Origin of the sequence: uncultured Lutibacter sp. (assembly GCF_947495725.1) — a bacterium.
Classification (GTDB): domain Bacteria; phylum Bacteroidota; class Bacteroidia; order Flavobacteriales; family Flavobacteriaceae; genus Lutibacter.
In genome coordinates this window covers 634,386-692,056 of the sequence record NZ_CANLZZ010000002.1, presented here as the reverse complement: position 1 = coordinate 692,056, position 57,671 = coordinate 634,386, and the positions used below count along the sequence as shown (strand labels likewise).

44 protein-coding genes, 2 tRNA genes and 2 riboswitches (2 of these 48 cut by a window edge) are annotated in these 57,671 nt (G+C 31.3%); of the genes, 16 read left to right on the top strand and 30 right to left on the bottom strand.

What is annotated here, in order from left to right; genetic code table 11:
• The 3 genes from Q0776_RS06410 to Q0776_RS06400 form a co-directional block, all read right to left on the bottom strand.
• Positions 1-566 carry the 5' portion of an alpha/beta hydrolase-fold protein gene (locus Q0776_RS06410; protein ID WP_298366153.1) on the bottom strand. The gene continues 163 nt to the left of window position 1, outside the view, so 566 of the gene's 729 nt are visible here — the first part of the coding sequence; the start codon lies at positions 564-566; its stop codon lies off the left edge, out of view.
• A 27-nt stretch (positions 567-593) separates the two neighbouring features.
• Positions 594-1,208: a GDSL-type esterase/lipase family protein gene (locus Q0776_RS06405; RefSeq protein WP_298366151.1), complete on the bottom strand. Its 615-nt coding sequence runs from the start codon at positions 1,206-1,208 to the stop codon at positions 594-596.
• 162 nt (positions 1,209-1,370) lie between these two features.
• Positions 1,371-1,444 (bottom strand) — tRNA-Asp (locus Q0776_RS06400).
• Between the two features lie 207 nt (positions 1,445-1,651).
• Here Q0776_RS06400 and Q0776_RS06395 point away from each other — a divergent pair.
• Positions 1,652-3,958 carry a S9 family peptidase gene (locus tag Q0776_RS06395; protein WP_298366149.1) on the top strand — a complete coding sequence of 769 codons (2,307 nt, stop codon included), beginning with the start codon at positions 1,652-1,654 and terminating at the stop codon, positions 3,956-3,958.
• A 56-nt stretch (positions 3,959-4,014) separates the two neighbouring features.
• Here the strand turns inward: Q0776_RS06395 and Q0776_RS06390 are convergent.
• From Q0776_RS06390 to nirB, 10 genes are all read right to left on the bottom strand, one after another.
• A tRNA-Asp gene (locus Q0776_RS06390) sits at positions 4,015-4,088 on the bottom strand.
• 64 nt (positions 4,089-4,152) lie between these two features.
• Positions 4,153-5,076, bottom strand: a complete 924-nt coding sequence (locus tag Q0776_RS06385; RefSeq protein WP_298366147.1) for a DUF58 domain-containing protein — start codon at positions 5,074-5,076, stop codon at positions 4,153-4,155.
• A gap of 90 nt (positions 5,077-5,166) precedes the next feature.
• Positions 5,167-5,484, bottom strand: coding sequence for a thioredoxin (gene trxA / locus Q0776_RS06380; RefSeq protein WP_298366145.1), 318 nt, complete (start codon positions 5,482-5,484; stop codon positions 5,167-5,169).
• A gap of 129 nt (positions 5,485-5,613) precedes the next feature.
• The gene (gene metF, locus Q0776_RS06375) at positions 5,614-6,570 is read right to left on the bottom strand and encodes a methylenetetrahydrofolate reductase [NAD(P)H] (RefSeq protein ID WP_298366142.1); all 957 of its coding nucleotides are present in this window, start codon (positions 6,568-6,570) and stop codon (positions 5,614-5,616) included.
• 212 nt (positions 6,571-6,782) lie between these two features.
• Positions 6,783-9,461: a methionine synthase gene (gene metH, locus Q0776_RS06370; protein WP_298366139.1), complete on the bottom strand. Its 2,679-nt coding sequence runs from the start codon at positions 9,459-9,461 to the stop codon at positions 6,783-6,785.
• 53 nt (positions 9,462-9,514) lie between these two features.
• Positions 9,515-10,507, bottom strand: a complete 993-nt coding sequence (locus Q0776_RS06365; protein WP_298366137.1) for a homocysteine S-methyltransferase family protein — start codon at positions 10,505-10,507, stop codon at positions 9,515-9,517.
• A 56-nt stretch (positions 10,508-10,563) separates the two neighbouring features.
• Positions 10,564-10,667, bottom strand: a riboswitch (SAM riboswitch).
• Positions 10,668-10,739: 72 nt separating this feature from the next.
• Positions 10,740-12,563, bottom strand: a complete 1,824-nt coding sequence (locus Q0776_RS06360) for an ATP-binding protein (protein ID WP_298366135.1) — start codon at positions 12,561-12,563, stop codon at positions 10,740-10,742.
• 13 nt (positions 12,564-12,576) lie between these two features.
• The gene (locus Q0776_RS06355; protein ID WP_298366133.1) at positions 12,577-13,161 is read right to left on the bottom strand and encodes a DUF4202 domain-containing protein; all 585 of its coding nucleotides are present in this window, start codon (positions 13,159-13,161) and stop codon (positions 12,577-12,579) included.
• A gap of 24 nt (positions 13,162-13,185) precedes the next feature.
• On the bottom strand, positions 13,186-13,563 hold the full coding sequence (gene nirD, locus Q0776_RS06350) for a nitrite reductase small subunit NirD (RefSeq protein ID WP_298366131.1): 378 nt from the start codon (positions 13,561-13,563) through the stop codon (positions 13,186-13,188).
• A gap of 22 nt (positions 13,564-13,585) precedes the next feature.
• A complete protein-coding gene (gene nirB / locus Q0776_RS06345) occupies positions 13,586-16,102 on the bottom strand; it encodes a nitrite reductase large subunit NirB (protein WP_298366129.1) in 2,517 nt (838 codons plus the stop codon).
• Positions 16,103-16,226: 124 nt separating this feature from the next.
• On the opposite strand from nirB, the gene cobA (Q0776_RS06340) reads away from it, so the two are divergent.
• From cobA (Q0776_RS06340) to Q0776_RS06290, 11 genes are all read left to right on the top strand, one after another.
• Positions 16,227-17,003, top strand: coding sequence for a uroporphyrinogen-III C-methyltransferase (gene cobA, locus Q0776_RS06340; protein WP_298366127.1), 777 nt, complete (start codon positions 16,227-16,229; stop codon positions 17,001-17,003).
• Positions 17,004-17,050: 47 nt separating this feature from the next.
• Positions 17,051-17,764: a Crp/Fnr family transcriptional regulator gene (locus Q0776_RS06335; protein WP_298366124.1), complete on the top strand. Its 714-nt coding sequence runs from the start codon at positions 17,051-17,053 to the stop codon at positions 17,762-17,764.
• 224 nt (positions 17,765-17,988) lie between these two features.
• Entirely contained in the window at positions 17,989-19,404 is a 1,416-nt protein-coding gene (locus Q0776_RS06330) for an MFS transporter (RefSeq protein ID WP_298366123.1), read from the top strand.
• 238 nt (positions 19,405-19,642) lie between these two features.
• Positions 19,643-21,025, top strand: coding sequence for a CmpA/NrtA family ABC transporter substrate-binding protein (locus Q0776_RS06325; RefSeq protein WP_298366121.1), 1,383 nt, complete (start codon positions 19,643-19,645; stop codon positions 21,023-21,025).
• Between the two features lie 83 nt (positions 21,026-21,108).
• Positions 21,109-22,200, top strand: coding sequence for an ABC transporter permease (locus tag Q0776_RS06320; RefSeq protein ID WP_298366119.1), 1,092 nt, complete (start codon positions 21,109-21,111; stop codon positions 22,198-22,200).
• Positions 22,201-22,218: 18 nt separating this feature from the next.
• Positions 22,219-23,058 carry an ABC transporter ATP-binding protein gene (locus tag Q0776_RS06315; protein ID WP_298366117.1) on the top strand — a complete coding sequence of 280 codons (840 nt, stop codon included), beginning with the start codon at positions 22,219-22,221 and terminating at the stop codon, positions 23,056-23,058.
• A 32-nt stretch (positions 23,059-23,090) separates the two neighbouring features.
• A complete protein-coding gene (locus Q0776_RS06310) occupies positions 23,091-23,921 on the top strand; it encodes an ABC transporter ATP-binding protein (protein ID WP_298366115.1) in 831 nt (276 codons plus the stop codon).
• A gap of 31 nt (positions 23,922-23,952) precedes the next feature.
• Positions 23,953-25,200, top strand: coding sequence for an alginate export family protein (locus Q0776_RS06305; protein ID WP_298366113.1), 1,248 nt, complete (start codon positions 23,953-23,955; stop codon positions 25,198-25,200).
• Positions 25,201-25,349: 149 nt separating this feature from the next.
• A complete protein-coding gene (locus tag Q0776_RS06300) occupies positions 25,350-26,036 on the top strand; it encodes a response regulator transcription factor (protein WP_298366110.1) in 687 nt (228 codons plus the stop codon).
• Positions 26,037-26,161: 125 nt separating this feature from the next.
• On the top strand, positions 26,162-29,680 hold the full coding sequence (locus Q0776_RS06295) for a nitrate reductase (protein ID WP_298366108.1): 3,519 nt from the start codon (positions 26,162-26,164) through the stop codon (positions 29,678-29,680).
• A 7-nt stretch (positions 29,681-29,687) separates the two neighbouring features.
• Positions 29,688-31,112, top strand: coding sequence for a rubredoxin domain-containing protein (locus tag Q0776_RS06290; RefSeq protein ID WP_298366106.1), 1,425 nt, complete (start codon positions 29,688-29,690; stop codon positions 31,110-31,112).
• Positions 31,113-31,285: 173 nt separating this feature from the next.
• Here Q0776_RS06290 and Q0776_RS06285 read toward each other — a convergent pair whose 3' ends face one another.
• The 10 genes from Q0776_RS06285 to Q0776_RS06240 all read right to left on the bottom strand — a co-directional run bounded on the left by Q0776_RS06285 (position 31,286) and on the right by Q0776_RS06240 (position 44,298).
• Positions 31,286-31,864 (bottom strand): bifunctional precorrin-2 dehydrogenase/sirohydrochlorin ferrochelatase, encoded by a 579-nt coding sequence (locus Q0776_RS06285; RefSeq protein WP_298366104.1) that lies wholly within the window; start codon positions 31,862-31,864, stop codon positions 31,286-31,288.
• A gap of 45 nt (positions 31,865-31,909) precedes the next feature.
• A complete protein-coding gene (gene cobA, locus Q0776_RS06280) occupies positions 31,910-32,686 on the bottom strand; it encodes a uroporphyrinogen-III C-methyltransferase (protein ID WP_298366102.1) in 777 nt (258 codons plus the stop codon).
• Positions 32,676-34,766 carry a HEPN domain-containing protein gene (locus Q0776_RS06275; protein WP_298366101.1) on the bottom strand — a complete coding sequence of 697 codons (2,091 nt, stop codon included), beginning with the start codon at positions 34,764-34,766 and terminating at the stop codon, positions 32,676-32,678. Before Q0776_RS06275 ends, cobA (Q0776_RS06280) begins: the two co-directional genes overlap by 11 nt.
• A 92-nt stretch (positions 34,767-34,858) precedes the next feature.
• Positions 34,859-36,109 carry a GTP-binding protein gene (locus tag Q0776_RS06270; RefSeq protein ID WP_298366098.1) on the bottom strand — a complete coding sequence of 417 codons (1,251 nt, stop codon included), beginning with the start codon at positions 36,107-36,109 and terminating at the stop codon, positions 34,859-34,861.
• A gap of 109 nt (positions 36,110-36,218) precedes the next feature.
• Complete coding sequence (gene cysD, locus Q0776_RS06265) at positions 36,219-37,118, bottom strand: sulfate adenylyltransferase subunit CysD (RefSeq protein WP_298366096.1); 900 nt, start codon at positions 37,116-37,118, stop codon at positions 36,219-36,221.
• Positions 37,119-37,128: 10 nt separating this feature from the next.
• The gene (locus tag Q0776_RS06260) at positions 37,129-37,746 is read right to left on the bottom strand and encodes a phosphoadenosine phosphosulfate reductase family protein (RefSeq protein WP_298366094.1); all 618 of its coding nucleotides are present in this window, start codon (positions 37,744-37,746) and stop codon (positions 37,129-37,131) included.
• A complete protein-coding gene (locus Q0776_RS06255) occupies positions 37,746-38,015 on the bottom strand; it encodes a DUF2061 domain-containing protein (protein WP_298366091.1) in 270 nt (89 codons plus the stop codon). The genes Q0776_RS06260 and Q0776_RS06255 overlap by 1 nt, the downstream gene beginning before the upstream one ends.
• 127 nt (positions 38,016-38,142) lie before the next feature.
• Positions 38,143-39,312: an aminotransferase class I/II-fold pyridoxal phosphate-dependent enzyme gene (locus Q0776_RS06250; RefSeq protein ID WP_298366089.1), complete on the bottom strand. Its 1,170-nt coding sequence runs from the start codon at positions 39,310-39,312 to the stop codon at positions 38,143-38,145.
• A 36-nt stretch (positions 39,313-39,348) separates the two neighbouring features.
• Positions 39,349-42,738, bottom strand: coding sequence for a bifunctional aspartate kinase/homoserine dehydrogenase I (thrA, locus tag Q0776_RS06245; protein WP_298366088.1), 3,390 nt, complete (start codon positions 42,736-42,738; stop codon positions 39,349-39,351).
• 97 nt (positions 42,739-42,835) lie between these two features.
• Positions 42,836-42,937: riboswitch (SAM riboswitch) on the bottom strand.
• A gap of 80 nt (positions 42,938-43,017) precedes the next feature.
• Positions 43,018-44,298 carry an O-acetylhomoserine aminocarboxypropyltransferase/cysteine synthase family protein gene (locus Q0776_RS06240; RefSeq protein ID WP_298366086.1) on the bottom strand — a complete coding sequence of 427 codons (1,281 nt, stop codon included), beginning with the start codon at positions 44,296-44,298 and terminating at the stop codon, positions 43,018-43,020.
• Between the two features lie 890 nt (positions 44,299-45,188).
• Here Q0776_RS06240 and metK point away from each other — a divergent pair.
• A complete protein-coding gene (metK, locus tag Q0776_RS06235) occupies positions 45,189-46,445 on the top strand; it encodes a methionine adenosyltransferase (protein WP_298366084.1) in 1,257 nt (418 codons plus the stop codon).
• Between the two features lie 70 nt (positions 46,446-46,515).
• On the opposite strand, the gene Q0776_RS06230 is transcribed toward metK, so the two are convergent.
• The 6 genes from Q0776_RS06230 to Q0776_RS06205 all read right to left on the bottom strand — a co-directional run bounded on the left by Q0776_RS06230 (position 46,516) and on the right by Q0776_RS06205 (position 53,846).
• Entirely contained in the window at positions 46,516-46,872 is a 357-nt protein-coding gene (locus tag Q0776_RS06230) for a heavy-metal-associated domain-containing protein (RefSeq protein ID WP_298366082.1), read from the bottom strand.
• Positions 46,873-46,883: 11 nt separating this feature from the next.
• Positions 46,884-49,121 carry a TonB-dependent receptor gene (locus Q0776_RS06225; RefSeq protein ID WP_298366080.1) on the bottom strand — a complete coding sequence of 746 codons (2,238 nt, stop codon included), beginning with the start codon at positions 49,119-49,121 and terminating at the stop codon, positions 46,884-46,886.
• Positions 49,122-49,202: 81 nt separating this feature from the next.
• On the bottom strand, positions 49,203-49,619 hold the full coding sequence (locus Q0776_RS06220) for a hypothetical protein (RefSeq protein WP_298366078.1): 417 nt from the start codon (positions 49,617-49,619) through the stop codon (positions 49,203-49,205).
• A gap of 98 nt (positions 49,620-49,717) precedes the next feature.
• Complete coding sequence (locus Q0776_RS06215; RefSeq protein WP_298366075.1) at positions 49,718-50,233, bottom strand: hypothetical protein; 516 nt, start codon at positions 50,231-50,233, stop codon at positions 49,718-49,720.
• Between the two features lie 5 nt (positions 50,234-50,238).
• Entirely contained in the window at positions 50,239-52,917 is a 2,679-nt protein-coding gene (locus Q0776_RS06210) for a carboxypeptidase regulatory-like domain-containing protein (protein ID WP_298366073.1), read from the bottom strand.
• A 50-nt stretch (positions 52,918-52,967) separates the two neighbouring features.
• Complete coding sequence (locus tag Q0776_RS06205; RefSeq protein WP_298366071.1) at positions 52,968-53,846, bottom strand: GLPGLI family protein; 879 nt, start codon at positions 53,844-53,846, stop codon at positions 52,968-52,970.
• 120 nt (positions 53,847-53,966) lie between these two features.
• On the opposite strand from Q0776_RS06205, the gene Q0776_RS06200 reads away from it, so the two are divergent.
• From Q0776_RS06200 to Q0776_RS06190, 3 genes are all read left to right on the top strand, one after another.
• A complete protein-coding gene (locus Q0776_RS06200) occupies positions 53,967-55,460 on the top strand; it encodes a HAMP domain-containing sensor histidine kinase (protein WP_298366070.1) in 1,494 nt (497 codons plus the stop codon).
• Positions 55,453-56,133 (top strand): response regulator transcription factor, encoded by a 681-nt coding sequence (locus tag Q0776_RS06195; protein WP_298366068.1) that lies wholly within the window; start codon positions 55,453-55,455, stop codon positions 56,131-56,133. The genes Q0776_RS06200 and Q0776_RS06195 overlap by 8 nt, the downstream gene beginning before the upstream one ends.
• Before the next feature lie 77 nt (positions 56,134-56,210).
• A complete protein-coding gene (locus Q0776_RS06190) occupies positions 56,211-56,825 on the top strand; it encodes a deoxynucleoside kinase (protein ID WP_298366065.1) in 615 nt (204 codons plus the stop codon).
• A gap of 71 nt (positions 56,826-56,896) precedes the next feature.
• Here the strand turns inward: Q0776_RS06190 and pckA are convergent, their stop codons facing one another.
• On the bottom strand, positions 56,897-57,671 hold the 3' portion of the coding sequence (gene pckA, locus Q0776_RS06185) for a phosphoenolpyruvate carboxykinase (ATP) (protein WP_298366063.1). It continues 845 nt past the right edge of the window; only the last 775 of its 1,620 coding nucleotides appear in the window; the start codon falls outside the window, past its right edge; it ends in the stop codon at positions 56,897-56,899.

The following is a 57,671-nucleotide window of genomic DNA, read 5'->3' as shown; positions in this document are numbered from 1 at the left end:
ATGGTTTTCAATTGCTGAATTATGTTTTCATCTTCAATATTTTTTAGATACTGATTTGGCATATTAAAATAAACAAAATCATTATGAAAACCACTTAATAAATCTTTAAAATAGCCACTAGATTGGGTAAGATCGTATCGACCGCTCATTCCAACCACTTTACAAAACAATTGTGGATGTCTCATAGCAACATTCACCGCATGGTACGCTCCCAAACTACAACCCGCTGAGATAATATTTGGATTTACATTAATGGAATTTGCGAATGGTAACACTTCTTCAAGTACATAGTGTTCGTATTGAATATGTCTATAAATTCTATATCCAGGATCTTTAAAACTATTATAAAATGATTCTAAATCTACACTATCTACACAAAACACTTGTAAATCACCATTTGTAATTTTATGCTCTAATGATGCTATAACACCCCAATCTTCGTAATCAAAAAACCGCCCCATTCTTGGAGGAAAAAACAGTACTTTTGCACCAGAAAATCCGAATACAAGAAGTTCCATATCTCTTTCAAGATGCTTACTATACCATTTGTGATATTCTCTTTTCATAACATCACCTTTAATATTGACTTTCTTTTAATTTACAAGTTTCGGCTGCGGAAAAAACTCGGTATGCTTTTTTAACTCTGTCAACAATATTTGATAACCTTTTTTATTTAGATGTAATCCATCTTCGATAAAATATTTAGCATTTGGATTACCGGTTTTATCTAACATGAAATCATAAATATTCAGAAAATGAAAATTTAAATCCTTTAAGGTTAATTCTTTAATTTTACTATTTGTGTATCTAATACTTCCTGACAAATGCCAACGGTTAATACTTGGTTTTATAGAAACAAAAGTACACGGTATAGCTCCGTATTTACACCTAATTTTAGCTAATAAATTCTCTAGAAACAATACAACTTCTTCTGGATGTCTTCCTCCTCCTAAATCATTCTCTCCTGCGTAAATTATAATAGCATCAACTTTTTTAATATTTTTAAATACGCGATCAAAAAACCAAGTACAAGCAGCTAATGTGGATCCCCCGAAAGCTAAATTCAATGGGTCATACTTTTTAAATAATGTGGTTATTTCACTCCAAAGAGTAAATGTTGAACTCCCATAAAAAATTAATCTAGGATTATATTCTAATTCATTTATTTCTTCTTCTAAGCGCTCTATATCTTCATGGTACCAAAACATTCAAACTTTTATTAAATATTAAAGTTTAAATATAAAGTTAATAAATAATAAAAGAATCAAAAACTTATTAAAACAAAAAAATAAAATTTAATTTTTAAAGTCACCTTATTAGGTATATAAAAATAAAAAAGCCTTAAAAACTAAAGTTTTTAAGGCTTTTTGCGGTCTGGACGGGACTCGAACCCGCGACCCCCTGCGTGACAGGCAGGTATTCTAACCAGCTGAACTACCAGACCGTTGCTAATAGCGGATGCAAAGATACGTAAATTTTTAATTTATAACATCAAAAAGTTTAAATCTTCAATATTTTTATCAATTTTATTCCCTATGAATACTAGCCTTTGAAACTAATTTAAAATAAGTTTAACACTTTGTGTAACAAAATCAACTTTTTAAACTCTTATATTTGATAATCAACTTATTAATTTTCAAATAGATATATCATGAAAAACCAAACTATTAAAGTATTGGCTTCAATAATATTCTTTATTGGATCCGTTATTCAAATTAATGCACAAGAAATTGTTGGTTCCTGGCAAGGAAAAGTTTCCGTCCAAGGAGCAGAAATTCCATTAGTATTCAATATTTCCTCTGAAAACGGAACCTATTCCTCCACAATGGATAGTCCGTCACAAGGTTCAACAGACATTCCAATGGATGTAACCACTTTTATTGAAAATACACTAACAATTAAATTTAATCAAGCAGGAATTAAGTATGTAGGAACATTAAACGGTTCAAATATGTCCGGTACTTTTTATCAAGGAGGAATGGAGTTGCCATTAAACCTAGTTAAAACAGTAAAAACACTTCCGGGAAATACTGCGCTTCCTTCTTCGGATGAAGAACTTGAAAAATTGGCTAATTATGAAACTTCAGAATACAAATATTCCGTAGAAGACTATTTTGCAAGACCAAAAGCTAGAAGTTTTAGCTTTTCACCAAATGGGGCATACCTTTCATATAGAGAAAAAGATGAGAATAAAAAAAACCATGTATATGTAAAAAATCTAGAAACGGAAGAAGTTGTTCGAGTAATTGAAGAAAAAGAAGAATTAATTCGAGGATTTGGTTGGGCAAACAACAACCGAATGATTTACACTATGGATAAAGGTGGAAATGAAAATTATCATCTTTTTGCAGTAAACATTGACGGTACTAATCAAAAAGAACTAACCCCTTTCGATGGTGTTCGTGTAAATATTTTAGAAATATTACGCGAAGATAAAGACCATATGATTATAAGTATGAATAAGAATAATGCTCAAATTTTTGAACCATACAAAATCAATATAATTACTGGAGAACTTAAACAATTGTACAGTAACGAAGATTTGGCTAATCCTATAGATGGTTACGAATTTGATAAAGATGGAAATTTAAGAGGATTTGCTAAACTTAGAGATGGTGTGAATTTTGATCTTTATTATACTACAGATGGAACCGAATATTCAATCAAAAAGCAATTGAGTTGGAAAGATAATTTTACAATTTTAAGTTTCAACTACGCATCAGAAAATCCGCATGAGGCATACGTCCTTTCTAATTTAGATAGCGACAAAACAGAAATTTACTTGTACGACTTAGAAAAGGATGTGGTTATTAAAAAATTATTTTCAAATGAAAATTACGATGTATCTGGAATTTCGTTATCTCGAAAAAGAAACTACGAATTGGATTTCTTCTCTTATGAAGGAGAAAAAAACATTATAGTTCCAGTTAGTGATTACTATAAAAATATTCATGACAAAATAGTTACCAAATTTCCAAATTATAATTACGGAATTTCGGATGTAACTGACGATGAAAGTAAATACCTGATTTTTATTCAAAGCGACAAATTATATGGCGTTTATTATTCATACGACTCTAAAACTGAAGAGTTTAAGCTCCTTTATAACTTAATGCCACAACTTTTAGAAGAAGACATGGCAGATATGAGACCAATAACTTTTACCAGCAGAGATGGTGTTACTTTACACGGTTATATTACTTTACCTAAAAATGCTATAAAGGGAGAAAGAGTTCCCGTAATCGTAAATCCACATGGAGGACCGCAAGGAATTAGAGATTCTTGGGGGTTTAATCCTGAATCGCAATTATTTGCTAGTCGCGGCTACGCAACACTTCAAGTTAATTTTAGAATTTCTGGTGGATACGGTAGAGAATTTTTAGAATCTGGATTCAAACAAATTGGTAGAAAAGCAATGGATGATGTTGAAGATGGGTTAGCATACGTAGTAGAAAAAGGATGGGTAGATAAAGACAATGCAGCTATATACGGTGGAAGTCACGGTGGTTATGCAGTGCTAAGAGGACTTACAAAAACTCCTGATTTATATGCAGCAGGTGTAGATTATGTTGGAGTATCAAATCTTTTTACTTTTATGAAAAGTATCCCTCCATATTGGAAACCATATTTAAAAATTATAAAAGAAATTTGGTACGATGAAGATGTTGCTGAAGAAAAAGCAATTATGGACGAAGTTTCTCCGGTTTTTCATATAGATAAAATTAAAAAACCTCTATTTGTTGTTCAAGGAGCAAATGACCCTAGAGTAAATATTAATGAATCTGATCAAATTGTAGAAGCTTTACGTGCCCGAGGTGTTGATGTTCCATATATGGTAAAATATGATGAAGGACATGGCTTTAGAAAAGAAGGTAATTCTATTGCATTGTACAAAGCAATGATGGGGTTCTACGCAAAACATTTAAAAAAGAAACCGCAAGAACCTATTAAGCATTAACAATAAATAACAAATAATAACGCATAAAAAAAGCATCTCAAATGAGATGCTTTTTGCGGTCTGGACGGGACTCGAACCCGCGACCCCCTGCGTGACAGGCAGGTATTCTAACCAGCTGAACTACCAGACCGTTGCTCTTAGCGGATGCAAATATAAGTGTGTTTTTTATATTAGCAAAGATTTTTAAATAAAATTTATAAAAATTTATTTCTTCTAATTAAATAAGCTATTAAAATTTGATCGAAGCCTTTGTTAATATCTACTGGAACATACTCAATTTTATACTGCATACACTTCAATTTCAACTCATTAAAATATTTTAACACCTCAGATGCATATTGTTTTTTCACTGAAGAAGCATATAAATTAATTTCTTCTCCAGTTTCAACATCTACAAATTTTTTAGGAGAATTTTCAAAATCAAAGTTTAATTCGTGTTTTCCATCAAAAGTATGAAACAAAACAACCTCGTGTTTATTATATTTCAAATGTCGAAGCGCTTCAAACAACTCTTGTTCATTTTTATTGGTTTGAAACATATCAGTAAACAAAAATATAAGTGATCGTTTATGAATTTTTTCTGAGATTTCATGCAATGCCTTATAAGTATCTGTTTTCTCTTTTGACTTTTTATCAAGCAACCCTTCTAACTGAGCCAATAACATTCTTCTATGTCTATCACTCCCCTTAGCTGGAGCATAATACTCGCTTTTGTTACTATAAACACTTAATCCAACAGCGTCTCGTTGCCTTTTTAATATTTCCATTAAAGCTGCCGATGCAATTGCTGAGAATGAGATTTTAGATAAACTATCAATTGTTGGATTACTAATAACCGGATAATGCATTGAAGCAGAATTATCAATTATTAAATGACATCGTAAATTTGTCTCTTCTTCATATCGCTTCACAAACAGCTTTTTTGTTTTTGCAAACAATTTCCAATCAATATGCCTTGTACTTTCTCCCGTATTATACAATCTATGTTCAGCAAATTCAACCGAAAACCCATGAAATGGACTTTTATGCATACCCGTAATAAACCCTTCAACTACTTGCTTTGCTAGTAGCTCAAGATTATTTAATTCAGAAATACTTTTTACTTCAATACTTCCCATTTCTTACTTTTGATAATTGTAAATATAATATATAAAAAGAAAAAGCCCGACAAATTTGCCAGGCTTTCCTATTATATTCAGTTTTATATATTATAAGTGCGCATCTATTTTTTGAGCATATGTTGCTTTTGGCGCAACACCAACTTGTTTTTCAACAACTTCACCACCTTTAAAAAGTAATACTGTTGGTATATTTCTTACTCCATACTTGGCTGCAAATTCTTGATTAGAATCCACGTCTACTTTTGTAATAACTGCTTTACCTTCGTATTCAGCCGTTAACTCTTCCATTATTGGAGCAACCATTCTACAAGGACCACACCATGCTGCCCAAAAATCAACCATTACAGGTTTATCTGACTTTAATACAACTTCATCAAAGGTTGCATCTGTTACTTCTAATGCCATATTATATTTTTTTAATTAATAATTTCAACTTTACTTGTACAAAAGTAATGAAAAAAACATCCTAAACAATTCAACATTTATTACTTTTCTCTATTAAACTATCAACAATCGCAATAACAATTGTTAATACTAAAAAACTTCTTTTGCGATTGCCTTAATATTATCCGATTTCCCCATTGAATAGAAATGAACTACAGGCACACCGTTCGCCATTAAATCTTTTGATTGATTTATAGCCCATTCTATTCCAACCTGACGAACTTGTTTATTATCTTTACAGCCTTCAATTGCCGAAATTAAATCTTCTGGCATATCCAATCTAAATATTTGCGGTAAAATTTGTTGATGTCTTTTTACTGCAACGGGTTTTATCCCAGGAATAATTGGAACTGTAATTCCAATACTTCTAGCTTTTTTAACAAAATCGAAATATTTTTTATTGTCAAAAAACATTTGTGTAACCACATAATCCGCACCTGCATCCACTTTTTCTTTTAACCTTTTTAAATCTGTTTCCATACTTGGAGCTTCCAAATGTTTTTCAGGATATCCCGCTACTCCAATACAAAAATCTGGTTTATTATTTGTTTCAATAATATTGTGTAAATATTTACCCTCATTCAAATTTTTAATTTGAGTTACTAAGTCCGAAGCAAAAATATTACCATCTTTAGTAGGTACAAAATACGGTTCATGCTTCATCGCATCACCTCTCAATGCCATAATATTATCCAATCCTAAGTAGTGACAATCAACCAATACATATTCAGTTTCTTCTTTTGTAAATCCACCACACAACACATGAGGAATAGCATCTACATCGTATTTATACTTTAATGCCGCACAAATTCCTACAGTCCCAGGTCGCATACGTGTCATTTTCTGCTCTAACAAACCGTTTTCTTTTGGAATATATACATATTCTTCACGTGAGGTTGTTACATCTATAAATGGTGGGTTAAACTCCATTAACGGATCCACATTATTGTATAAATCTTGAATATTTTGCCCTTTTTGTGGTGGCACTATTTCAAACGAAAACAATGTTTTTCCACCAGCATTTTTTATATGTTCTGTTACTTTCATTCTTTTTAGCTTTTTGCAATTAGCTATTCGTCTTTAGCTTTATCAGCGAAAACTTTACAACTTTTAACTATCTCTTTTGGGCGTTTCCTTTCAGGTCGCGCTATTCGTTTTATCTTTTTTACGTTACTCTTAAAAAAAGGATGTCTCTCCTATCGCTAACGCATTAAAGCCCTTACAGGTTTTTAAAACCTTTTAGGACTTATAAATTTTAATTACTCCGCTAAATTAGGATTCAACCATTTTTTAGCAGTTTCTAAGTCCATGTTTTTTCGTTCGGCAAAATCTTTCAATTGATCTTCTTTAATTTTTCCCAACGCAAAATATTTCGATTTTTCATTCCCAAAGTAATACCCCGAAACTGATGCCGCAGGCCACATGGCCAAACTATCCGTTAATTCAACACCTATGGTTTCTTTTACACTTAACAAATCCCAAATAGTCCATTTCTCGGTATGATCTGGACAGGCAGGATACCCTGGCGCAGGTCGAATCCCGTTGTAAGATTCTTTAATTAATTCCTCATTAGTTAAACCTTCACTAGATGCATATCCCCAATATTCAGTTCTTACTTTTTTATGCAAATATTCTGCGAATGCTTCTGCTAGCCTATCTGCCAATGCTTTAATCATAATTGAATTATAATCATCGTGGTCTTTTTCAAATTCTGCAGCTAATTCTGCAGTTCCAAAACCAGTAGAAACACAAAATGCTCCAATATAATCTTCAATTCCAGTTTCTTTTGGGGCAACAAAATCGGCTAAAGCAATATTCGCAATACCTTCTTTCTTTTTAGCTTGTTGTCGTAACGTCACAAACTTCACATTAATATCTTTTCTTTCAGCATCTCCATAAACTTCAATATCATCTTTTATTGCATTTGCAGGGAAAATTCCAAAAACAGCTTTTGCAGTTAACCACTTTTCATCTAAAATTTGAGCCAACATTATTTTTGCATCTTTAAATAAATTAGATGCCGTTTCACCAACAACTTTATCTGTTAAAATTGCTGGATACCTACCTGCAAGTTCCCAAGTTCTAAAAAATGGTGTCCAATCTATAAAATCAACTAATTTGGTTAAATCAAAATCTTCAAAAACTTGAATTCCTTCAAAATTTGGCTTCTTTATTTCCGCAGTATTCCAATCAATGTTAAATTTATTTTTTCTAGCATTTTCTAGCGAAACAAATTCTTTTTTACTTGATCTATCAGAAAATCCTTCTCGAACTTTTACATAATCGGCCTTTATATCTCCAACATACTTTTGGTTTTTTCTTTTATCTAACAAATCACCAACTACGGTAACAGCTCTTGACGCATCATGTACGTGGACAACAGCGTTTTTATAATGAGGATCAATTTTAACAGCTGTATGTGCTTTTGAAGTTGTTGCTCCACCTATTAGCAAAGGAACTTTAAAATTGTGACGTTCCATTTCTTTTGCGAGGTATACCATTTCATCTAAACTTGGAGTAATTAAACCACTTAAGCCAATAGCATCTACATTCTCATCTTTTGCTGCTTGAATAATTTTTTCAGGCGCAACCATTACTCCTAAATCTACAATATCATAATTGTTACAACCTAATACAACACCCACAATATTTTTACCAATATCGTGTACATCGCCTTTTACAGTTGCCAACAAAATCTTTCCATTCGATTCACTGGCACCACCTTTATCAAGCTCAATAAATGGTAATAAATAGGCTACTGCTCTTTTCATTACTCGAGCAGATTTTACTACCTGTGGTAAAAACATTTTCCCCGAACCAAATAAATCACCAACCACATTCATACCAATCATTAAGTTACCTTCAATAACCTCAATTGGTTTTTCGGCCTGTAACCTTGCTTCTTCAACATCTTCTACAATAAACTCATCTAATCCTTTAACTAAAGAATAGGTAATTCTATCTTGTAACGATTTTTCCCTCCAACTTAAATCAACTTTACGCTCTTTCGCTGTGCTTACAACACTTTCTGCAAAATCTAATAAACGCTCTGTTGCATCCTCTCTTCTATCTAAAATAACATCTTCAACATGTTCTAATAAATCCTTCGGAATTTCATCATATACTTCCAACATTGTTGGATTTACAATTCCAATATTCATACCCGCCTTAATTGCGTAATATAAAAATACAGAGTGCATTGCCTCCCGAACTGCATTATTCCCTCTAAATGAAAATGACACATTACTTACCCCTCCACTTACACTGGCATTCGGTAAATTTTCACGCACCCAGCGAGTTGCTTCAATAAAATCGATAGCATTTCTTTTGTGTTCATCCATTCCAGTTGCTACTGGAAAAATATTTAAATCGAAAATAATATCTTCTGATGGGAAGTTTACTTCATTTACTAAAATAGAATATGAGCGTTGCGCAATTTCTATTCGTCTATTATAATTATCTGCTTGTCCAACTTCATCAAAAGCCATTACAATAACAGCTGCCCCATACATTTTTATTTTCTTTGCATGTTCAATAAATTGAGCCTCTCCTTCTTTTAAACTAATTGAATTTACTACACATTTTCCTTGCGCTACTTGTAAACCAGCTTCAATTATTTCCCATTTAGAGCTATCAATCATAATTGGAACACGTGCAATATCTGGTTCGGCAGCAATTAAATTCATAAAACGAACCATTGCCTCTTTTCCATCTAACAAACCATCGTCCATATTAATGTCGATAATTTGCGCCCCACCATCAACTTGATGACGTGCAATTGCTAATGCTTCATCAAATTTTTCTTCTTTTATCAATCGTAAAAACTTACGAGAACCTGCTACATTGGTACGTTCACCAACATTTATAAAATTACTTTCTGGAGTAATTATTAATGGTTCTAATCCTGATAGTTTTAGGTATTTTTTTTCTGTATTCATTTTATAAGAATGAGATTCTGAAACAAGTTCAGAATGACGTAAAATTAAATCTTTTAACTAACCAACCTTGGCTTATAGCCATTAGCAATATCAGCTATAGCTTTTATATGTGCCGGAGTTGTACCACAACATCCACCAATAATATTTATCAATCCTTTTTCTAAATATTCTTTGATTTGTTCAGCCATTTGACTTGGAGTTTCATCGTATTCTCCAAAAGCATTTGGTAAACCTGCATTTGGATGTGCGGACACTCCAAAACTTGCTTTTTGCGATAATACTTCTAAATGTGGTGTTAATTGCTTTGCTCCTAAAGCACAATTAAAACCAACTGTTAATAAAGGAATATGTGAAACAGAAATTAAAAAAGCCTCTGCAGTTTGTCCAGATAAAGTTCTTCCACTTGCATCAGTAATGGTTCCACTTAGCATAATTGGAATATCTATATTTCTTTCTGCCTTTAATTCTTCAATAGCAAACAAGGCTGCTTTTGCATTTAAAGTATCAAATACTGTTTCTACTAACAATAAATCTACTCCTCCATCAATTAAAGCTTCTGCTTGTTGCCTGTATGCAACTCTTAAATCGTCAAAAGTTACAGCTCTAAAACCGGGATCGTTTACATCGGGAGACATACTTGCCGTACGATTTGTTGGCCCAATTGAACCCGCTACAAAACGAGGTTTATTTGGGTTTTTATCTGTAAATTCTTTTGCAACTTCTTTAGCTATTTTAGCAGATTCAAAGTTTAACTCATATACAAAATCTTCCATCTCATAATCAGCCATAGCAATTGTAGTAGATGAGAACGTATTGGTTTCAATAATATCAGCACCTGCTTCTAAATATTTTGCATGAATTTCTTTAATAGCTTCAGGTTGTGTAATTGAAAGCATATCATTATTTCCTTTTACAGAAATATGAAAATCTTTAAATTTTTGACCTCTATAATCCTCTTCAGTAAAGTTATACTGTTGAATCATAGTTCCCATAGCACCATCGAGCACTAGGATTTTATCTTTTAATATGTTTCGGATGTCTTCCATTTTATAATTTTTACATAAACAGTCGGAAGTTATTAAGTAGCATTACTTTGAAGTGAATGTTATCTGTCCAAAATTAATGGTAGAACGTAGCACCTTCTTTAGCTTTAAAGGGTTGCTAAGGCTTCAACAGGTCTATTCCCTCTGCCTTTCTTAATAACTAATTAACTATGTTTATGAACTTTGTGCAAATAAACGGCATATTCTTATGAATTACAAACAACTGTTTATATATTTATGAATTCTCTAAGTTTATATTAATTGTAATGCGAGTTCCATTATTTTTTGAAGAATTAATAAAAATTCGGCCATTTATATAACTAATTCTTTCTTTCATAAAAAACAGCCCCATTCCGGCATCCTTTTTTTCAGTCAATAGTTTTTCTGAATCAAATCCTTTACCATCATCGTCAATTACAATACTCAAAACCTGCTCTGAATGACTAATTGAAATTAAAATATAATTAGCATCGGCATATTTTAGTGAATTATTTACAGCCTCTTGTACTACTCTATATAGATTTGTTTCTACTAAAGAATCGAATCTTCCTTTAAAATCGGTTTTATTTTCAAAAAAGATTTGCTTCCCTGTAAAACTCGACAATCTTTCAGCTAATTTTTGAATAGTTGGTACTATACCATAATCTATTAATTCTGGTGGTGTTAAATTAAAAGTTACCGTTCTTACCTCTTTAATTAAACTTCCTAAAAGGTCTTTTAACCTAACAATTTTAGTTGAAGTTGCCTCCGTATTTTCTGGATTAACAGATTCAATAGTAAATTTTAAGGCTGTCAACATTTGCCCAATTCCATCGTGAATATCTTTAGCAATCCTTTTCCTCTCTTCCTCCTGAGCTTCAACAATTTGACTTGCCTGCATTTTTTGTTGATTTACTTCTTCTAAAAATCGCTCCTCATTTAAAATATCGATCTCTTGTTGAGATTCTTTTCGTTTTGTGATATCAGTACACAGAATTAATACACGTTGATTATTCTTTAATTGATTCATTGGAATTATAGACATTTCTAACCAAATTCTCCGCTCTTTCTTTGTGTAAATTTCCAATTCTCCAACCCAAATAGATCTTCTTTTCCCTTTTAAAAGTTCTCTTATCGTTTGATGTTCTCCTCCTTCTATTTGTAACAACTCTTCTAAGTAAGTCTTTTCATTTACAGAAGCATCTATCTCCAACAAACTTTTAAATTTCTTGCTCATATGCACAATAGATCCATCTTGAGCAACACTAACAAATAAAGCTGCATTATCTAAAGCATAATTCAAGCCTTTTAATTCTTGTAAAGATGCTTCTTTTGCAAGATATAACTCCTCTATTTTTTGAGCTTTATCTTGAGCCTCTTTTTTTGTAACAATTAAATCGCGGATTACTTTTTTAATATGAATTGAAATTGGCTTGAACAAAAACAACATTTCAAACAATAAAATCAATAATGAAATTACCAATAAAATGTATTCTTTTTGTTTTAACTCCTTTACTTTTTGCTGACTTATTTCGTCAAACTTAAATACAATTTCATTCATTTTATTTAAAAATGGCTGCTCTTCCTTTTTTAAAATTGAAATATAATGTTGTATTGAATCTATAGAAATCTCTATGTTCTCATTAACTAATTTCACCAAAGAATTACAAGAATTAACCAAATTAATATGTGAAGCATCTATTTCTTTAAATAGTATTTTTAATTCAGGATTGTTTTTGGTTAACATCCCTAAATCATTAACTTCACTTTGTAAATCTTGGTGAGATTTTAAAAAACTGGCATTACTCTCTTTTATTATTGAGGCCCTTTTTAGCTGTTCATTTTTGTCTGCATATAACAAAAAAAGTGATTCTTTAACCAATTTCTGGCTCAACATTCGTTGCCTACCTGCAATGTTAATAATTCGCGAATCGTTAATTTGAGAATCTAAATGTTTTTGAATAAGAATTTGAGCAATAACTATTGTTGCTGCAATAAATAAAAACGCGAGTAAATACAACCTTCTAAATTTAAAAAAGGTAGAATTATCTATCGATATACCATTGTTTTTATCACTCATAAAAGTAAAACTTTTAACTAAGTGCTTTTGTAATAAGTTCTAATGCCGATTTTGGCAATTCTAATTTCAACGCAGCTTCGTGCCCTTTCTCAGACATTTTTTTCCACGTTTTCTGAACAATATCAATCAGTTTTTCTTCAGCATATTTTTTAGAAAATTTTAAAAAATAAAATTCTAAAAACACCAAGCAAACAACATCTTCTAGAGTTTGGGTATCCGCATTTTTTTTCAATTGTTTTTTCAATAGTAAAAATTCAACTTCATTAATAACTTCTTTACTATACCCAACTTCTTGTAAAATTTCAGTAGCTTTTTTTGCGTGAAAATCTTTTAAATCTTTTCGCCAAGTTAAATACCCAACTCTATTCATTTCATAAGAATCTCTTGGAATTTCCCATCTACAAATATGCTGGCAACGTACTGTTAGTTGCAATGCTTCAGACGAATTTGGAGCGAATTTATCTAATTGCGCCGTCATACGTTCCGCATAAATTAATTCTTTTGGAAACTCTTTCCCTTCAAAAACCTCAATATTAGGATCTTGTGCGTTTGCTTTATCAAATAACTCTATTGCTTTTTTAAATTTTTCTGATTGCATAAATGATAAGATTTAAAGCCAAATCTATTCAGAAAATCCGATATACACAAAGTTGCCTTCTATTTTCACAGGATAAGTTGCAATTGGAGCTAAATCTCCATTTAAATTTTCGCCAGTTTCTAGTGAAAATGTTTTTTTATGTAACGGACAAGCTACTTTAGGAATTCCTTTATCATCACCAATCATACCTCTTGACAATACATTTTCTTTTTTCTCCGGAGATAAATTTTGACAAGCGTACCATTTATTTCTTCTTTCAAAATTAAAAACTGCAATCTGCAAATCTTTATATTTTACACAAACACCGCCATTTTTTGCGAATTTATTAACCTCAGCAGTCTTAAACCAAACCTTTACGTCACTTTCTTTAACTGTACTGTATTTATTTAAAATTGTATCCATTTTTCTTTAGTTTAAAAAATTTTTAATTCCAAGCCGCAGGTTGTTTTTGCTCTCTCATTGGAACAAACACAATATTATCGTCTGTTGCTTCAGAATTTACAAAATGTTGAAATCTTGAAACCATATCATCATTTTCAATAGCTTGTTTCCATTCACATTGGTATGCATCCACCAAACTTTGCATTTCAGTTTCTAATTCTTTTACAATATTTAAGCTATCATCAATAACAATTTTTTTCAACTGTTCAATTCCTCCTTCTAATTTATCTAACCAAGTTGAAGTTCTCATTAATGGCGCAGCAGTTCTTATGTAATACATAAAAAATCTGTCTAAATATTTTATTACAGTTTCATTATCTATTTGCTCGGCTAATAATTGTGCGTGGCGTGGAGTTGCTCCACCATTTCCACCTACATACAAATTCCATCCACCTTCAACAGCAATAATTCCAAAATCTTTTCCTCTTGCCTCGGCACACTCTCTAATACAAGCAGAAACACCACCTTTAAATTTATGCGGAGAACGCAAACCTTTATACCTATTTTCTAATTCAATGGCAAAACCTACACTATCGTCCATTCCATATCTACACCAAGAAGATCCAACGCAACTTTTTACAGTTCTTAAAGATTTTCCATACGCGTGACCACTTTCAAAACCAGCATCAATTAATTCTTTCCAAATAGCAGGTAAATCGTTTAGCTGCGCACCAAATAAATCGATACGCTGACCACCCGTAATTTTTGTATATAAATTGTATTTTTTTCCTACTTGACCAATTACAATTAGTTTGTCTGGTGTAATTTCTCCTCCAGGAATTCTTGGCACTACGGAATAGGTTCCGTTTCGTTGAATATTTGCTAAAAACTTATCGTTTGAATCTTGAATTACTTCTTCTTTATTTGCAGTATCATTGTATAAACTTGCAAAAATTGAAGCAACTAAAGGCTTACAAATTTCACAGCCATCACCTTTTCCACACGTATCAATAGCTTCGTCAAAGGTTTTTAGTTGTTTTACTTTAATAATTCCGAATAATTCTTGACGTGTATATGCAAAATGCTCACAAATAGTTTCTTTCACTTCTTTACCAAGTGATTTTAAGGTTTCATTTACCAAATCAACTACCATTGGCTTACAACCTCCACAACCTGTTGTTACTTTGGTTTTAGAAATTACATCCGCTAAACTATTACAACCGCCTTCAGTTATTGAAGAACAAATTGCTCCTTTTGTAACACTTTCACAAGAACAAACCTGCGCAGCATCAGGAATATCCATAGCACTTCCAAAAGATGAACCTCCTTCTCCTCTAGCGCCTAAAATTAATTCTTCAGCATCTTCAGGAATTGGCAATCCGTTTAAATATATTTGATGAAACATATTATAATCCGATGCATCACCAATTAAAATTCCTCCTAATAGTTTTTTCCCATCGTGACTTACATTGATTCTTTTATATAAATCTTTAGTTTTATTTTCAAAAATTATTGAATACCCTTTTTCAACTGGCATAAACGGTTCTCCAAAACTAGCCACATCAACACCAATTAATTTTAATTTGGTTGACATGTCAATATCTTCAGTCATTAAAGTTTCTGAAGTTCCCAAAATTTGATCTACAGCAACATCAGCCATTTCGTAACCTGGAGCAACCAAACCATAAATCATATTATTATATAGAGCTACTTCACCAATTGCAAAAATTTCAGGATCTGAAGTTTGCATTTTTTTGTTCACCACAATTCCGCCACGTGTTCCCATTTCTAAACCACAAGTTTTCCCCAACTCATCACGCGGACGAATACCAGCAGAAACCACCAACATATCAACATTAATCTTGTCGTATTCACCAAACTCCATTCCAGTGATTGCGTTTTCACCTAAAATTTTATTAGTTGCTTTAGACAAATGAATATGGATTCCCATACTCTCCAGCTTATTTTTTAAAACACTACTTCCTCTAGTATCTAACTGACGCGGCATTAATTTGGAAGCAAATTCAACAACGTGAGGTTCTAAACCCATATCCATTACTGCTTTTGCAGCTTCTAAACCTAAAAGTCCACCACCTAAAACCGCAGCTTTTGCTTCTGGATTGGTCTTTTTAAGTTGATCAGCATACGCCATCATTCCTTCCAAATCTTCAATGGTTCTATATACAAAAACACCTTCTTTTTCTACACCTTTTATTGAAGGCACAAAAGCAGAGGAACCTGTAGCCAATACTAAATAATCATAACTAAATGTTTTCTCATTTATAGTAGTAATTGTTTTTGAAGCTCTATGAATATCTGTAACTCTTTCATTTGTAATTAGCTCAATATTATTCTCTTCATACCAAGAACGCGGAGCCATTTCTAATGCTTTTGCATCACCATTTTCGAAAAATTCACTTAAATGAACCCTATCATAAGCAGGCCTTGGCTCTTCACCAAAAACCGTAATTTTAAAATTTTCAGATGTTTTTTTTGCTACAAATTTCTCACAAAACTTATAACCAACCATTCCATTTCCTATTACTAATATTGACTTCATACTACTATTTTTTAAGTATTACATTACAAAACTACGTATTTTTACTTAATTAAACTACGTATTGTGGTTTTTTTTACGTATTTTCGCAAAGAATATTAATTAACATACTTATATTTACCTTATTATGTTTATAAAAAACAACAACTCAAAAGTAACATTAGTAGGCGCTGGCCCCGGCGACAAAAATTTAATTACATTAAAAGGTTTAAAAGCTATTGAGCAAGCAGATTGTATTTTATATGATGCTTTAGTAAATCCAGAAATTTTAGAGTATGCAAAAAAAGGGACACCTTGTATATATGTAGGAAAAAGATTTAACAATCATAGATTAACTCAAGATGAAATTAATCAATTATTAGTTCTAAAAGCTCAGGAATTAGGACATGTTGTAAGACTAAAAGGAGGCGATCCATTTGTATTTGGTAGAGGCTCTGAAGAAATTAACTACATAGAATCTTGCAATATTTCAACAGAAATAATACCCGGAATAAGCAGCTCTTTAGCGGTACCTTCAATGCAAGGAATCCCACTTACTAAAAGAACTATAAATGAAAGTTTTTGGGTAATTACCGGCACAACTTCCAACGGAAATATTTCAAAAGACATTGAGCTTGGCGCTCAATCTTCCGCAACCTTGGTTATATTAATGGGACTACGTAATTTTTCACTAATCATGGAAAACATCAAAACCCATAGACATAAATTTACACCTTTTGCAATTATACAAAATGGTTCTCTTCCAAATGAAACAATTGTTATAGACACTATAAATAACTACAAAAATATCATTGAAACAATAGATTACTCATCACCAGGAATAATTGTAATTGGAGATGTGGTAGCCGAACACCCTTCATACTTAGATGAAGAAATTCAACGTGTACTTAATTCCTATATTTAAATTAAAAACACGCCAACCTTAAATTACAACTACTAAAATATTTTTGTATGAGAACAAAAGTTGAATGCAACACCTGTTTAAACACAAACTGTTTAATAAAAAAAAATATTTCTTCCGAATTAATGCAAGAACTTGCTCTTTTGAAGAATACTATTTCTTGTAAAAAAAATCAGCAATTTATATTAGAAGGCACCCCAACTAATGGATTATTTTTTGTTTATAAAGGGAAAGCCAAGGTATTAAAAACAGGAATTTACGGAAGGGAACAAATACTCCGATTTGTTAATGACGGTGAAATCATTGGACATAGAGGATTTGGCATTCAAAAAAATTACTCCATTGGAGCCTCCACTCTAGAAGACACTATTTTATGTAATTTTTCAAATGACACACTAAATGAAATGCTCCAAAAAATACCGAGCTTAACTTTAGATTTTATGAAATTTTACGCTGAAGAACTAAATAGATCTGAAACAAAAGTTAAAACAATTGCGCAAATGACAGTTCGAGAAAAAGTTGTAGACACCTTATTATATATACATCGTAAGTTCGGAACAAATCACAAAGAATTTTTAAACATTCAATTAAAAAGAAAAGAAATTGCAGATTTCGCCGGAACAACAGACGAACAAGTTATTAGAACTATATCTGCCCTTAAAAAAGAAGGACTTTTAACTATTCAAGGAAAAAAGATTGGCATACCAAACCTACACCTTTTACGGAAAGAAATATCCGAGCACAATTATTTTTTAGATAGCTAAACTCCACTTTTTAGAGTTGATTTCGAAAATACGTAGTTACATTTTTGTTCTGCGTATTTTTTATTTATCTCATTATCCGTTCTTTATTCATATTTTATGTCTTTTTACAGTTTTTTATATGTGTATTAATTTATTTTTAAAAACCTTTTACCACATTCTATAATGCCCCATACTTATATATTTGCACAAACTACGTATTTTTACGTATATTAAAATTTTAAATTATGAGCACTACAGAACTTAAAAAATCGTCAAAACTAGAATTATTAAAATTAAGCAATCCAGCAACAAGAACTTTTTGGATTACGTCAATAGCATTTTTCTTATGCTTTTTCGCTTGGTTTGGAATTGTACCATTTATGCCAGATGTTGTTAGAGATTTAGGATTAACTCCAGATCAAAAATGGAATTCAATTATTCTGGCGGTATCTGGAACCGTTTTTGCCCGCTTACTTATTGGAAAATTAACTGACAAATACGGACCACGTTTATGCTATACCTGGTTATTAATCTTGGGTGCAATACCCGTAATTGCTATAGGATTTGTTCAAACACCACTGCAATTTTTAATTTGTAGATTATTTATTGGTTTCATCGGAGCGTCTTTCGTAATTACACAAGTACACACATCTATTATGTTTTCACCTAGTATTGTTGGGACAGCAAATGCCACTTCTGCAGGATGGGGAAATTTAGGTGGTGGCGCCAACAGATTAGGTATGCCCATTATTGCTGCAGCCGTTGTAAGCTTTGGAATTGCCGACCAAGCAGACGCATGGAGATATTCCATGATAATTGCAGGAATTATTTGTTTTGCAATGGGACTTATATACTTCTTCTTTACCCAGGATACACTTAATGGTAACTTTAAAGAACTAAGAGAAAAAGGTCAACTACCTAACTCTAAAAAAGACCAAGTAGGATTTTTAGAAGTACTTAAAGATTATAGAGTTTGGATTCTTTTTATAGTATATGCTGCTTGTTTTGGAATTGAGCTAACAGTATATGGCACTATGGATGATTACCTTCAAAACACATTCCAATTAGAACGAGCAACCGCAGGAAACATTGTATTATCTTTTGCTTTAATGAATATATTTGCAAGAACATTAGGGGGATTCTTTGGAGATAGATTTGGAAAAAAATTCGGATTAAGAGGACGAGTATTATTTTTAGCCGCTATTCTGGCCGTTGAAGGAATTATGTTAGCTTCATTTTCTAGCATATCAGCATTATATGTAGCCATAGCATTTCTTGTAGCCTTTAGTTTATCAGTTCAAATGGCAGAAGGAGCAACATTCTCGGTAGTTCCATTTATCAATAAAAAAGCAATAGGATCAATTTCAGGAATTGTTGGAGCCGGAGGAAACGTTGGTGCATTTTTTGCTGCGATTTTATTAAAATCTAAATCTGCCTTTGCAGAAAAAGCCGCAATATCAGCAAATGAAGGCATGAGCACACAAGCAATAGAAGCAGCACAATCTGCCGCATCTTCAGCAGCCGTCTCTAGCGGATATTTTATTATTGGAGGATTAATTGTTGTAACCTCCTTAATTTCACTTGCAATTAAATTTAATACTGAACAGGAAACAGAAGAAAATGAAATTAGAGAACTAAAACTAGCTTTAGCCGACAAATAAAAACCAAAACATATCTTTTTAAAAATACGTAGCACTCACATAGTGCTACGTATTTTTTTATTCACTCTTTTTCTTTCTCTTACTTTATTTCTATGTTTTACCGCAGGTTTTACACTGCTTAAAAAGTGAACTAAACAAGCTTTTTTACATAGCTTGGCTCACAACATACGTATATATTTGCAATGTAATTACGTATTTATACGTATTTAAAAAGAATAACTATTTAAATCTATACATTATGAAAACAACTACACTCAAAACATTAGTGCTTTTTGCTTTAGTAATTTTCGCTTCATGCGGAACCGAAACTAAAAAGACTTCTGAAGCAAAATCTGAAGAAACTACGACAGAAAGTAAAACAAAAAAGTTAGAAATAGAAAAACCTCAGCTTACTTTCGGCTTTATTAAACTAACAGATATGGCGCCTTTGGCAATCGCCAAAGAAAAAGGTTTTTTTGAAGATGAAGGATTATTTGTTTCTGTAGAAGCGCAATCAAACTGGAAAAATATTTTAGACCGTGTAATTGACGGACAATTAGACGGATCGCATATGTTAGCTGGTCAACCAATTGCAGCTGGAGCAGGATTTGGTAGACAAGCGGAATTGGTTACCCCATTTTCTATGGATTTAAATGGAAATGGAATCACAGTATCAAATGATGTTTGGAGTAAAATGAAACCGAACATTCCAGTTGATGGAGACGGAAAACCAGTTCACCCAATAAAAGCAGACGCTTTAAAACCTGTAATTGACGCATACAAATCTGAAGGAAAAGCATTTAAAATGGGAATGGTATTCCCCGTATCAACACACAATTACGAAATTAGATATTGGTTAGCAGCAGCAGGAATTCACCCTGGACTATATACTAAAGAAAACATTCAGGGACAAATTGATGCAGAAGTATTATTATCTGTAACTCCGCCACCACAAATGCCTGCTACATTAGAAGCTGGAACAATTTATGGCTACTGTGTAGGTGAACCTTGGAACCAACAAGCTGTTTTTAAAGGAATTGGAGTACCAGTAGTCACTAACTACGACATTTGGAAAAACAATCCAGAAAAAGTATTTGTTATGACAAAGAAATTTGTTGAAGAAAATCCCAACACTGCTATTGCAGTTACAAAAGCTCTCATTAGAGCAGGAAAATGGTTAGACGAACCTGGCAACAGAAAAGAGGCAGTTAAAATTTTATCTATGTCGCAATATGTTGGTGCGGATGAAGTAGTACTTGCAAATTCAATGACTGGAACTTTTGAATTTGAAAAAGGTGATAAAAGAGAAATGCCAGACTTTAATGTATTTTACAGATACAACGCAACATACCCTTTCTATTCAGACGGTGTTTGGTTTTTAACTCAAATGAGACGTTGGGGACAAATTCCTGAAGAAAAACCAGCAGATTGGTACGATTCTAAAATCAAAGAAATTTATAGACCTGATATTTGGAAAAAAGCTGCAGACTTATTAGTTACTGAAGGTTTAATCCCTTCAACTGACATTCCAACAACAGATGGATACAAACCAGCAACTACAGATTTTATAGACGGAAACAAGTTTGACGGTAAAGACCCTATCGGATACATAAACAGTTTTAAACTAGGAAACAAAAACTAAATAATACTTCTTCTCCTCTTGAATTAATACGAAAAAGAGGAATTGCAAAAAAATGAAACATTATTTGTTTAAAAACTTTAAAAATGAGTGATAAATTAATAAAAATAGTACGGTTTATTGGATTAGGTTTTTTAGAACCAGTAATCAGACTTTCAAGAGGAGAGGAAACCAAAAAGAATTTAACTGATATTCTTAAAAAAATAGTTGCTCCGTTAGCTTCAATTCTACTTTTCATTTTACTATGGCAAAGTGGAGCTACCGCCTTATTCAATACAGAAGCGGAATATAGAATTGAAAAAGCATTTAATGAGCAAGGGCAAAAAGCAGCAGATGAAATGGCCGTCTGTATTGAATCTGGTGAAATCAGCTGCCAACCAAACACGCTACCTTCCCCATCACAAGTAAATGCTTCATTTAATTCACTATTAAAAGATCATAAAGTAATTAGCGCCGATAAAAAAGCATTTAAAGAAAAAACGGCAGCATTAAATAAACAACGAATTGCTGAAGGAAAAGACCCAATTGTTTACACAGGAAGACCTTCATTTGTAGACCAGATAATTACAAGTATTAAAACAGTATTTGCGGGGTTTCTATTAGCAATTTTTATTGCAGTTCCCATAGGAGTTGTAATTGGTTTAAGCGAAACTTTACGAAGTTCTATTAACTGGTTAATTCAAATTTTTAAGCCCGTATCTCCAGTAGTTTGGTTATTATTAGTTTTTATGATTGTAAAAACTTTAACCAAAGATTCTGACACTGACAGCTCGTTTATTATTTCGTTTATCAGTGTTGGATTATGCTCTATGTGGGCTACATTGGTAAACACTGTAATGGGAGTTTCAACAGTAGATAAAGACATCTTAAATGTTGCCAAAGTGTTAAAACTTGGACCAATACAAAAAGTATTTAAAGTGATTTTACCATCATCATTACCCTTAATTTTTACAGGATTAAGAATTACACTTTCTGTTGCTTGGATGGTATTAATTGCTATTGAATTACTAGCTCAAAGTCCAGGTTTAGGCTCATTTGTTTGGGAAGAGTTTCAAAATGGAGCAAACGATTCAAACTCGAAAATTATTGTAGCAATGTTTGTAATTGGAATCATCGGTTTCTTACTAGATAGAATTATGTTAACTATTCAAAAATTTGTGTCTTTCAACAAAGATTAATAAGTAAAACAACTATTTATGGCATATTTAGAATTAAACAATGTAAATAAAACTTATGGTAAAGGCGCGAACGCTACCGAAGTATTATCGAATATAAACCTCCACATTGAAGAAGGTGAATTTGTTGCTATTGTTGGCTTCTCTGGAAGCGGTAAAACAACTTTAGTAAACCTAATTAATGGACTGCTTCAACCTACAAGCGGAGAAGTTTTGTTTAAAGGAAACCCAATTATAGATACAAGTCACGAAAGAGGTGTAATTTTTCAAAATTACTCACTACTTCCTTGGTTAACTGTTTATCAAAATATAAGTGTCGCGGTTAAAGAAACGTTCCCAAAAGAAAGCAAGCAATTTAGAGACGAAAGAGTTAAAGAATATATAGAAATGGTGAATCTAACTCCTGCAATTCACAAAAGACCAAAAGAACTTTCTGGTGGAATGCGACAACGTGTTTCTATTGCTAGAGCTTTAGCTATGGATCCGGAAATGATTATTATGGACGAACCTTTAGGAGCACTTGATGCGCTAACAAGAGGAAATTTACAAGATGAAATATTAAATATCTGGAACAAAGACAAACGCACAGCATTACTAATTACCAATGATGTTGACGAAGGAATTTATATGGCAGATAGAATAATCCCTTTACGTCCAGGCCCAAACGCAACTTTAGGTCCTGAATTTAAAATAAACATAGAAAGACCAAGAGACAAGACATCTTTAAATGACGATCCTGAATTTAAAAAAACAAGAAATGGAATAATTGAGTATTTAATGGAAATTGGAGAAGAAAGATCAACTTCAACAGACGAAACCGAATACGAATTACCAGATCTTGAACCTAAATACTTTGACTAACAGAAGAAATTCACAGGTAAAAACAAAAAACTATGGCCCTACTATCAAAAAATAAAAGACCTGATATCATTACAGAAAATGGTATTGAATATACTTCAAAAGTAATGCTAGATTTACAAGATTTAAAAAAAGTATATCCAACACCAAAAGGTGATTATGTAGTACTTGAACATTTAAATCTTCAAATAATGAAAGAAGAATTTGTTACCATAATTGGTCATTCAGGTTGCGGAAAGACAACAATGCTTTCAATGATTGCGGGTTTAAACCCAATTTCGGATGGAAGAATATCAGTTTTAAGCACCCCAATAAAAGGTCCCGGACCAGACAGAGGTGTAATTTTTCAATCTCCTAGTTTAATGCCTTGGTTAACAACTTTAGAAAACGTAATGCTAGGAGTACGACAAGTTTTCCCACAAGCAAAAAAGAAACAGCGAGAGGATATTTGCAAATACTATTTAAGTAAAGTTGGTCTTGAAGGTTCATTTTACAAAAAAGCAAGTGAACTTTCTCAAGGAATGCAACAGAGAGTTGGAATTGCAAGAGCATTCGCTATAAAACCAAAAGTACTGCTACTAGACGAACCATTTGGAATGTTAGATTCACTAACAAGAGGTGAACTACAAGATGTATTAATTGAAATTTGGAATAAAGAAAAAATTACAGCTGTAATGATTACACATGATGTGGATGAAGCAATATTTTTAGCCGACAGAGTGGTAATGATGACAAGCGGACCTAGAGCCAAAATTGGAGACATTCTAGACATTGATTTTAAAAGACCAAGATCTAGAAAAGCCATTATAGAACACAATGATTACTACAAATATAGAAAGCATTTAATTGACTTTTTAGAACATTAAATACAACTATTAACTATTTAAAATAAATACAATGAAAATCAAATTTACACTTTTAACCGCACTGTTATTAATAACAATAACCGCCACTGGGCAATTCTCATTAAGTGGAGAACTAAGACCTCGAACAGAATATAGAAGCGGGTTTGGAAATTTAATTGCCGATGATGCAGAACCAGGTTTTGGAATATCAACACGAGCACGTTTAAATTTCGGATATAAATCTGAAGGGTATAATTTATTTGTAAGCTTGCAAGATGTTATGGTTTGGGGAGAAAACAGACAAATACTTCCATTTGATCAAAATAATTCATTTGCCGTTTTTGAGGCTTGGGCCGACATTAAATTAGGCGAAAGAACTTCAGCCAAATTAGGACGTCAATCTATAGTTTATGACGATCAAAGAATTTTTGGAGGACTTGATTGGGCACAACAAGGCCGTAATCATGATGCTGCAATATTAAAACACAAAAAAGGCAGCTTTTTATTTGATCTAGGTTTAGCATTTAACCAAGATTATAGTCATCCTACAGGATTTATTTCAGCAGGAAACAATTACAACACAACTGGTTTCTTCTCTTACAAAACTATGCAATATGCATACTTAAAAAACAATTGGGATTCTTTTTCAGGAAGCTTATTATTATTAAATAACGGTTTTCAAGAAGTGGAAGATGTGAGTTATTTACAAACTATTGGAACTCATTTAAATTATAAAAAAGACGCATTTGGAGCAGCGGCAAATTTGTTTTTACAAACTGGAAAAAGACAAGGAGAAGTTGATATTAAAGGTGCTTATTTAGCAAGTTTAGATTTCACTTATAAAGCTACAGATAAAACAACCTTTGGAATTGGAGCCGAAATTATTAGCGGTAATGATGCTGATGCAGGTGAAACAGGAGCATTTTTCCCTCTTTATGGGACCAACCACAAGTTCAATGGTTTTATGGATTATTTCTATGTTGGAAATCATGCAAATTCAATTGGATTATTTGACATTCATGCAAGTGCCAATTTTAATCTTGGAAAAGGATCTAGCCTACTTGTAAAAGCATTAAACTTTTCTGGTGAACAAGAATTACCTAGCGGTGAAAAATCTTTAGGAACAGAAATAGATTTAGTTTACGCAAAAACTTTTAAAGGATACACATTAAAACTTGGTTACTCTCAAATGTTTGCAAGTGATGGAATGTACGAACTAAAAGGACTAGACAAATCATTAGCCGCTAACGGTCAAAATTGGGCGTGGGCAATGCTTGTATTCAAACCAAAATTCCTATAATAAATATCTTTATCAACTGGTTACTTAAAAGACACCCCAACTTTTAAGTAACCTTTTTTCTCTAAAAAAACTATCTCTAAGTATTAATTACGTACATTTTAAAATTACGTATTTATAATGTATCTTCGTAACTATAAAAAACCAAACCATTGAAAGATAACATTAGTATTGTTTTAGTTGACGACCACTCAATTGTGCGAGATGGAATAAAATACCTTTTAGAGGAAGATGAAAATTTAAAAGTAATTGGAGAAGGTTCAAATGGCTTAGAAGCCATAGAACTAGTTAAACAATTACAACCAGACATACTAATTATTGATGTTAGAATGCCTGAAATGAATGGAATTGAAGCCGTTAAAACAATCAATTCTAAAGCAACTAACACAAAATCAATTGTGTTATCAATGCACGACTCAGAAGAATACATATTAGAATCTATTGAAGCCAACGCTATGGGCTACTTATTAAAAGACGCGAGTAAATCTGAAGTTTTAAAGGCAATCCATACCGTTTATAATGGAGAAAAATATTTTAGCGGAGATATTAGCAACATCATCGTAAACAATCTTCTTAAAAAAACTACAACGGCATCTTTATCAAATACAACTACTCAAGAATTACCAAAAGAAACTTCTACTAAAAAGCATAATCTTACAAAAAAAGAAATTGAAATTCTTGAGCTAGTGTTACTAGGAAAAACCAATAAGGAAATCTCAGAAGTATTAAATAAAAGTAAAAGAACCATAGAAACACACCGTTTTAACTTAATGAAAAAAATGGATGTTAAAAATCTTATAGAATTATCAAGCAAAGCCAAAGAACTAGGTTTTATATAAATCTAAACCAAAAAACATATTCACTTAAGTAATATCCAAAATAAATTACGTATTTTATTACGTATTTATACGTATTTTTATTATATTTGCCATGTTCATATTAAGAATCTTAATACACTTTATACATGTCAAAAACAAAACCACAAAAAACAATTTGCTCTTATTGTGGAGTTGGATGCGGAATTTTAGTCAACCAAGATTCTAACGGAAAAATTACAGTAGAAGGCGATCCAGATTATCCCGTAAACAAAGGTATGCTTTGTTCAAAAGGTATGAATTTGAATTACGTTGCTCAAGAAACTTCCGATAGAATCCTATATCCTGAAATGAGATGGAGTAAAAACCACCCAATGCAAAAAGTTTCATGGGACGATGGTTTAGACAGAGCTGCTGCAGTTTTTAAAAGTATTATTGACAAACATGGACCTGATAGTGTAGCTTTTTATGTTTCAGGACAGTGCTTAACAGAAGAATATTATTTAGTTAACAAACTTACTAAGGGATTTTTAGGAACAAATAATATCGATACAAATTCTAGGCTTTGCATGAGTTCGGCAGTTGTAGGCTACAAGAAATCCATAGGAGATGATAATGTACCCATTTCATATGAAGATATTGAGCTCGCCGATACTTTTTTAATAGCCGGAGCAAATCCTGCTTGGTGCCATCCTATTCTTTTTAGAAGATTGGAAAAACACAAATTAAAAAATCCAACTACAAAGATTGTGGTTGTAGACCCAAGAAAAACACAAACCGCTTCTATTGCAGATTTACATTTACAAATAAACCCAGGTACAGATGTTGTTTTATACAATGCCATTGCACGGCGCTTATTTGAAAAAAATAGAATTGATAAGAAATATATTGAAGAAAACACAACAGGAGCTCAAGCACTTAAGGAATTAGTATACAAAACCTCTTATAGAGATGCCGCTAAAATATGTGGTATAGAGGTAAACGATATTAAAAAAGCAGCTCAGTATATAGGAAAAGCCACAGGTTTTATAAATATGTGGACAATGGGCTTAAATCAAAGTGTTATTGGAGTAGATAAAAACATTTCACTTATTAATCTTTCATTAATAACTGGTCAAATTGGAAAACCTGGAGCTGGACCATTTTCTCTTACAGGGCAACCAAACGCAATGGGAGGTAGAGAAGTTGGCGGAATGGCAAATTTATTAGCCGCCCATAAAAACTTATTAAATGAACAAGACCGCAATGATGTGGCAAATTTCTGGGGAAGTAATCCAATTTCTCCAAATCCAGGATTAACAGCTACTGAAATGTTCGATGCTTTAGATGAAGGTAAGCTAAAAGCAATTTGGATAATTTGTACCAATCCTGTTGTAAGTTTACCCAATTCCAAAAAAGTTGAACGAGCTCTTAAAAAAGCAAAGTTTGTAGTAGTACAAGATATTTCACACAATTCCGAAACAACTAAATATGCCGATTTACTTCTTCCTGCTGCTGGTTGGATAGAAAAAGAAGGAACTATGACCAATTCTGAAAGAAGAATTAGTTATTTACCAAAAGTAATTGACGCACCCGGAGAAGCCCTACATGATGCAGAAATATTATGGAGGTTTGCTCAAAAAATGGACTTTCAAGGGTTTGAGTACAGCAATATTAGTGATGTTTATGATGAACATTGTGCACTTACAAAGGGAACTAATATTGACATATCTGGGTTATCGCATAAAAGATTAATTGAAGAAGGTAGTTTTCAATGGCCAGTTCCTCATGAAACTCACCCTGGAACTGCAAGGCTATTCGAAGATCATAAATACGAAACTTTGGATAAGAAAGCACATATTAATATACCTCAAAATATTTTAAATAAATCAGAATCAACTTCAAAAGAGTTCCCCTTTATTCTTACCACAGGAAGAGTTAGAGATCAATGGCATACAAGAACAAAAACTGGTAAAGTTAATAGATTAACCTCTCACATTCCTTCTCCATATCTTGAAATGAATAAGATAGATGCAATGGAACTCAATATTAATGAAGGAGATATTGTTGAAATTCACAACCACAGAGGAAGTGTTAAAGTTAAAGCCCAATTAAACTTCGATATTAAAGAAGGTGTTGTTTTTTTACCAATGCATTGGGGTAAAATTGAAGGAAATGATTTTGGTAGAGCAAATAACCTAACTAACACCTTAATTGATCCAATATCTAAAGAACCTGATTTTAAGTTCTCAGCAGTTAAAGTAACTAAACACAAAAAAGAGAAAGAGAAAATATGTGTTATTGGCGCGGGAGCTGCTGCATATAGGTTTGTACAAACCTATAGAAATTTTAATATTGAAGATGAAATTTCTATCTTCTCAAAAGAAGAAGACCCCTTCTATAATCGAGTTCTACTTCCAGAATATGTAAATGAAGATTTAACTTGGGAACAACTTCAAAAGTTAAAAAAAGGCGAGGTTGAAAAATTGAAACTTGACCTCCATACCGGAATTCATATTTCAAAAGTAAATTCAGAAGAAAAATTTATTATAGACAGCAACAATAACAAACATTATTACGATACATTAATAATGGCAACAGGCAGTAGAGCATTTGTACCTAAAGATGCCCAGCTTCAATTACCTGGAAGATTTACAATGCGTAATAAAACGGATGCCGATAGCCTAAGAGAATATCTAAAAAATACTGGGTTACCAGAAAACGAACAGCATGTTGTTATTGTTGGAGGCGGGTTATTAGGATTGGAATTGGCTGCTTCTTTGAAAAAGAAAAATATAAATATAACTATTGTACAAAGAGCTCCAAGATTAATGGAACGCCAACTGGACAGAATAGCAAGTACATTATTAGCCGAAAACGTTCAAGAGCGCGGAATTCAAATATATTTTGACAATGAAGTGAGTACTGTTTTTGAGGATGAAGACATCCCAAACCGACTTTCAATTTCCTTAAAAACAGGTAAATTAATCAATGCAAATGCAATTGTTTACGCTATTGGAACATTACCAAATATTGAATTAGCTAAAGGCTGCAACATTGATTATCGCAGAGGAGTTGTTGTTAACCAATATTTACAAACAAGCAATCCAAGTATTTTTGCTTTAGGTGAAATTGCAGAGTTTGAGAACTCCCTTTTTGGAATTACATCGGCAGCAGAACAACAAGCAGACATTGCAGCAAAATTTATATTAGGTGATTTAAACAGTATTTATAAAGGATCTGTTTTAATGAATATTTTAAAATTTGAAGATCTTGATTTATGCAGTATAGGAATGGTAAATGCCCCAAAAAACGACAACTCTTATGAAGAAGTAGTTCTAAAAGATTTAAATCAACATTTTTATAAAAAATGCATTATTAAAAACGATCTTTTAGTTGGTGCAATTTTAATGGGAGATAAAAATGAATTTGCTGAATTTAAACGATTTATTGAAGGAAAAATTGAACTTTCTGAAAAAAGAACAGAGTTACTTCGAGGTAAAAACGAAGCGAAACCTGTCATAGGAAAGCTTATTTGCTCTTGTAGTCAGGTTGGCGAAGGAAATCTATTAGATGCCATTAATAATGGATGTAAAGATTTTAACGAACTATGCTCAAAAACAGGAGCCGGTCTTGGCTGTGGAAGTTGCAAACCGGAAGTAAGTGACATTTTATTAAGCGCTAAATAAAAAAACTATGAAACGTAAATTACAACGTATTTTTATAAAAGGTGGCGTTTTATCGCCGGGAGAATTGAAGCAAATTATTAAAATGGCTGAAGACCTTGGAAATTCAACAATAAAATTTGGATCGAGACAAGATATTTTAATTCCATTTAAAGAATCTAATAAAAAAACAATCGATTTATTTCCAAACATCAATATAGAGGAAAATCAGATTCACGATAGACAAAATATTGTATCGTCATATGTTTCTGCAGATATTTTCCCTGCAACTTCTTGGCTAAAAGGCTCTACTTTTTTATACATTTTAGAACAGTTTAGATTCAAACCATCACTAAAAATAAACATAGTTGATCCAAAACAGCAATTAGTCCCAATATACAATGGACAGGTTAACTTTATTGCTTCAGAAAATGAGGATTATTGGTATTTAAATTTAAAACTTCCTAATTGGGACAGTGAAGTGGACTTCCCTGTTTTAGTCTACAGTTGGGATATTCCAAAAATTGCCGAAGCCATTGAAGAATTTTATGAAGAAACAACCGACATTTCTTTATTATTTGATTTAATAAATGAAAAAATTGAAACTAATCATAGAACTTACGACAAAAAATTAGAAATTCCTTTCCATCCTTTCCCTTATTATGAAGGAATGAATAAAATGGGAGATAGTGAATATTGGCTGGGGTTGTACTGGAGAAACAATGAATACGATATTGATTTTTTAAACGTTTTGTGCGACTTTTGCTTAGATAGTAGAGTTGGTAAAATTTGTATTACACCATGGAAATCGTTTATAATTAAAGGAATTAACAGAAAATACAAACTAAAATTAGAAAAATTATTAGGAAAAAAAGGTATTAATGTAAGGCATTCATCCTTAGAATTAAACTGGCATTTACCTGTTGAAAACAATGAAGCATTAGAATTAAAAAAGTTTATTGTTAGAAATTTTGATCAAAATGATATAAGTACATATGGACTCAATTTTAGCGTTGCTGATATCGCCAAAAATGAAACTTACTTTACTTCTGCAGTAATAGAAAAAAATCAGGTTCCAACAATTGTAAAAGATTTTAATGTTCGTCCAACCTTTAATGTTTTGTATTGCAAAAATTTCAATCCAAATACCAGAGAATATATTACTTACGCACAAGATGTAGACAAAATGGAGCTGCCTGGTTTACTTATGGAATTAAGTAAATTATATTTTGATAAACTTGGAGAAAATGATTTATCTGAAATAGAAAAAAATGAAACTATTAAACTTGAAAAAGAAGTACATCAGTGCTCGGAATGTTTAACAGTTTATGATGCTGATTACGGCGATAAACTAGCAGAAATAGAAGCCGGAACGCCTTTTAATGAATTACCTTTAGATTATGTTTGTTCAGTTTGCGAAGCTTCAAAAGAAACTTATAAACTGGTTAAAATTTAGATTTTCTATTAAACATAAAAAAGCTGTCTGATTATTTTTGAAACCGTCATTCTGAACTTGATTCAGAATCACATCACATTGATGGTTAATTATTATGAGAACCTAAATCAAATTCAAGTTGGCGAAAGTTTCACTTTTTAGAAAGCTTCTTTTTTATATCTTTTAAACGACAATTACTTCTTACCAATAATTCCCTTTGTTAAATCGTTCAAAGTATTTACTTTATCTTCAAAATCACCTTTAATGGTTTTTCTAAACGAATTTAAATTTTGAGCTAATTCATCAATATTCTCTGGAATTACTTCTTCAAAAAACTGACGTAATCGCTTAGCTAAAGTTGGCGATTTACCATTTGTTGAAATAGCAATTTTAATATTTCCTTTGGTTACAATTCCACCCATATAAAAATCGCAATAAGGAGGATTATCAGCCACATTTACTAAAATATGACGATTTTTACAATCCTTATAAACTTCAACATTCACATCAATATTATCAGTTGTAGCAATTACCATATGCTTTCCTTCTATATAAGATACATTGTACACATCGTCAATTAATTCAACAGCATGTTTTTTAGCTAACTCAACCAATTCTGAGTGAAAATCTGGAGCTACAACAGTTACTTTTGCATTTGGACTCGATTTTAATAAAAAAGTAAGTTTTTCCAATCCAACATTTCCACCACCAACAATTAACACATTTAATTGAGTAACTTTTAAAAATATAGGATATAATTCGTTTTGCTCCATAGTAAACAGTTTCAAGTAGAAACAAATATAGTAATGATAATTTATTTATTTCGAATTTAAAACCTCGGTATGAATGTTTTCATAAAAAGAGCTTAATTTTGCACTTTCTTTTACCACCTCGCCTATAACAATTATAGCTGGTGAAGACAATTTATTATTTATAACAACCTCTTCAATGGTACTTACAGTTCCTAATCCCAATTTTTCGTTTTTTGTTGTTCCATTTTGAATTATTGCGGTTGGAACGTCAGATTTTTTAAACTTTTTAAATATTGAAACAATTTCTGAAAGTTTGCTCATCCCCATTAAAATAACTACGGTAGCAGTTGATTGAGCCGCCAAATACACATCGTTTGATAGTTTTCTTTCTGAAGTTGTTCCGGTAATTACCCAAAAACTTTCCGAAACACCACGTTTTGTTAATGAAATACCCTGACTTGCAGGAACCGCCATTGATGATGAAATTCCTGAAACTACTTCTGTTTCTATTCCAAAAGATTCTATATAATCTATTTCTTCCGATCCTCTACCAAAAACAAATGGATCACCACCTTTTAAACGAACAGCGTTACCAAACTCAAATGCATTTTTTACAATAAGTTCATTAATCTCATCTTGCGAATAACTATGTAAACCTTTTCTTTTTCCAACAAAAATCTTTTCGGCATTTGGTGCATACTCCAATAGCTTTCTATTTATAAGCGCATCATACAAAATAACTTTTGCATTCTGTAAGGCTTTTACACCTTTCACAGTAATCAAATCTGGATCTCCAGGACCAGCTCCAACTAACGTTACTTTTGGTTTTAAATTAGTTATCATTTGAAACAACATTAGCTCTATATGCGTCTACCTTTTTATAAAAAGATTGAGCATCAATTAAATAATTTTCAGCAAACTCTTTAGTAGGCTCATTTTTTTGAATTTGATAAATAAATTCAGAAAAAGGAACTTTTAAATCTAATTTACTTCCAAACTCCTCCTCAAATTGAGAAATAATTCCAGCGTGCGTATTTGTCTTTTTTCCTTCTGAAATAAGTAAAGCCTTAGCCGTATTTACTATACTTAAATATGAATAGTAAATACTATCGGCATATTGATCTTTTTTCAATGACTCAACTGCATTTTCTAATTTTTCTTCACTTTCAAAAAGTAAGGTGGCAATTAAATCAATAACAACACCAGCACATTCTCCAACTCCAACAGCTTTTACATAAGCTTCATCACTTCCCCAATCAATAAAATCACTTGGTTCTAAATTAGTGGTATCAGCTAATGGTTTTAGCAACGTATAAAAATAACGTTCACCTTGACGATCATAATAGTTTAAAAATGATTCTCCTACAATTACATTTGCCTGATAATCTTTTAATATTTCGCGTAAAGCTTGCGGCCCTCTTTTACTAGGAATTTTCAATACCTTATCTGCAATTCTTCCTGCTCCATCACCTAAAACACTTCCACCTAACAATACTTGCAAAGCAGGCGCAACTAAATTCCCCGATTTAATAGACATACCTTGAAATCCAATATGAGCCATTGTATGCTGTCCACATGAATTCATACAACCACTAATTTTAATGGTAATATCTTTATTGTTTGCATACTGAGGAAATTCAGCTTTTAAAACTCTTTCTAATTCTGCAGAAACTCCAGTACTACTTGCAATACCTAAATTACACGTATCTGTACCTGGACAAGAAGTAATATCCAATGTACTTTCATATCCTATATCTACAAAACCTAATTTTTCCAATTCGACATAAAAGAATGGTAACAACTCATTTTTTACATGACGAATTAATATATTTTGACGTAATGACAAACGAATTTCATTACCTGCATATTTTTTAATTAAATCGGCTAAAATTCTAGCCTTATCTGTATAAAAATCACCTAAATGAACTTTTATACCAATAGCACTTAAACCTTCTTGTTTTTGTTCAATTACATTAGAAATCTTCCAAGCTTCAAAAGCTTCTTGATTTTTAATTTCTACTGAAGGAACTTCTATATGAGAAACATCTACAGACTTATCAAATTTTGTAGTATCTATAGGAAAAGAGGTTACAGATAATGCTTTTTGCTCATCTTCTACCAACTTTACAAAAGCATCGAAACCAATATCTTTTATTAAGAATTTTAAACGAGCTTTTGCTCTTTTAGAACGCTCACCAAATCGATCAAAAACACGTAAAACAGCTTCTGTTATAGGTATAATTTTATCAGCTTCAATAAATTCGAACAACGTATCTGCCAATCTAGCTTGAGAACCTAAACCACCAGCAACCATTACCTTAAAACCAACTACTCCATCTTTAATTTTGGCTATAAAACCTAAATCGTGCATAAAACTTAACGCTGTATCCTTATCTGTTCCTGAAAAAGAAATTTTAAATTTTCTTCCTAATTCTTGACAAATTGGATTACGTAAAAAGAACTCGAATGTAGCGTGTGCATACGGAGATACATCAAAAGGTTCGTCTTTATCTATCCCTGCAGTTTCACTTGCCGTTACGTTTCTTACTGCGTTACCACAAGCTTCTCTTAATGTAATATCATCTTTTTCTAATTCGGCCCAAAGTTCAGGTGTTCTATCTAAACTTACATGGTGAATTTGAATATCTTGACGGGTAGTAATATGTAATCTTCCTCTTGAATATTCATCAGAAACATTGGCAATTCTATGTAATTGTTCACTTGTTAATTTGCCATAAGGCAATTTAATCCTAATCATTTGAACTCCAAATTGACGTTGACCGTAAACTCCACGTGCTAAACGCAAACTTCTAAAACGTTCCTCATCAATTTCTCCGTTATAAAACTGCTGAATTTTTTTTTCTAAGTCAATTATGTCCTTCTCGACGATCGGATTTTCGATCTCGCTTCTAAAGCTTTGCATTCTATTTGATTTTTTAGTTAGTAGTAATAGATTCCTTTAAAAACAAGGAATTGTTTGCTTTACTTAATTATATGTAATTGATTTTCTTCTTTTTATTTCTCAATAAAACCAACACCTACTGTGTTATTTGATTGAGGATCGATTAATATAAACGATCCATTAGTTCTATGCTCTTTAAAAGCATCAAAAAATATTGGCTTGTTTAATTGAAATGAGATTGATGCAATATCATTCATTTTTAAACTATCAACACCTTCTTCAATTCCAGAATAGTCTGGATTAATTTTGTTGTGAATAGCACTTACTTTTGCCAATACTTTATTTACTCCATGTTGCAAAACATATTTAGAACCTGGTTGTAAATTTTTATTATCCATCCAAGAAACAGTAGCTGTAAATCGCTTATCAATTGTTGGCACTTCACCAACTCTAACAATCATATCTCCTCTACTTACGTTTACATCATCTTCTAAAGTAACTGTAACTGAAGACCTGCGCGCTGCACTTTGGTATTTTTTATCGTAGAAATAAATATCTTTTATTTTACTTTTTGTTTGTGAAGGTAAAATAACCACATCGTCTCCCACTTTTAAATCGCCTCCATATAATTTACCCGCATAACCTCTAAAATCGTGATACTCTTCAGTTTTAGGACGAATTACATATTGAACTGGAAAGCGAGTTATTCCTTTATTGTAAATATCATCAGTATCTAACTCTTCTAAATGCTCAATTAAACTTTGACCATTATACCAAGTCATACTTTCAGATTTTTTAACAACATTATCACCTTTTAGTGCACTTACAGGAATAAATGTGATGTTTTGGTCTTCGTAATCGCTTTTATCAACTACTTTTTGAAAATCAGCTTTAATTTCGTTATATCTTTCCTCAGAAAAATCAACTAAATCCATTTTATTTACGGCTACAATTACATCTTTTACTCTCAATAAATTATTGATAAAAAAGTGACGGTACGTTTGTTCAATTACTCCGTGACGAGCATCAATTAAAATAATTGCAGCTTGCGAAGTTGACGCTCCAGTAACCATATTTCTGGTATACTCAACGTGACCTGGAGTATCTGCTATAATATAACTTTTTGTAGCTGTTGAAAAATAAATATGAGCTACATCAATTGTAATTCCTTGTTCACGTTCGGCAACCAATCCATCGGTTGCTAACGAGAAATCTAAATAATCATATCCTTTTTGTTTTGAACTACGTTCAATTGCTTCTAATTTATCATCGGTTAATGATTTTGTATCATACAATAATCTTCCAATTAAAGTACTTTTTCCATCATCTACACTTCCTGCTGTTGCTATTTTTAAAACTTTCATTCTTTTTAGCTATACGCCATTCGCTATTTGCTATTGGCTAAATTTTAATATTATTTTTATAAATCTGCTAATGACTAGATGCCAAAAGCTAAATTTTCCGAAGAAAATTTTAAAAGTACCCTTGTTGTTTGCGCTCTTCCATTGCTGCTTCCGATCTTTTATCGTCAATTCTTGCACCTCTTTCTGAAATACTAGAGTCTCTAATTTCAGCTACAACCTGACTAATTGTTTCAGCATAAGAATCTACCGCAGCTGTACAACTCATATCTCCAACAGTTCTAAACCTAACCATACGCTCTTCAACTTTTTCCTCTTCATCTTTATACACATGTTCTGAAGCTGACCAAATAAGTCCGTCTCTTAAAAACACATTTCTTTTGTGTGCAAAATAGATTGATGGGATTTCTAATTCTTCATTTTCTATATAAGTCCAAACATCTAATTCTGTCCAGTTAGAAATTGGAAAAACACGTACATTTTGTCCAAAATCAATTTCACCATTTAACATATCAAATAATTCGGGACGTTGGTTTTTTTCATCCCATTGTCCAAAATCATCACGTACCGAAAATATACGTTCTTTAGCTCTTGCTTTTTCCTCATCTCTACGCGCACCACCTATACAAGCATCAAATTTAAATTCTTCAATGGCATCTAACAATGTTGTTGTTTGCAACATATTTCTACTAGAATAACGACCTGATTCTTCTTTAACTTTTCCTTGATCGATTGAATCTTGCACATTACGTACAATTAACTCTACACCTAATTCCTTTACTAAACGATCTCTAAACTCAATAGTTTCAGGAAAATTATGGCCAGTATCAATATGCATTAATGGAAAAGGAATTTTTGATGGGTAGAATGCTTTTTGGGCCAATCTAACCAAGGTTATTGAATCCTTTCCTCCCGAGAATAAAAGTACAGGTTTTTCAAACTGCGCTGCAACTTCTCTCATAATGTAAATTGCTTCGTTCTCTAATTGATTTATATATAATTTATCTGTCATAATTCTCTTTTTATGAATGTAATCCACATTCTCTATTTTCTAATACTTTTGTTGGATCGAAATATTTAAATTCGTTTGGCAAATTATTTTTTTCTAGATAGCTATCTAATTCCTCATCACTCCAATTATAAAATGGACTTACTTTTAAAACACCATCCTTACTTAATGAAACCACACTAATACTATCTCTAAAAGCTGTTTGACCTCTACGTAAATTTGTAAACCAAACATCTGGCTTATGTTCTTTCATTGCTCTATTAAATGGTTCTAATTTTACTTGCTCGGTAAACACTTTATGTAATGGATCATCAATTTGTGGAATTCCAATAGTTGCATCTCTATGTGCCGAAGTTTGTTTAGGAACATATAAATGAACATTTAAGTTTAAAGTTTCAATTAACTCATTTGCATGTTTATATGTTTGTGGTGTATTATAACCAGTATCGCACCAAATAACTTTTAAATCCTTGTTAACCTTAGTTGTTGCATGTAAAATCGCAACCTCATATGGTCTAAAATTTGTTGTTACAACTGCATTTTTGGCATAAGAAATAGCCCATTCTATTATCTCTTGTGGCGATTTCCCTTCAAGTTCGTTATTTATTTTTTCTATATCTAAATTACTCATTACTTTCTCCATTTAATTAAATTCCAAATTCTTTCATGACCATAATATAAAATCATTTTTGTAACTACCTCTATTGATCCAATTGAAATTGCCATTGCTAATTCCCCAGTAATTACCCAAGAAATTACCATTGTATCAAGTGTACCAATAATTCTCCAACTAATAGCTTTCACTACACTACGTATAGGTTTTTCAGAAGAACGAGCTGCTTCATAGCTATCCTCTTGCTTTTGCTGTTTATTTGAAATAAAAATTTGATCTAACATCATTTTTTAAACTTTTATCTAATTTTAAAATGCAAACATACTATTTTTTTATTACCCTACCAATTCGATAGACTAATAGATCGAACTTTTTTTAAATATTTATGATATTCTTAAAAAACCGTTATAAAATTTAATTATTTAAAGCCTGTGTAATGTCCTGAATTATATCATCTACATTTTCTAATCCAACCGAAATACGCACTAAACCGGCTGTTATTCCAACAGAAAGTCTTTCATCTTCACTTAATTTACTATGTGTTGTAGAAGCTGGGTGTGTAACTATAGTTCGGGTATCACCTAAGTTAGCAGATAATGAACACATTTTAATTGCATCTAAAAATTTTCTACCTGCTTCTATTCCTCCTTTTACCTCCACTGCAATAATATTACCCCCTAATTTCATTTGCTTTTTAGCAATTTCATATTGTGGATGCGATTTTAAAAATGGATATTTTACATTGGAAATATGCTTGTTACCTTGAAGGTTTTCGGCAATTTTTAATGCATTATCGCAATGTCTATCAACTCGCACAGCCAACGTTTCTAAACTTTTACTCAATGTCCAAGCGTTAAAAGGAGATAAAGAAGGACCTGTATTACGTGCAAATAAATAAATTTCACGAATTAACTTGGCCTTTCCAACAGTAACCCCACCCAAAACACGACCTTGTCCATCCATTAATTTAGTAGCTGAATGCACCACTAGATCTGCTCCATATTTTATAGGTTGCTGTATATAAGGTGTTGCAAAACAATTATCAATTATTAATAATAAATTATGTTTTTTAGCAATTTCACCTAGCAATTCCAAATCAATAATATCAACACCTGGATTTGTTGGAGATTCGGCATATAATATTTTTGTAGCTGGAGTTATTAACGCTTCTATTTCAGCTGGGTTATTAATGTCGAAATAGGAAGTTGTAATATTCCATTTAGGAAAATATTTAGTAAACAAAGTATGGGTTGATCCAAAAATTGAACGCGCAGAAACAATATGATCACCGCTACTTAATAGTGCTGCAAAAGTTGAATATATAGCCGCCATTCCTGAGGCAAAAGCATAACCGTCTTCTGCTCCTTCCATCTTCATAACTTTTTCAACGAATTCAGAAGTATTAGGATTGCTATAACGAGAATAAATGTTTTTAATCTTTTCTTCTGTAAACGAAGCTCTCATATCTTCAGCATCATCAAAAACAAAACTTGAAGTTACATACATTGGAGTTGTATGTTCTTGAAATTGCGAACGTTCAATTTGTGTTCTTATGGCTTCTGTCTCAAAATTTTTATCACTCATTACAATAGTAGTTCTTTAGTTGGTAATTGTTAAATCTTAATGCTTTTCCGCTAAGCGTAATATATCTCCAAATACACCTCTTGCAGTTACCGCTGCACCAGCTCCGGCTCCTTGAATTACAATTGGTTTTTCACCATATGATTCGGTAAATACTTCAAATATAGCATCTGCACCTTTTATTTGACCTAAAGCGCTGTTTGCTGGAACTGAAATTAATTTAACTTCCAACACCCCTTTATCTTCTTGTAAATTTCCCGATAAATCGCCAATATACCTTAGTACATGTCCTTCTTCTTGATCTTCTTTTATTTTTTGATAATACGCATCAAACTCCTTCAATCTTCCCAAAAATTCCTCCGAAGAACCTTCTCTTAAATTTTCAGGAATTAAATTTTCAATCACCACATCATCAAATTCATTTTGCAAATCGAGTTCACGAGCCAAAATTAATAATTTTCTTCCAACATCATTTCCACATAAATCTTCACGCGGATCTGGTTCTGTATATCCACTATCTATAGCCTCTTTTAAAACTGCACTAAACGGTCTATCTTCAACTGAAAACGTATTGAACAAATAACTTAAAGATCCAGAAAATACACCTCTAATACCTGTAATATTCTCACCAGAATCATGTAACAATTTAATAGTATCAATTAAAGGAAGTCCAGCTCCAACATTAGTCTCGTATAAATATGTTTTCTTATTATCTTTTAATTTTTGACGTAATTCTTTATAAAAAGTATAATCTAAAGTGTTTGCTATTTTATTAGAAGAAATTAAATCAAATCCATTTTCAACTAATTCAATATAACTCTTTACAAAATCGCTACTAGCAGTATTATCTATTGCAATTAAGTTTTCTAAATGATACTTTTGGGCATATTCAAGAATATTTTCAATACTATTATCTACCGATGCATTACTTAAATCTTGCTCCCAATTTTCTGAAACCCCATTTTTAGATAATAATACTTTTGATGAATTTGCAACTGCAAAAATATTTAAGTTTATATTTTTTCTTTTAACAATATTTTCTTTGCTCTTTAAAATTTGATTTATTAAAGTTCCACCTACTAATCCTTTACCAAAAACTGCAATATTTATATTTTTTGAAACTCCAAAAATCTCTCCATGAATTACATTTACAGCTTTATTTAAATCGGATTTTTTTACCACCAAACAAACATTTTCACCAGTAACAGTATTATTAATAAGTATAGGTGTTATTTGGTTTTTAATTAAAGCTCCGTATGGTTGGTTAAATGAATACAAGCTTTGTCCTATTATTGAAATAACCGATACATTTTCCTTTACGTAAATTTGACTAACATCTTTGCTTTGAAATTCATTTTTAAACTCGTTTTCGAGCACTTTTTTAGCCTTATAACCATCTTTTGCATCTACAATAAAACCTATCCCTCTTTCGGACGAACCTTGAGAAATAATACTAACACTTATACTTTCTTTTCCAAGTGCACTAAATATACGTCCATCAACACCTACCTTACCTAATAAACCTCTTCCAACTAAATTTACTAGCGCAACGTCTTCTTGAACAGATAAGGATTTTATTCCTCCTTGTTCTGTTTCAGGACCTATTAAAGTTCCTTCATTTTCATTATCGAAAGTATTTAAAATTCTTAAGGGAATATTCTTTTGAATAAGTGGAATTATAGTTTTAGCGTGCAAAATATTTGCTCCAAAATTGGCCATTTCATTTGCTTCTTGATAGGACAATTTCTCTATTTTTTTGGAATTTTCAACTAAATCCGGATTAGCTGTATAAATTCCATTTACGTGCGTATAATTTTGAAACTCTTCTGCATTTAAAAAATTAGCAATTAAGGCTGCAGAATAATTACTTCCGTTTCTACCCAATGTTGTTGTATCACCTTTTAAATTTGAACCTATAAATCCAGTAATTATTTGAACTTCATTGGCTTCAACATTTCTAAAATGTTCAATAACATTTTCTTCTGAAACACTCTCAAATACAATTGCCTTTCCAAATTGGTTATCCGTTTTAATCAACTTACGAGAATCTACAAAAGTAGCATTTACGTTATTCGTCTTTAATAATTGCGCAATAACTTTGGACGATAATAGCTCACCCTGAGCCAATACTTGGTCTTTAACTTTTAAGCTATAATCTCCTAATAAATTTACTCCTTTAAATATTTCATTTAACAATTGAAATTCTTCAGATAAATCAACCGTTTTGTCTGGTTGTAACTGATATTCTTTCAGTTTTTCAAACTCTTCTATATAAGGTAAATCATTTTTAGCTTTTTCAAGAATTGATTCCAATTGGTCGGTAGTTTTACCACGTGCCGAAACCACTACCGCAACTTGCTCCTTATTATTCACTTTTTTAGAAATAATACCTAAAGTACTTTCTAAACCTACACCATTTGCTAAGGATTTTCCTCCGAATTTTAATATTTTCATTTTATTCTTTTTAGAATCTTGATTAAATATAGGATCTATTATTTTCTCTAATTGTTTATACTCCATTAAAAAGGCATCGTGTCCGTGTACCGAGTTAATTTCGCTATATGTAACATTTGGATTAATTAATGCCAGTTGTTTATGTGTTTCTTTGTTTTCTTCAGCTGTAAAAAACAAATCAGAATCAACACCAATAATATGAATATTTGCTTTTATTGAATCTAAAATATTCTCTTCTCTATCTTTTGTTGCATCGATAGATCTTAATAATTGATTCATTAATTTATATGCTGAAAGCTGAAATCGTTCTTGTAGTTTCTTACCGTGATGCAACAACCAGCTTTCTACATTAAATATCTCTAGCTCTTCATTCTTAGATCGTTGAAAACGCTCTTTAAAGGATTCTGGCGTCCTATAACAAAGCATTGCATGCATACGTGCATCGTGAACGGGATTGCTAGAATTTGATAAAAATTGTTCTTGAATTTGACAATTAGCAATTAACCAGTCTGTAGATTTCCAATCGGTTGCAATAGTTATTAAATGCTTAGTAATTTTTGGACTTAAAACTGCCATTTCCCAGGCAATTCCCCCTCCAAGAGAACCTCCAACTAGTGCAAATAACTTTTCAATTTTTAAATATTCTAGTCCTGTAAGAAATATTTTGGCAATATCTCTTGCTACAAATTCTTTATAATTTTCAATCACAAAACCATCAAAACCGTTTCCCGGAATATTAAAAGCTAAGATTGTATAATTTTGAGTATCAATTGCCTTGTTCTCACCTATTACATCTTTCCACCAGCCATTTTCACCTGCCACTTCAGAATTCCCGGTTAAAGCATGATTTACAAGTACAATAGGTGCACTATGTAACTCCTTACCAAAAATTTGATAGGAAAGTTCAATATCAACAGATTTTGTTCCTTTTTCAGGAACAAAATCTGTAATTACTATATTTTTCAATTGACTCATTAATAAGTAAATTAATAAAAACGTATTGTTTTAATTTTAAATTGCTTAATGATTAATATTATGAGAAAAGTTTAAAATTACTGGATGTAATTTGCTTGAGTTATCTATCCAAAATGGGTAGAATTTAGCACCTTCTTTATAAAATAAAGGGTTGCTAAGGCTTCAATGGGTCCATTCCCTCTGCCTTTCTTGATAACATTATTCAATAAGATTATGAACTATTTGGCAAATTAACGTAATAAATACGTACCACACAAAACTTTTAATAAAAATTTAAAGTTATTGTCCTCCTTTAATTAATGCCTGCTCTAAATCGTTTTTCAAATCCTCAATATCTTCAAGTCCTACTGATAATCGTATTAAATCTTGAGTAACTCCAGCACTTTCTTGTTGCTCAACTGTTAATTGTTGATGTGTTGTACTAGCGGGATGAATAATTAACGATTTTGTATCTCCAATATTTGCTAATAATGAAAACAATTCGGTAGCATCCGTTAGTTTTTTAGCGGCATCAAAACCTCCTTTTACACCAAAAGTTACTAAACCACTTTGTCCACTTGGCAAGTACTTTTTAGCTAAACTATTGTATTTACTACTCTCTAAACCAGGGTAATTTACCCAAGCAACTTCCTCTCTGCTTTCTAACCATTTAGCTAATTCTAGAGCGTTTGCACTGTGCTGTTTTATACGAACTGGTAAAGTTTCTAATCCTTGAATAATTTGAAACGCATTAAACGGACTTAAAGCGCCTCCAAAATCACGCAATCCTTCTAAAATTAATTTAAATGTAAATGCTGCTGCTCCTAAAGCTTCGCTATAAACCAAGCCGTGGTATCCTTCAGAAGGCTCAGTAAATTCAGGGAATTTCCCGTTTGTCCAATCAAAAGTTCCAGCATCAATAATTGCTCCTCCTAATGAATTTCCTTGACCACCAATGTATTTTGTTAATGAATGGATTACCAAATTAGCTCCGTGCTTAATTGGGTTTAATAAAGCCGGACTTGCTACCGTATTATCAACTATAAATGGTACACCTGCAGTTTTAGAATGTTCCGATATTGCTTCTAAATCTAGCACATCTAATTTTGGATTCCCTAAAGATTCTACAAAGAATGCCCTGGTGTTTTCCTTAACTGCATCTTTAAAATTCTCAGGATTTGAAGCATCTACAAACGTTGTTGTAATTCCCAATCTTGGTAAAGTAACATTTAACAAGGTAAAAGTTCCTCCGTACAAACTACTTGATGCAACAATATGATCACCTGCTTTTAATAATGTAAGTAATCCTGTTGATATTGCCGAAGTTCCAGATGCAAAAACTACCGCTCCAACTCCACCTTCAATGGCAGCCAAACGTTGTTGTAAAATATCGTTTGTTGGATTGTTTAATCGCGTATATATAAAACCTAATTCTTTTAATGAAAATAAATTTGCAGCATGTTCTGTATTATTAAACACATATGACGAAGATTGATAAATAGGAACTGCTCTTGTTCCTGCCGTTTGGGTTGTATCATGTCCTGCGTGTAATGCTTGTGTTGATATTTTTTGAGTACTCATAATAATATTTTTAATGTTTTTTTAGTTTAAATTTTTAATAAAAAAAGTCCCTTTAGATAAGGTATTACCAAAGGGACTTAAATTCTAAAATTTATTTTTTTTAGATAGATTAGTTTAGGCAATACCAACTCATTGAAATACACATTATTTGCATTCGCATTTTTAATTGAGTTGATTTTATATTTTTAATATCCTTATTCATTTTGTAAAAAAAAACCCCTGACAAATCAGAGGCTATTCAATTTATAATTTAATAATGTTTAAACAATAGCTCTCCTTGTGTAATTTTTACACATCATAGTACGCATTTTATTAAACATTGTATTCATTTTTTAATTTTTTATTGCGACAAATGTAAATACTTTTTTTTAACCACCAAACTAAAATTTAATAATTTTAATATCACGTATCCAAAATCCCCTAAAAAAATCTACTAAATTGGTAGGTTTTATAGTTATTGATAATAACTACAAAAAATTATTATTAAAATATTGGCTTCCATCATTGTATTTATTTCATTCTCTTACTTGCTAATTTGTTTGACTTACAGATATTTGATTTTAATGACACGCGCATAACTTAACAATTCTTAAAAACTAAACAAAAATCTCTTTATATCTATTCATCATTAATTTTTTTAAACAGTTCATCAATATATTTCAAGTATCCACTTAAAATATTCTATAAAAGACATTTTAATTAAAATTTAGTTAAAATTATAATTGGTACTCTTAAATTTTATAAATTTGCAGTCTGAAATTCTTGAGGAAGGATTTGAACTGATTGCAACCTCGTTAAAAAATGCTAAAGCAGTAAGTATTTACTTCTTTTAGCGACCATAGCATTCAACTCAATTCATTCTTAATTTAATTAAAATATAAATTAAAATTATGTCATATTTATTTACATCAGAATCTGTTTCTGAAGGACATCCAGACAAAGTTTCTGATCAAATATCAGATGCACTAGTAGACAATTTTTTAGCATTTGATAAAGATTCAAAAGTTGCCTGCGAAACATTAGTAACTACTGGACAAGTTGTATTAGCAGGTGAAGTAAAATCGAAAACATATTTAGATGTTCAAAAAATAGCTAGAGATGTAATCAATAAAATTGGTTACACAAAAAGTGAATATATGTTTGATGGAAACTCTTGTGGAGTTTTTTCAGCAATTCATGAACAATCGCAAGATATTAACCAAGGTGTTGATAGAGAATCTAAAGAAGAACAAGGGGCAGGAGATCAAGGAATGATGTTTGGCTATGCAACTAATGAAACTGAAAATTATATGCCTTTAGCCTTAGACTTAAGCCATAGAATTTTATTAGAACTTGCTGAATTACGACGTGAAAATAATGAAATCACTTATTTACGTCCAGATTCTAAAAGTCAGGTAACTATTGAATATACCGATGATAATGTCCCTTTTAGAATAAAAGATATTGTTGTTTCAACCCAACACGATCAGTTTTTAGAAGATGATGTTGAAATGTTGGTGAAAATTAAAAATGATATTATCAATATTTTAATTCCACGAGTGATTGCCAAATTACCTGAGGCCATTAAAGCACTGTTTAATGATAACATTGTTTACCACGTAAATCCAACGGGGAAATTTGTTATTGGTGGTCCACACGGTGATACCGGCTTAACAGGAAGAAAAATTATTGTGGATACTTACGGAGGAAAAGGAGCTCACGGTGGTGGAGCATTTTCGGGAAAAGATCCAAGTAAAGTAGATAGAAGTGCTGCTTATGCAACAAGACATATTGCTAAAAACTTAGTTGCGGCAGGAGTTGCTGATGAAATCTTAATTCAAGTTTCATATGCCATTGGTGTTGTAGAACCAATGGGAATTTATGTAAACACTTATGGAACATCTAACATTGATAAGGCAGATGGAGAAATTGCTGAAATTGTTGAGAAAATTTTTGATATGAGACCAGCATCAATCGAATCTCGATTAAAGTTACGCAATCCTATTTATGTAGAAACTGCAGCATATGGACATATGGGTCGCGAAAATAAAATAGTTAATAAAACATTTAGAAATGTTGACGGAACTGAAATTTCTTTAGACGTTGAGTTATTTACTTGGGAAAAACTCGATTATGTTGATAAAGTAAAAGAAGCTTTCAACTTATAAAATAAAAAATATACTTAAACGAAAAAAAGGCGATTTCAAATGAAATCGCCTTTTTTTATAACTTTATTATTTAGTTATTCTTATGATCATCAATAATCTCTTCATCTCTATATTTACAGCAACCATGTAAACTATTATATGCTTCGTCCGAAGCTTTTATCTCTTTAGTATCATGACCGGCATTTGCCACTCTATTTTTAATAGTTTTAACATCGGTTTTTCGTTCATCAAAAATAAGATTCAGTTCATGAGTTTTAACATTCCAAACTGCAGATTTTACACCCTTAGTTTTAATACAAGCTTTTTCTATACGCTCTTTACACATTAAACATACTCCATCAACTTCAAATGATGCTCTTGCATTTTTATTTTGACCATACGACATTGCCCCAACAAGAAACAATGTAATTAATAATACTTTTTTCATTTTTTTAGGTTTTAATTTAGTTTATATCTCAATCCTGTATAATACATACTTCCAAATACCGGTCCATACACTAGAGTACTATCAAAATATGGTCCAAAAGGATTTTCGGCACTTATAACAGGATTTTTTTGTTTAACATTTGTTATATTTTCACCTCCAACATATAATTCAAATTTTGGAGAAAATACTTTCGTAACCTGCATATTTAAAGTCGAAAGAGTTGGCGAAAACTTACTTAACTGATATTCAATATCACTATTACTGGTGGAAGGAAATCGCTGTTTACTTAACCAATTATATGTGGCATCAAATTTCCAATTACCTCCATTTTTATTTACATGTGTTTCATAAGAAACATTTGCAAATATTCTATTTTTTGGAATTAATGGTGTTAATTTTTTTCCTGATTTATATTGCGTTTTAACATTATAATACTTGTAAGCTAATTTTAAATTTAAGTGATTTATTGGATTGTACGAAAACTCTGCCTGAAAACTATCGGAATAACTTTCACCTTCTAAATTATAAAAGCTAATTTCTGTAGAATTTTCCCAATCTACAACAACTTGATTTTTAAAATCGGTTCTATAAAAGTCCATATTTATATCTGCCTTTCTTCCAAATAAATTAAAACCTTGCAAATATGAAACCCCATAATTCCATGCAATTTCAGGATCTAAACCGTAGATTTCTCCGCCCGAATTAAAAATATTAATTGTTCTTGATGTTGCAAACATTTTTTGATTTTCGGTAAATATATTGGCACTTCTTTTACCCCTACCAAATGACGCCCTAAAAGCTGATTTTTCCCATCTTGAATATCTAATATGGAATCTTGGTGTTATAAAAGTCCCCAATAAATTATGATGATCTATTCTAATTCCTGCCGACATATTTATGGCTCCTAAATCATCATAATTGTATTCTAAAAAACCACCTACCGAGTTCTCATTTCTATTATAATTTGTATCCAAAACAAGTTCGTGATAGGTATCGTGTGTGTAGCTTAAACCTGTTTTAATTTTATGACGCGAATCAGAAATAATGGAATTATAAATTAAATTTGAATAAACACTTTGATGTTTTACATCGTAAACATTTAACCCAAAATAGGAATCTTGATTATGATTACTGTAGGCTAATTGTAAACCTAAACTTTGATATGGAATATTTGGATTTACATAACCCAATTTTAATGACGCATCCAACCGTTCTGTATTAATTTCACTTCCCCAAAAATTAGTTGTTAGTTTATCAACATCTGGATTAAAATTTAATTGCCCCGCTTGTTTTTCATCGTTTAAATACCTCAAATTCAAAAAACTAACAAAGCCTGTTTCCGTATTTGTATACTGCCAACGGTTCATAACGTTTATTTGCTTTGCTAAGGGAGCATCTAAAAACGAATCATTATTTTTATCAAATTTTTCATTTCTTAAATTACCATGTAAGTACAAACCTGTACTCCATTTTTCACTTAATTTAGTATTTAAATGAGTATTTAATTCCGTTCTCCCGTTTGCCGATGCATATGCATTTACAAATAACTTATCGTCGGTACTTGGTTTCCTTAACTCCGCATTAATTTGCCCTGCAATACTTTCAAAACCATTAACAACACTTCCTGTACCTTTTGTTATTTGAATACTTTCAACCCAAGTACCGGGAATAAAACTTAAACCATAAGCTTGTGCAGCTCCACGAATAGAAGGTACATTTTCTGTTGTTATTAAAATATTTGGACTTGTAAGGCCTAACATTTTTATTTGACGTGTTCCTGAAATAGCATCTGTAAAATTTACATCAATTGATGGGTTTGTTTCAAAGCTTTCAGCTAAATTACAGCAAGCTGCTTTCAACAACTCATCGCTACTAACATTAATTATATTTAGTGCTTTAATATATGATACTGATGTCGACTTTTTTTGTTGAGTTAAAACAACTTCATCCAACATACTTGTTGGTTTTAACCAATGTGAGATATCTTTAGAGTTTTCAACAGAAATTGTATCTGTTTTAAAACCAATATAACTAACTATTAATTTTGTATATTCTTTTTTATATGGAATTTTAAATTTCCCGTTAATGTCAGTTACAACTCCAACAGAATATCCCAACCAATAAACGTTTGCTCCGGCTAATCCTGTTTTCTTTGTATCGGGATTATCCTCATAAATAACTCCTGATAATTTTTCTTGTGAAAATAGAAATACAGGAATTAACATTAAAATATATAGTGTTTTTTTCATTCTTATTTGAATTTAAATTAATTATAATAATAAACTTCAGAAATGCCAATAGCATTCTGAATCAGAATAATTAAGATAAAATCAAATTCTAAAAACTTGTTGAAACACTTGTACATCAACCTCTATATTGGGAGGTTCATAAGTGTTAAAAGGGATAAGATTTTTTTGTAAATCTTTAAATATAGATAGGTAAGACTGGGTAAATGCAGCAACAAATAATTGCTGATCTAACAATGAATAATCAAAAATATCTAAATGTAATTCATCTTGACCATCTACAACTATATTTTCATTACTACAACAGTTCTTTTCGGATGAACCACAGCTCTCAACACCAGACTCTTCTTTTTCACCTTGACAAGGATCTGCCTTAGAAAACAAAGCTACATCTACTAAAAAGTCGCCGCAATAATGTGTATCAATAGTAAAGGACATTGTAGATAAAAAAACTACAAATGCCATTAAAATTGATGTTATTTTTAAAATAAATTGCTTCATTGCAAGTGCAAAATTACAAAATATTCCTATTAATAAGATGTTAAAGTTTTAATCATTATTATAAGTTCTATAATTTAAACACTATAAAACGGAAAATTTTACACAAACAGAATAATAATAGTAAAAACAAAACCTGCTATTGCAAAATATATTCCTTTTTTAAAAATTTTTGATTTAGGTACAAACATTAAAAAAGATGAAACTGCAAAAAACAACAATGAAACACCAAAGAAAATATTTAAGAAAAACAACGGATCACTTGATGTTGCTTTGTGCAAATGAGTAAACTTGTTTAAAACAAATGGAAGTTCTTTGGAAGTATAATTTACCATGCCTGTTTTATTATTATACGTTCCATTTTGAAAATACACAATATCTCCTTCAGTTTTCTCAACTTTAAGGTTTCGAATTCTTAAACTTTTTGCTATAGCCGATATTTCGGTATTTGGCTTAATTTTCCTTTCAATCTGTTTTTCAGTTTTAAACAAATCCGTATCTCTAAATATTAATACAATTCCACTTATGGCATAAACTGTCATAATTCCAGCTAAAAAAAAGCCTAAATATCTATGTATAATTCTCATATACAAACTTGACGATTTTTTCTTTTTCATATTAATTACAAATTATATTTTACTGTAAACATCCAAATTCTGGGTTGTACAAAGTACAATGAAGTAGTATTGCTATCCACAATTTGATTTAAACTATCTCTATTTATTGATTCATTATCGGTTAAATTATCAACTGATAATTTAAATTCCCAAGGACTATCTTTTTGCTGATAGTACAATGCAGCTTCCAGAAAAGAATAATCATTCTTTACCGTACCTTCATCATTTTCGTAATTGTAGTAACTGTAATCTGCTGTAAAAATAAAATTCTTTAAAAAACTTGCTTCAAAATTTGCAAAAGGCCTATCGGTTGTACTTCCTGTATCAGTATAATCGGTAAATGATTTTTGATACCCAATTTCAAAATTTGGCGCATTTTTAAATTTTGTAGCCACACTTCCTTTGTAACTGTGTGTTAACGATTTTGTTTTTGACCAAATATTATTAATTATATTATTGTAAATATTTTGTGAAATTGAGGTGCTAAACCTTGTTTTTAATCTACTATATGTTTTATCATATCTAAAACTTCCTGATAGGCTTTCATCGGAAAAATCCGAATTTAATATTGTTGAAATTCTATTTCCTCCTCCTAATGGACTTGATGATTTTGTTACATTATCTACATTTTTAGTATAGCTAATATTTGCGTTAATATTAGTAAATGAAAACATACTAAAACTAAAAAAGTTTAATGAATAACGATGTCTAAGCGAACTTTCTATATCTCTAAATCCTTGCGTTAACGAATTGTAATTACTTAACAAATAACCTTCGGCTACATTTTCCACATCAGAAAATTGAGAAGTAATCCCATAGTTAAATCTAATATTTGCTGAAGAATTAAAGTCGTATTTTGCGTAAAAATCTGGTAATACTCTTACCAAATCATCTTTATTTTCTGAACCCAATTGTATATCTTTCGTATTATATTGATGTACCGTAACTCCTGGATTTAATGTAAAATCTCCTAATTGCACTTTATAATACAAACCTAAAAACACATCTGAAAAATTATAATTTACATCATTAATTAGTTCTTCATTATTAAAATTTATAACACTTCCATCTGATAATTCTTGACTCATAGAGGTATTAAAATCTTGCCCCGAAAATGTTGCTCCTAAACGAACATTTATATTACTTTTTTTATTCAACAAGTAGTAATAGTCTAATTTGGCATCAAATTTATTAGTATTGGTTTTACTATTTTGAAATAAATTAATTAGATCCCCGTCATTATCTTGAGTAATTGGAATTATATCGAACGGCTGTCTAGTTGTAAGCGCGTTATACAATGGTTCATCATTTTGATATAAATGTTGTAATTCTGCTGCAAAAATATTGTTTTCATCTATATTATAATACAAATTGAAATTTTGATTTAACGAACCTGTTTCTTCTTCTAAATTTGTATCTATATCACCATCAAAAGATGAAGTTACATCATTCAATTCTGTTTGTCTCGAAACCTTCCCAAAAATATCATAATCTATATGCATATTTGTATTTGGATTATAGGTTGAACTAAATTTTAACATTGCTAGCTCACTTCCTTGAAGCGCGTTAACATCTTTAATATCAACATCACCAGATTGATTATAAATAGTTCTAGATTCCGTTAACATTGTGGTTTCAGAATCATTTACAATTGCAAATCCATTTAAATCTAATGTTTTTTTAGGCGAAAAATTAAAGTTAAGTGCTCCAAATTTAGAATCTACTTCTAAAGCTCTATTGTTTTGCATAGTTGCAAAACCCATTCCTCCAGAGGAAACATTAAAACTAGTTCCTCCACCACTCATAGCACCTCGCAAACCACCTGTAAATCGAAAATAATCTCGCATTGTAAACGGAACATCTCCAATATTATTTACATCGGCAAGTACATTAATACTTTTCTTTGGACTGTAATAAAACAATTTTGGTTTTACAATATGCTTTTCATTATCGCCGGCACCAGCGGTTACATCTCCAAACCAAAAACTATCTTTTCCTGTTTTTAATTTAATGTTTAATGCTATATTATCCTCATTATTCGTAACACCTTTCATTCCCGAAACTTCATTATAGTTTCTTAACACCTGAATTTTGTCTACAGCATTAGCAGGGATATTTTGAGTTGCCAATTTTGAATCACCATCAAAAAATTCTTTTCCCTCAACTAATACCTTTTGAACCTTTTTACCTTCTACTTCCACCTCTCCATTTTCATCAATTTCAATTCCTGGTAATTTTTCTAATACATCTTCAAGTTTCTTTTCTGCTCCTGTTGTAAACGAATCTGAATTATAAACAATTGTATCTCCTACAATTTTCACCGGCATTTCGTAGGTTATTTCCACTTCATCTAAACTTTCACTAGCTTGTACTAAGACAAAATCTTTGGATAAATCTTTATCGTTGTTATCAATTTCTATGTCGGTATTTAAATTATCAAACCCTAAATAACTAATTTTTATAGTATATTCTTCAGCATCTTCTAGACTTAATTTATACTTTCCATTTTGATCTGTAATTGAATAGGATTGTAAAAAATTTGTTCCCTTTTTAAAGGCAATAACATTTGCCATTTCTAAAGGATTTCCTTCTGCATCTTTAACAAAACCTTCTAATTTAACATTTTGTGAGCTTGCATAAAAAGATGCGAAAAACATTAAAAACAAAATAAGATAATTTTTCATTTGATAATTTTCTTAGTTAAAAACTAATAATTTTTAAAAATAGATACTTATTAACCTCCTATTCTCATTCTACGACCGTCTGAACCTCCTTTTTGACGTTCATTCTGCATACGTTCGCGCATTTCTAACATCTTTTCTTGAATAATTTTATCGTATTCTACTTGAGAAACTTTTTTACCTTTTTTAGGTTCATTAATCTCAATTTTATCCTTTGGGTTTATGGTAATTTTTGTACACATAATATTGGTGTTAGCATAAGACAACTCTAAAATTAACCCCGGTAATCCATAGTAATCACTGGGACCGTGACCAACCGGAACATCGAGTGTATACCAAGCAGTAACAGCGGTATCAACTAATTCTGGCTCCTTTGGCTCTTCTCTTTTCTCATCATCTTTTGGTTGTGCTCCTGGTCTTCCTCTACCAAATCTCATTTCTCTTGGGGCTGGCATTTTTACAACAGTAGTTGCTTTAAAACATAAATAATTTCCAATAGTTTTGGTTTCTTGCTCCATTTCCCACTGGTAATCGGTTAAATTGTCTTGAATTAAAAATTGTTTACCGCTAAATTCATTTTCCTTTGCGCTTTTTTTTGTTTGAATATTTTTATAATAATCGCCTGAAGCTCCACCACTAAACATCATAAAACGCATTCCTCTTCCACCCATTCCAGAGTTTTCTAATTGTTTTTCTTCGGCATAAACAGATTCAGTTTTATTAAAAGTCAACTTGTAGGTTTTCTCTAACCTACTCTTCATCATTTCTTTAATTTGTTTAATTCTATCCGCTGGAATACCAGATTTTTCAAGATCAACATCTAAGGTTGTTTTTGTTTTATAGGTTGCTACACCCTGAAAACCCTGAGCAGAAATTTGAAATGAAAAAAGCAATAACACTCCATAAACCAGTTTAAAAATACTCGACATCATAAATATTCATTTTAAAATTACAGTACAAATATATAATGTTGAAGTCTTTATTACAGTTAAACAGTGTTAACAACTGTTAACCAAGTGTGATTTTTACATTTCTATCGTTACCTTTGGAATATGAATAATAAACGGCACCAAACAATTATATACATTATTGCCAGTGTAATAGTATTTACTATTGCTGTTCAAGTTTATTGGAATTACCGTGAATACCAAATTAATAAAGAACATTTAACCAGTAGAGTTACACGAAGTTTAGACAACGCTGTTGAAGATTATTTTGCCAACATAACTAAATCTAGTTTTATTACTTTAACTACTCCAGATTCTACAAGCACTAATAATAAAAGTGATACTATCCGGTTACAAACAAAATCGAGAAGATCGATGTTTAAAAAAATAGATAGTACTTTAAAACATATTCAAAAACAAGATAGTAACAAAGTTTTTCTCATTGGAAAAAATGAAAAAAACTTTGGAATTAAAAATGGAAAAAATGTAATTTCTCATTTCGGAAATTCGGATGTTTTTGCAAAAAACATAGACAGTTTAATAACCAAAGTTGTGGTTTCTTTTTCTAAAGACACGTTAGATTTAAACAAATTAAACAGTTATATCTTAGAAGAGTTTACTAGGAATGATATAGACGTAAATTACGCTTTAAATTTTAAATATTATGAATGGAAAGGTTTTGATAATTTTGAAACAAAAACCCAATCATTAAATCTTGAAAATTTTGATAAAAAACACTTAAAAGTTAATTCTAAATCGCACTATTTACCCCATCGCAGCAAACTTGAATTATTATTCACCAATACAACTGCGGAAGTTTTAAAGGAATCCTTAGTAAGTATTTTGCTATCTCTTTTACTTTCAATAAGTATTATAGCTAGTATTTTATATTTACTTAAAACTATTAATACGCAAAAACAATTAGCCGAAGTTAAAAACGATTTAATTAGTAACATTACCCACGAATTTAAAACCCCAATTGCTACTATTTCTACTGTGTTAGAAGCTATGAAAAATTTTAAAGCGTTAGAAGACAAAAATAAATCTGAAAAATATGTAGAAATGGCTTCCTCCCAAACCAAAAAACTACATTTAATGGTAGAAAAATTATTGGAAACCGCTACTTTAAAACAAGAAGAATTGGAACTTTTCAAAGAACCTATTATAATAAACGATTTATTAAAAAACTTAGTTGAAAAATACCAAATTTTAAATCCCGAAAAACAATTTAACTTTTGTAACAAAAATGGCGATATAACCATAAATGTAGATGCTTTTCATTTTGAAAATGCTATAAGTAACATTATTGATAATGCAATAAAATACGGAGGAAATACAATATATGCAGAACAAAACAAATTAAAGAAAGGGGTTGAAATTTTAATTTGGGATAACGGAAAAGGAATTCAAAATAATCAAAAAGATAAAGTTTTCGAACAATTTTATAGAATACCAACTGGAAATACACATAATGTAAAAGGGTTTGGTATTGGACTTTATTACACAAAAAAAATTATTGAAAAACACAATGGAATTATTTCAATTCTATATAATTCTAAAGGTGAAACTGTATTTAAAATTGAATTACTAAATGAATAATGTTGTAAAAATAATATTAGCTGAAGACGAACCTGCACTAGGACAAATAGTTAAAGAAAGTTTAGAAATGCGAAATTTCGAAGTTTTGCTTTGTGTTGATGGTGAAGAGGCATACAAAACATACAAAATTGAAAGCCCAGAATTATTGGTTTTGGATGTTATGATGCCTAAAAAAGACGGTTTTACATTGGCGAAAGAAATAAGGAAAGAAGACCCTAATATTCCAATTATTTTTTTAACAGCAAAATCTCAAACAGAAGATGTAGTTGAAGGTTTTAATCTAGGCGGAAACGATTATTTAAAAAAACCTTTTAGTATGGAAGAATTAATAGTTCGAATAAATGCCTTACTAAAAAGAAAAAAAAATATTGATACATTACAAACAATTGAATTAGGTGAGTTTACTTTCGATTTACAAAAACAAACCCTAACACACAAAAACACCACTACAAGTTTAACACACAGAGAATCTGAATTACTACATCATTTAATTCTACACAAAGATAAAGTATTAGAAAGATCTTTTATTTTAAAAAAACTTTGGGGAAACGATGATTTCTTTAACGCCCGCAGTATGGACGTATTTATTACTAAACTAAGAAAAAAGCTAAAATTAGACCCTTCCATTCAAATAATTAACGTTCGAGGTTTTGGATATAAGCTAATTTACTAAGTGTGTTAATTTAGTACCGTTGAAAAATAAAAAAAATAATTACCTTTATCCACTTATAACTAAGGTATTTATAAATTATGCACGTTGCTATTGCTGGGAATATTGGAGCTGGAAAAACCACTCTAACAAAATTATTAGCCAAACATTTTAGGTGGGAACCTCATTTCGAGTCTGTTGAAGAAAATCCTTACTTAGATGATTTTTATGGAGAAATGGAACGTTGGTCGTTTAACTTACAAGTATACTTTTTAAACAGTCGTTTTAGACAAATACTTGAAATTCGAGAAAGTGGTAAAAACATAATCCAAGATAGAACTATTTATGAAGATGCTCGAATTTTCGCCCCTAATTTACATGCTATGGGATTAATGCCAAATAGAGATTACAAAAATTATGACTCTTTATTTGAATTGATGGAACGATTAGTTTCGCCTCCCGATTTATTAATTTATTTAAGAGCTTCAATTCCAACTTTAGTTGGTCAAATTCATAAAAGAGGAAGAGACTATGAAAATTCTATTAGTATAGATTATTTAAGTAGACTAAACGAACGGTATGAAGCCTGGATAACAAAATACGATAAGGGTAAACTTTTAATAATTGATGTAGATAATTTAAACTTTGTAGATAACCAGGAAGATTTAGGTTTTATAATAGATAAAATAGACGCTCAAATTAATGGTTTATTTTAAAATTAAAAAAATATAATACAAAAAAAAGGCTCGCAAATTGCGAGCCTTTTTCTTAACCTAAATCTATTTTACTATAACTGAGGTCCAGCTGCTACTAAAGCTTTTCCTTCTTCGTTATCTGTATATTTCTCGAAGTTTTCAATGAATAAACCAGCTAATTTATTTGCTTTTTTATCCCATTCTGCAACATCAGCATAAGTATCACGAGGGTCTAAAATCTCTGTGTGAACACCTGGTAATGATGTTGGTACTTCTAAGTTGAAAATTGGAATGTTTTTAGTTTCCGCTTTTTCAATAGAACCATCTAAAATTGCATTAATAATTCCTCTTGTATCTTGAATAGAAATTCTTTTTCCAGAACCATTCCATCCAGTGTTTACTAAGTAAGCTTCTGCTCCGTGAGCTTCCATCTTTTTAACTAATTCTGCTCCATATTGTACTGGGTGTAAAGTTAAGAAAGCTGCACCAAAACAAGCTGAGAATGTTGGAGTTGGCTCAGTAATTCCTCTTTCAGTTCCTGCTAACTTAGCTGTAAATCCAGACAAGAAGTGGTATTGAGTTTGCTCTGGAGTTAATTTAGAAACTGGAGGCAATACACCAAATGCATCTGCAGATAAGAAAATTACTTTTTCAGCGTGACCTGCTTTAGAAGGTACTGCAATGTTTTCAATATGATTGATTGGGTAAGAAACACGAGTGTTTTGACTTACAGAACCATCAGTAAAATCAATTTTACCATTAGCATCAACAGTTACGTTTTCTAATAAAGCATTTCTTTTAATTGCTCCATAAATTTCTGGCTCAGCATCTTTATCTAAATCAATAGTTTTTGCATAACATCCACCT

Excerpts from the sequence above, each read along its gene's own strand:
- Q0776_RS06305 (WP_298366113.1), top strand. The coding sequence starts at position 23,953 with ATGAAAATCAAATTTACACTTTTAACCGCACTGTTATTAATAACAATA.
- Q0776_RS06270 (WP_298366098.1), bottom strand. The coding sequence starts at position 36,109 with ATGAAAGTTTTAAAAATAGCAACAGCAGGAAGTGTAGATGATGGAAAA.
- Q0776_RS06405 (WP_298366151.1), bottom strand. The coding sequence starts at position 1,208 with ATGTTTTGGTACCATGAAGATATAGAGCGCTTAGAAGAAGAAATAAAT.
- nirD (WP_298366131.1), bottom strand. The coding sequence starts at position 13,563 with ATGGATACAATTTTAAATAAATACAGTACAGTTAAAGAAAGTGACGTA.
- Q0776_RS06190 (WP_298366065.1), top strand. The coding sequence starts at position 56,211 with ATGCACGTTGCTATTGCTGGGAATATTGGAGCTGGAAAAACCACTCTA.
- Q0776_RS06395 (WP_298366149.1), top strand. The coding sequence starts at position 1,652 with ATGAAAAACCAAACTATTAAAGTATTGGCTTCAATAATATTCTTTATT.
- metF (WP_298366142.1), bottom strand. The coding sequence starts at position 6,570 with ATGAAAGTAACAGAACATATAAAAAATGCTGGTGGAAAAACATTGTTT.
- Q0776_RS06385 (WP_298366147.1), bottom strand. The coding sequence starts at position 5,076 with ATGGGAAGTATTGAAGTAAAAAGTATTTCTGAATTAAATAATCTTGAG.
- Q0776_RS06240 (WP_298366086.1), bottom strand. The coding sequence starts at position 44,298 with ATGAGTACTCAAAAAATATCAACACAAGCATTACACGCAGGACATGAT.
- Q0776_RS06295 (WP_298366108.1), top strand. The coding sequence starts at position 26,162 with ATGTCAAAAACAAAACCACAAAAAACAATTTGCTCTTATTGTGGAGTT.
- Q0776_RS06250 (WP_298366089.1), bottom strand. The coding sequence starts at position 39,312 with ATGAGTGATAAAAATTTTGAGACAGAAGCCATAAGAACACAAATTGAA.
- Q0776_RS06255 (WP_298366091.1), bottom strand. The coding sequence starts at position 38,015 with ATGATGTTAGATCAAATTTTTATTTCAAATAAACAGCAAAAGCAAGAG.
- Q0776_RS06320 (WP_298366119.1), top strand. The coding sequence starts at position 21,109 with ATGAGTGATAAATTAATAAAAATAGTACGGTTTATTGGATTAGGTTTT.
- Q0776_RS06335 (WP_298366124.1), top strand. The coding sequence starts at position 17,051 with ATGAGAACAAAAGTTGAATGCAACACCTGTTTAAACACAAACTGTTTA.
- Q0776_RS06205 (WP_298366071.1), bottom strand. The coding sequence starts at position 53,846 with ATGATGTCGAGTATTTTTAAACTGGTTTATGGAGTGTTATTGCTTTTT.
- Q0776_RS06315 (WP_298366117.1), top strand. The coding sequence starts at position 22,219 with ATGGCATATTTAGAATTAAACAATGTAAATAAAACTTATGGTAAAGGC.
- cobA (WP_298366102.1), bottom strand. The coding sequence starts at position 32,686 with ATGATAACTAATTTAAAACCAAAAGTAACGTTAGTTGGAGCTGGTCCT.
- Q0776_RS06310 (WP_298366115.1), top strand. The coding sequence starts at position 23,091 with ATGGCCCTACTATCAAAAAATAAAAGACCTGATATCATTACAGAAAAT.
- cysD (WP_298366096.1), bottom strand. The coding sequence starts at position 37,118 with ATGACAGATAAATTATATATAAATCAATTAGAGAACGAAGCAATTTAC.
- Q0776_RS06195 (WP_298366068.1), top strand. The coding sequence starts at position 55,453 with ATGAATAATGTTGTAAAAATAATATTAGCTGAAGACGAACCTGCACTA.
- nirB (WP_298366129.1), bottom strand. The coding sequence starts at position 16,102 with ATGAAGTCAATATTAGTAATAGGAAATGGAATGGTTGGTTATAAGTTT.
- Q0776_RS06215 (WP_298366075.1), bottom strand. The coding sequence starts at position 50,233 with ATGAAAAAGAAAAAATCGTCAAGTTTGTATATGAGAATTATACATAGA.
- trxA (WP_298366145.1), bottom strand. The coding sequence starts at position 5,484 with ATGGCATTAGAAGTAACAGATGCAACCTTTGATGAAGTTGTATTAAAG.
- Q0776_RS06230 (WP_298366082.1), bottom strand. The coding sequence starts at position 46,872 with ATGAAAAAAGTATTATTAATTACATTGTTTCTTGTTGGGGCAATGTCG.
- Q0776_RS06210 (WP_298366073.1), bottom strand. The coding sequence starts at position 52,917 with ATGAAAAATTATCTTATTTTGTTTTTAATGTTTTTCGCATCTTTTTAT.
- Q0776_RS06290 (WP_298366106.1), top strand. The coding sequence starts at position 29,688 with ATGAAACGTAAATTACAACGTATTTTTATAAAAGGTGGCGTTTTATCG.
- Q0776_RS06200 (WP_298366070.1), top strand. The coding sequence starts at position 53,967 with ATGAATAATAAACGGCACCAAACAATTATATACATTATTGCCAGTGTA.
- Q0776_RS06360 (WP_298366135.1), bottom strand. The coding sequence starts at position 12,563 with ATGAGTGATAAAAACAATGGTATATCGATAGATAATTCTACCTTTTTT.
- Q0776_RS06325 (WP_298366121.1), top strand. The coding sequence starts at position 19,643 with ATGAAAACAACTACACTCAAAACATTAGTGCTTTTTGCTTTAGTAATT.
- Q0776_RS06355 (WP_298366133.1), bottom strand. The coding sequence starts at position 13,161 with ATGCAATCAGAAAAATTTAAAAAAGCAATAGAGTTATTTGATAAAGCA.
- Q0776_RS06330 (WP_298366123.1), top strand. The coding sequence starts at position 17,989 with ATGAGCACTACAGAACTTAAAAAATCGTCAAAACTAGAATTATTAAAA.
- Q0776_RS06260 (WP_298366094.1), bottom strand. The coding sequence starts at position 37,746 with ATGAGTAATTTAGATATAGAAAAAATAAATAACGAACTTGAAGGGAAA.
- Q0776_RS06220 (WP_298366078.1), bottom strand. The coding sequence starts at position 49,619 with ATGAAGCAATTTATTTTAAAAATAACATCAATTTTAATGGCATTTGTA.
- Q0776_RS06285 (WP_298366104.1), bottom strand. The coding sequence starts at position 31,864 with ATGGAGCAAAACGAATTATATCCTATATTTTTAAAAGTTACTCAATTA.
- thrA (WP_298366088.1), bottom strand. The coding sequence starts at position 42,738 with ATGAGTCAATTGAAAAATATAGTAATTACAGATTTTGTTCCTGAAAAA.
- metH (WP_298366139.1), bottom strand. The coding sequence starts at position 9,461 with ATGAATACAGAAAAAAAATACCTAAAACTATCAGGATTAGAACCATTA.
- Q0776_RS06275 (WP_298366101.1), bottom strand. The coding sequence starts at position 34,766 with ATGCAAAGCTTTAGAAGCGAGATCGAAAATCCGATCGTCGAGAAGGAC.
- Q0776_RS06365 (WP_298366137.1), bottom strand. The coding sequence starts at position 10,507 with ATGGAAGACATCCGAAACATATTAAAAGATAAAATCCTAGTGCTCGAT.
- cobA (WP_298366127.1), top strand. The coding sequence starts at position 16,227 with ATGTTTATAAAAAACAACAACTCAAAAGTAACATTAGTAGGCGCTGGC.
- Q0776_RS06225 (WP_298366080.1), bottom strand. The coding sequence starts at position 49,121 with ATGAAAAAAACACTATATATTTTAATGTTAATTCCTGTATTTCTATTT.
- metK (WP_298366084.1), top strand. The coding sequence starts at position 45,189 with ATGTCATATTTATTTACATCAGAATCTGTTTCTGAAGGACATCCAGAC.